A 57,671-nucleotide genomic window follows, 5' to 3' on the forward strand; every position below is an offset into this window, starting at 1 on the left:
GATCGCCAGCCCCAGAATCCCGGCGACGTAAATACAGGTACGGATATTCACGCCGCTGGAAAACTCGTCGCCGTTGATAAAACCAACGCGCGGCAGAAGCGTTATCACCGCCGCCGCCAGCCCCGTCCAGGCTGGCCCCACGCCGTGCCAGCTTTCAGTCACCCAGAGCGTCAACACCACCGCCAGCAGCCATGCCAGGCGCTTCTCATCATGGCTCATCGGCGGCAGCGGCGTCATGTCGCGCGGCGGATGCGGTTTACCGGGAAACAGCCAGCATATCAGCGCAATCAGTACCGCCCCTTTTAGCCAACCGAGCACCGGCGTATGCAGAAGTAAATAAGGTACATAATTCAGATGGATGCCGTATGAACCTTCCGCCGCGCCGCTCATCACCAGATTCGGGACGTTAGCAGGCAAAATGGTGGCCGACAGCTGGAAAGTACCGAATCCCACCGCCAGCGCCAGCCCATACCAACCGCGTGTGCCATCCTCAATCCCCGCGCGTTTCGCCATGGCCGCCACAATCGGCATCAGCAGCGCAATGCGCCCCATATTTGAAGGCATAACAAAGGCCAGGGCATAGCTGAGCAGCACCACGCTGCCAACCATCAGCGGCCATGAGTCGGTGAGCCGCGACGAAAGCACCCGCGCCGCCCTGTCCGCCAGCCCGGTTTTGCGAATCGCGATCCCCAGCACAAAGCCGCTGAACACCAGCCAGAAGGCTGATGAAGCAAAGCCGCCGAAAATCACCTCCGGCGGCGCGATTTTGGCGATCATCGCCACAGCAAAAAATAGCAGTGCGGTCATAAACTCCGGCAGTAGCGAAGTCGCCCACAGAAGGATAGTAACGCCAACGATGATGGACGGGAGGAACAGAGGATAGGGCAACCAGAGCGACATACCTGTCTCCTGACGATTTTTTCAGCAAGAATACGACGGACAGTCAGGCAGGTAAACGCCAGATATAGTGGGGTTATCGCAGGATTAAGCGGACAGATCAGTGATAATGAATTTCACCAAAGTATTCAGACAGCACGTAATAGCGGCAATACTCAAAAGGGCTGTCCTTCCCGGCCTGAAACGTCTGTCTGGCGACGGATAACAGCGGTTTATTGGCGGCGATTTGCAATTTTTCGCACAGGTCAGCGGAAGGTAAAATCGCCTCAACTTTTTCTATCGCCGAGTCGCTTGTGACGTTTAATAACGAATAAAGCGACGTATGCTCCAGCGCCTGCGGTGTAAGTTGCAGATCGGGAAAGAAGCTAAGATCGAGATAAATTTTCTCATGGTTAAACGGACGGTTATTCAGGCAACGAATACGCGAAATATAGAGATAGTGATGCTGTGCGGGCAGGCTCAAGCCGTCTGCCTGAGCGTCGCGCGCGCGGCGCGGCGCGATTTCCAGAATACGGTTCTCAATCTCCACGCTGGCGTCCTGGAGATCGCGGGTAATACCGCGAAACGTGTGCCCGTAGCTCACGCCTTCCGGCACCGAGCACACCACCGAACCACTCCCGCGCTGGGAGGAAATAATGCCCGCATTGATTAATTCGCTCCAGGCCTGTTTAACCACAATCAGCGAGACGTTGTAGGATCTGGCAATCTCTTTTTGCGTCGGCAGCTGGCTGCCTAAAGGCAGGGATCCATTTTGGATCTGCTGACAGATGATAAAAAATAGTTGCTTATAAAGCGGAGTAAAGCTCGTTTTATCAACCTGCAAGCTGCGCACCTCACGTCTTCGCCAGCAGGGGACGTTTTACCGTCCCCGGCAGGGTGAAGTCGCTACCCTGCGATTTGCCTGGCCAGTTCTGCCAAATCGAAATGATTCATACGATCCAAAGTCGTTAAATAATCGGCGGGAAAAGCCTCCACGCCATGGAATGCGCCGGAAATCGCCCCGACCATGGTGGCGACAGTATCAGTATCATTGCCGATATTAACGCCGGAGATAATAGCATCTACGGCAGAATTCGGACAACACGCGAACAGGCCAAAGGCCGCGGGAACCGCTTCACTCACGTGCAGCCCGGAGCCAATAATATCAGCAAGTTCCACCACCGCCGTTTCCCAATGGCGATGACGTTTACCGATATCTACGGCCAGCTCAATGCGTCGGGCAACGGAAGGCCCGGCGACCATCATCGCCCCTTGCTCCTGCGCCAGCAGATAGCCTCTTTGCGCGCCGTAAATACCGGCAGCAATAATGCTGTCTGCATTGGTCTGCGCTCTTAACGCCTCGCTGGTTGCCGCCGCCATCGCCGCCGCACCGGACATTGCCAGCACGTTATTATGGGTAAAGCGGCAAATCTGTAGCGCGCAGTCAATCGCCGCGTCAATATCACCCGGATGCAGCACCGCCGCTGGCCAAATCTTCATGGCGGCGCCGTTCGTTGCCTCCGCGTTACCCTTATTAATAATCTGTACCGACTGTTTTTCGCCTTCCAGCTCACCCTGTAAAGAGGCGCGGTTATCATTGAATATTGCCTTCATTGCCGCACGCGTCGTCGGGCCGGTAAAGTTGGCGTAGTACGGGTAATCCAGCCACTGCTGAAAAGCCTCGCGCATCGCCTCGTCGCTGACCTGGCGTTGATGGCGCAGCAGCGCGTCCATAATGTACTTCGCCTGAATAAAATCATCCGTGCACATCCCCGCTTCGTTGCAGCGGCCAAACGTGTCCGCTGGCGGTTTTTGAAAGGTCGTCACCCAGCCGCCAAAATAGTCTTTTATCTGCTGCTGGGTGCGTACTTCCGTCGCGGCTCCCATCGCGTCCGCGGCGGCGGCGCCAACCAGGCATCCCAGTATTTTGTTTTGATCAACGTGCATGATGACTCCTTATTTCACGGTCATGGCTTGTGCCAGCGAATGGCTGGACAGAAAAGTGTTTAGCTGGTCGGGAAACGGTAAAGCGGTCATTGCGCCTTTTGCCGTCACCGCCATAGCGCCGCAGGCATTGGCATTGCTGATGGCTTCCGCCAGCAGGGCATGATCCCAGCAATTTGCGCGGGAAAGGGTGAACAGCAGGCCGCCGACAAAAGCATCGCCTGCCCCGGTGGTATCGACGACATCGACGCGCGGTGCGGGGAAATGGAACTCCCCCTCGGCGGTAATCAACAGAGCGCCATCGGCCCCCAGCGAAATGATGGTGGTGTCGCAGCCTAGATCGCGCAGGTAATAACGCGCATCCTGCCAGTGACTGGCCCCGCTGAGCTGGCACAGCTCATCTGCCGAGACTTTGCAGATAGAAGCCAACGCGGCGGACCGGGCGATCAGTTCAGGGATTTCATCGGTATTGCGCCACATCTTGCTGCGTAAGTTGACGTCGAATAACACGTAGCCACCGGCTTCTCGCATGCGTCTCGCCCCTTCCAGACATGCTTCGCGAGCGGGACTGTCGGTGAGGCCAATTGAGCTGAAGTAAAACCATTCGTGCTGCCTGAACGGCGGCAAATCCTGTGGCGAAACGTAGGTATCAGCCCCCGGATGCACCAGATAGGTAAAACTACGCTCCCCATCAGCCGTCAGGTTAACGATCAGCACCGCGCTGGTCAGGGCCGCATCCAGCCGCAGCGAAGAGACATCCACGCCGTTATCCTGGAAAACCTGGCGCAGGAAGCGACCGGCGTCATCGTCGCCAAGACAGCCAATAAAACCGCACTCTCCACCCAGCCTGGCAACGCATACCCCCACGTTCGCCGACGCTCCGCCGGGGCATTTCAGATAGCTGTTCTGTTTTTCCGGCACCAGATCAACGGAGGCATCGCCGATAACCCAAACCTTATTCATGGCCTTCATTTGCGCCTCCTTATGCCTGCTTCTGCGCCAGGGCGAGCTGAATATCACGATAATATTCGTTGTTAATCAGATACTTTTTCATAAGCAGCCCAACCGCAAGGTGGAACAGAGCCGGAATGAGCGTCATCATCAGCGCAATACCGGTGAGCGAACGTGCGGTCTGTTCAACATCGGCCTGATAGCCAAAGTGGCTCAGCAGGAATCCGAGTATCCCGCCCGCGATCCCCATCCCAAACTTCTGGAAGAAGAGGATGCCGCCAAACGCCAACCCGGAAACGCGCAGACCGGTTTTCTTTTCGCCGTAATCCACCGCTTCGGCGATAGAGGACCAGAACACCGGCATTTGCATATCGCAGAAGAAATTAATAAGAAAATAGAACGCAAAGGCGAGGACAAGATTTTCACGCCCGACGGAGAAATACATCAGCGCGCTCAGGATAAAAGTAATAATCTGGGTGTAGCGGAACATCTTAATTTTGTCCCAGAATTTAGTTATCCAGGTGGTGGCGATCATCGCTAAAATAGAGGCAACGACGCCGGTAGTCAGGAAGGGTGAAATCAGGCTATCTCCGCCGTTCAGATAATACTTGGCGTAATAAGCGGCAACGGAACCGCGAATAACATAACCGCACATCAGCAGCAGAATAACAACGCCGAGAATAATCCACTGATCGTTACGTAACAGGTATTTAAACTGTTTCCCCACCGATAGCGAGGTAATTTCCGGCTCGCTGCGTTCACGCGTGGTAAGAAAACAGAAGATAAACAGCAAGGCGCCCATCGCCCCCATCAGCCCCATCGAAAACTGATAACCCAGCGCCTTGTTGCCCTGCCCCAGCCAGACGGCAAGCATCGGTACGACGATAGTCACCAGGAAAGCGGCAATCTTGGTCATCACAAAGCGATAGCCGTTGGCGCTTAACCGTTCGACGGGATCGCTGGTAATCACGCCAATCATCGAAATATAGGGAATGGTGATCGCGGTATAGACCAGGGTCATAAGAATATAGGTGCCATAGGCCCACGCCAGCTTGGCCATATAAGCCATGTCAGGCGTAATAAACATCAAATACACGGCGAAACCAAAAGGAATGGCAAACCACAGCAGCCACGGGCGATAACGTCCCCAGCGCGTATTCAGTTTATCGGTCAGAACCCCCATGGCCGGATCGATAATGGCATCAATCATCCGCACAACCACAAACAGTACGCCAACATCAGCGGCGCTCAGGCCGTAGATATCGGTATAGAAATAGGCGAGGAGCAGCTGCATGGCGATAATCACAACGTTTATCGCCATATCTCCCGCGCCGAAGCCGATTTTTTCCACGATAGAAAGTTTCATGTTGATATTCCTTTACGCTTAACAGCGCAAATCTGGTGAACAATTAATGATGTCACTACATGAAATAAAAACGTTTTTATATATAAGCCATCCACCAGACAATCTATGGAGGCTATGAAGAGAGTGTAACTAACCATCAAAAGATATAAAGGTATACCTTTATATCTTTTGATCGGTTTCACATATTTTTATAGACACGATCTTACCCCAGTTTTAAACCGGGATAAGAATCAATAAGATAATGAGCAGGGGGTGTAACGAAAATCAGCGGGAAGACAAAATGGCGCAACTATGATCCTGAATCTCTTCCGCCGATGCGCGATTGAAGGTCAGTAAATTACGCTCGGTCGCCAGCAGGACAAAAGAGCCATCGCTTTGGCGTACCACCGCCAGCGCATAGCGTCCCATATGATCGCGCGCTTCCGGCACCTCTTCCGCCAGCATCATAAACGGACTACGCTGCGCCAGTTCGCTCTCGGTTACCCGGCGCGCCAGGTATTCATGCCCCATCAGGTCGCCCGGTAGCGGAAGCCAGCGAGTGCTGATACGCGTGAGATCGTTATCCAGTTGTTCCCGAACGTCAGGACGGATGCAAGAAATATGGATATGCAAATGGTCCTGTGAACGACCAAGCCGCGAATTAATCGCCAGCGAGACCGCGCTATCCGGAATATCATGCCCGTATTTTTTACTCATATAGCCGCGAGCCTGCCAGGCCAGCCAGAAAAAGTTGGGCGTAGCGGGTTCCAGCAATAGCGGGCTTTCCGTACCGTTGATACGGTAGGTGGGCATCAATAAATATTGCAACGGACCGTGACGATCTTTAAAGACGACATAGCCGGCGCGAGGTTTGACTTCCGCGCAAGGCGCTGGGTTTTGATGCTGTAACTGATCGGGCAGGCATTGTTCAAGCACGATTTCCCGTAATGCATCAGGATTGCCGGAAAATTTCCAGTAACCGACGCCCGCCGCGGCGACAATCACTATCACCGCCAGTAAAAAGTAGCCTGTTTTTTTCATGATATGCGTTCCCTGTGACCCATAGACGGGGAAGAGTAACGCAAAATTGTGGCAAAGAAAAAACCCGGTAACATAATACGTTACCGGGTTTATAAACGGTTTAGCGTTTGCTAATTTGGTCGAACGTACCACCATTAGCGAAGTGATCTTTTTGCGCCTTCGCCCAGCCGCCAAACACCTCGTCAATGGTGAACAACTTCAGCTTCGGAAACGCATCGTCGTATTTTTTCGCCACGTCAGCATCGCGCGGTCGGTAGAAGTTTTTCGCTGCTATCTCCTGCCCTTCCGGCGAGTAGAGATACTTCAGATACGCTTCCGCCACCGCATTCGTCCCTTTCTTCTCAACGACTTTATCCACCACGGACACGGTCGGCTCTGCGAGAATAGATTCACTCGGGGTCACTATCTCGAATTTATCTTTACCCAGTTCATTCGTCGCCAGTAGCGCTTCGTTTTCCCAGGCAATCAGCACATCACCGATACCGCGTTCAACGAAAGTATTGGTTGAGCCGCGCGCGCCGGAGTCCAGCACTTCAACGTTTTTAAACAGGGCTTTGACAAAGTCCTGCGCTTTGGCCTGATCGTTATTGTTGTGGTGCAGGGCGTAGCCCCATGCCGCCAGATAGTTCCAGCGGGCGCCGCCAGAGCTTTTCGGGTTTGGCGTAATCACCGACACACCGGGTTTAATCAGATCGTTCCAGTCATGAATTTGTTTTGGATTGCCTTTGAGGACCAGGAAAACGATGGTGGAGGTGTAAGGTGCTGAGTTATCCGGCAGACGCTTGATCCAGTTTTTATCGATACGACCACGTTCCGCAATAGCGTCCACATCGTAAGCCAGCGCCAGCGTCACGACATCGGCTTCAATGCCGTTAATAACGGAAGTCGCCTGTTTACCCGAACCGCCGTGCGATTGACGGATCACGACGTTGTCGCCGGTTTCCTGCTTCCAGTGCGCGCTAAACGCTTTGTTGTACTGCTCGTACAGCTCACGCGTTGGATCGTATGATACGTTAAGTAACTGAATATCCTTTGCCAGAAGGCTGGTTGACGCCAGCAATAATGTGAATCCCACGCCCCACTTTTTCATCGCCCGACTCGCTTATGTTGTGTTGTGATGAGCAAAGCGTGCCAGAAAGCGATCCAAACATTAAAGAATAAAAAAAGATTGGCTATAACTTCGGGGAATAAATCTGAGGGATTGCCGGATGGCGGCTAGCGCCTAATCCGGCCTACACGTTTCTGCAACCTGTAGGCCTGATAAGCGTAGCGCCATCAGGCGCGCAAAAACAATCAGTACAGTTTTTTCGCGCACTCCATCCAGTCGCTTTTGAACGGACGCTTCATGTTTTCAATCGCATCGATGATGTCATGATGAACAAGCTGCTCGTTCTGGATACCGACACAACGACCGCCATGGCCTTCCAGCAGCAGGTCAATAGCATACGCGCCCATACGGGAAGCCAGAATGCGATCGTAAGGTACCGGGGAACCACCGCGCTGAATGTGGCCGAGCACCGTCGCACGCGTTTCACGGCCCGTTTCTTTTTCAATAAAGTGCGCCAGTTCGTCAACATCGCACATATGTTCGGTGATAGCGACGATAGCGTGTTTTTTCCCTTTCGCGATCCCGGCTTTGATTTCGGCCACCAGATCCTCGCGATTAAATTCAACTTCCGGCACCACGATAAACTCACAGCCGCCAGCAATAGCCGCCGCCAACGTCAGATCGCCGCAATAACGGCCCATCACCTCAACGATAGAGATACGCTGGTGAGAAGAGGAGGTGTCACGCAGACGGTCAATCGCTTCCACTACAGTGCCGAGAGCAGTGAAGTAGCCGATAGTGTAGTCGGTGCCTTTGATGTCGTTATCGATAGTGCCTGGCAGACCGATGCACGGGAATCCCATTTCAGTCAGACGTTTTGCACCCATATAAGAACCGTCGCCGCCAATAACTACCAGCGCATCGATGCCGCGTTTTTTCAGGTTTTCGATCGCGACAGCGCGAATATTTTCGTCACGGAATTCCGGGAAACGGGCGGAACCGAGGAAAGTACCGCCACGGTTGATCATGTCAGATACGCTGTAACGGTCAAGCTGAACCATACGATCTTCATACAGGCCCAGATAGCCGTCATAAATGCCCATGACTTCCAGCCCTTCCGTCAACGCTGCGCGCACAACACCGCGGATTGCCGCGTTCATGCCCGGCGCATCACCGCCGCTTGTCAACACACCGATTTTCTTAATCATGACTACCTCTGAACTTTGGAATGCAAAATGAAATCTATTGCCGGAAGCCGATTTCGCACTTCGAAACGATCCAACGAATATACAGATAGTATAACAATCCCTTCCTGCTGAATTGATTCAGGTCAGGCCAAATGGCGGTAATTTATACACAAAATGCTGGCCTGGCTCACTTTTTAACAATCAATTATACAAGCTCGAACTTCCTGCCTTCCCTGGGGACGACTGAACAGGGATCCTGATGAATAATGACATCTGAACCCGGAAAACGCCGCAAAATCGCCTGCTCTACCTGGTCAGCCACAAAATGCGCCTGAACGAGCGGCAGATTATCTTCCATTTCCAAATGAATCTGAATAAAGCGAGTCGGCCCTGACTGCCGCGTGCGGAGATCGTGCGCGCCGCTGACTCCCGGCCATGACGTCACGATATCAATAATTTCCTGTCGTTCCGCATCGGGCAGCGCGCGATCCAATAATGACTGCACCGCCTCATACCCCATACGTAACGCGCTATACAAAATATAGATGCCGATACCTAACGCAAACAGGGCATCCGCACGATGCCAACCGTACCAGGATAACCCCAGCGCGATAAGAATCGCTCCGTTCATCATAACATCAGACTGATAATGAAGCATATCCGCCCGTACCGCCTGACTTTGGGTCTTGCGTACCACCCAGCGCTGAAACGTGACCAGTATAATAGTGCATATCAGAGCGATGACGGTAACGCCAATCCCCACGCCGGGGTCGTTCATTGGCGTCGGCTTAATCAGATTCTGGATACTGGTCAAAAACAAAAACAACGCCGAACCGGAAATAAACATACTTTGCGCCAGCGCCGCCAGCGACTCCGCTTTACCGTGACCAAACGTATGTTCATCATCTGCGGGTTGCAGCGAATAACGCACGACCAACAAATTCGTCAATGACGCGGCAATATCCACCAGCGAGTCCACCAACGCCGCCAGAATACTCACCGATCCCGTATACCACCACGCAAAAATTTTGATCAAAAGTAACGCTGATGCCATCGCCGTTGCCGCGATAGCCGCCCGGCTAACCAGCCGTCCATAGGTTTGATTCATAAATACTCCCGCTATCTTCTGCCGGTAGTATAACGGATGGTTTAAAACAGTAAGCTAATAACAGAATGACAAACTGGAGATAAAAAAAACCCCCACATCATGTGGGGGAAGACAGGGATGGTGTCTATGGCAAGGAAAACAGGGTTGTTACTGGGAACGTGAGTTGCTACTACTCAATAATTTCAACGATGAACTTTTTTGCCATTGCGCCACGTCGCGCAGTTGCTCCATTCGTTGCTGATGCTTTTCATTCAAAACCGCTTGCTGCTCCGGCGTTAACAGGCGATACATCTGGTTACGCACGCGGGCCATTTCGACCTGGCGGGCAACCTGCTCTTGCGCCATTTTTTCTGCCTGAGCGCGCACAGCGCTTTCATCAAATTTTTCTGCGGTGACAAGCCGATGCATTGTCTCCATTTCGCTAACATTAACAGGAGGCTGTTCGTGCCTTGCCTGTTGCATAAGATCTCGCATCTGCTGACGCTGATGTTCGGTTAAACTTATGCCGTCAAACATATGATTTTGCGCGCTACGCTGCGTGGCCCCGTCACCGGGGTGCCAGTTATCGCTTGTAACAACTTCAGCTGCGTGGCTTAAAAAACTGAATGCCAGCGTTGAGGCCATAACAGCAGCGGTAACTTTGCGCATCGCTTGCTCCCAAAATCTTTTCTGTCGCGATTCAACGAGAGACAGTTTACGATTCGGGCTGCAAACATGCGTCAGGGGGTGTAAAACAACGTAAAGTCATGGATTAGCGACGCCTGATGACGTAATTTCTGCCTCGGAGGTACGTAAACAATGAATAAAATCCTGTTAGTTGATGATGACCGAGAGCTGACTTCCCTGTTAAAAGAGCTCCTCGAAATGGAAGGTTTTAATGTCCTGGTGGCCCACGACGGCGAGCAGGCGCTTGAGCTTTTGGATGACAGCATCGATTTACTTTTGCTTGACGTCATGATGCCGAAGAAAAACGGTATCGATACGTTGAAAGCGCTTCGCCAGACACACCAGACGCCTGTCATTATGCTGACCGCGCGCGGCAGCGAGCTGGATCGCGTTCTCGGCCTTGAGCTGGGCGCGGACGACTATTTGCCCAAACCGTTTAACGACCGCGAGCTGGTAGCGCGCATCAGGGCTATTTTGCGCCGTTCCCACTGGAGCGAACAGCAGCAGAGCAGCGACAACGGCTCGCCGACGCTGGAAGTCGATGCGCTAAGCCTTAATCCGGGTCGCCAGGAAGCCAGTTTCGATGGCCAAACGCTGGAGCTGACCGGTACGGAATTCACCCTGCTCTATTTGCTGGCGCAACACCTCGGCCAGGTGGTTTCCCGTGAACATTTAAGTCAGGAAGTGCTGGGTAAGCGCCTGACGCCGTTCGATCGCGCCATTGATATGCATATTTCTAACCTGCGCCGCAAACTGCCGGAACGCAAAGACGGTCACCCGTGGTTTAAAACATTGCGTGGTCGCGGCTATCTGATGGTTTCCGCTTCATGATAGGAAGTTTAACCGCGCGCATCTTCGCCATCTTCTGGTTGACGCTGGCGCTGGTGCTAATGCTGGTACTGATGTTGCCCAAGCTCGATTCACGCCAGATGACCGAGCTGCTGGACAGCGAACAGCGCCAGGGATTGATGATAGAGCAACATGTAGAAGCTGAACTTGCGAACGATCCGCCCAACGACCTGATGTGGTGGCGTCGCCTGTTCCGCGCGATCGATAAGTGGGCGCCGCCTGGACAGCGGTTATTACTGGTGACCTCTGAAGGACGCGTGATCGGCGCTGAACGCAGCGAAATGCAGATCATTCGTAACTTCATTGGTCAGGCGGATAACGCCGATCATCCGCAGAAGAAAAAATATGGCCGCGTAGAGATGGTGGGGCCGTTCTCCGTTCGCGACGGAGAGGATAATTACCAGCTTTACTTGATTCGACCGGCCAGCAGTTCGCAATCCGATTTTATTAATCTGCTGTTTGACCGCCCGCTCCTGTTGCTCATTGTCACGATGCTGGTCAGTTCGCCGCTCTTGCTATGGCTGGCATGGAGTCTGGCGAAACCGGCGCGTAAGTTGAAAAACGCGGCTGATGAAGTGGCGCAAGGCAACCTGCGTCAGCATCCGGAGCTGGAGGCGGGTCCGCAGGAGTTCCTCGCCGCTGGCGCCAGTTTTAACCAGATGGTGACGGCGCTGGAACGGATGATGACCTCGCAGCAGCGTTTGCTGTCAGACATCTCCCATGAGCTGCGAACGCCCCTTACGCGCCTGCAACTGGGTACCGCGCTGCTGCGTCGTCGTGGCGGCGAAAGCAAAGAGCTGGAGCGTATTGAAACCGAAGCGCAGCGTCTGGACAGCATGATCAATGACCTGCTGGTGATGTCGCGTAACCAACAGAAAAATGCGCTGGTCAGCGAAACGATGAAAGCCAATCAGCTATGGGGCGAAGTGCTGGATAACGCCGCCTTTGAAGCCGAACAGATGGGCAAGTCGTTAACGGTAAATTATCCGCCGGGGCCGTGGCCGCTCTATGGCAACCCAAACGCGCTGGAAAGCGCGCTGGAAAATATTGTTCGTAATGCGCTGCGCTATTCACATACGAAGATTGAAGTCGGCTTCTCGGTGGATAAAGACGGTATTACGATCACGGTCGATGACGACGGGCCGGGCGTCAGCCCTGAAGACCGTGAGCAGATCTTCCGTCCGTTCTATCGCACTGATGAGGCGCGCGACCGCGAGTCTGGCGGCACCGGGCTGGGGCTGGCGATTGTCGAAAGCGCCATGCAGCAGCACCGCGGCTGGGTGAAGGCTGACGATAGCCCGCTGGGTGGGTTGCGGCTCACGCTGTGGCTACCGCTGTACAAGCGAACCTAAAAACCATCGGCCTGCGAATGCAGGCCGATTTTTTATCTCGCCGTCGAGATTTACCGGGAAATGTCTGGCGCCAGAATCCACTCGGCGCTGTCGTTCCACACGTCCATCCGGGTAATTTTGCCATCGCGCACTTCGAAACGATCGATAAAGCGGTTATCGGCAAACGGGCGACCGTCGGGCCATTCGCCATACAACGTACCGTTGGAATAAATCACAACGTAATCATCATGCTGCACCGCATCAAACTCGCCCAGCGCCTTCTTCACCCACTTGTAGCGAGCGCCGTTAAACTGCGCGATATCTGCCGCGCCCGCCATCGCCCGGCCTCCGGTGAAGGTAATTTTCACCTCCGGGTGCATATACGTTGCGGCGCGTTCAGCATCGGGAATCATTGAGGCCACCAAAAATTCTTTTACGATCGCCACCGCATTTTCAGCTTCAGTCATAATCCTTCCTTTCATTTTGGCGGAGTTTTATCCCCCCACAGTCGTCTGGCGCTATCTTCAATTTTGCCGCTCAAACGACGCTTTTGCATGGTGCGGCTCCAGCTCGCCGACAGCCCGGCGGCGCTCAACAGCCGGTGATATTGTTCGTCATCAAACGGCATAGACCAGGCGATAACACCCGCTTCATGAACCGAGACATCGCTCAGACGCGACGCCAGTTCCAGCGGCGCATCGCTGGAGACCTTACCTGGCGCAATGACCCGATACAGCCAGCCGGTTTTTCCGCTGTTCTGCATAAGGAGGGCCATGTCGCTGATGGCAAAGTGGAAATTAAGTTTAAAGCATGGAGAGCGCGGCTGAGTGACCTGGATCAACGCCTCGCCCCAGCGGTAGATGTCGCCAATAAACACGTTGTGTTCGGTCATTCCGTCCGTCGACAGATTCTCGCCAAACGCCGGGGCGCAAAACAGCGTCGCCTGCTCGGGGAACTGGCGAATCCAATCAGCATAGTGTTCGCGGGGGTAATGGCATAGCGCGCGGTCGGGGCCGCCGTGGATTTTCTTTTCGGCCTGCTGATCGCCTGCCAGACCCAGCTCGGTCAGCATAAGTTCGCCGTCGATTTGCACCTTGGCGATAGCGCTCGGGCGGCTGCCGTCATAGTCACGAATTTTGCCAATAAACACGTCAACCGGATAATGCATCTGCTGCTCCTTACGCGGATACAAAAAAAGCGAGTCATCAGACTCGCTTCTACAGACGTGCAATGCAAATTATTTTTTAGCGGCGAAACGCGCTGCTGCTTCGTCCCAGTTCACCACGTTCCAGAACTCTTTGATGTAGTCCGGGCGGCGGTTCTGGAATTTCAGATAGTAAGCGTGTTCCCACACGTCCAGACCCAGGATCGGGAAGCCGGAAGCGCCGGAAATGGCTTCACCCATCAGCGGGGAATCCTGGTTTGCGGTAGAAACCACAGCCAGTTTGTCACCTTTCAGCACCAGCCACGCCCAGCCGGAACCGAAACGGGTTGCTGCTGCTTTTTCGAATTCAGCTTTGAAGTTGTCAACGGAACCGAAGTCACGCTCGATAGCCGCTTTCAGGTCGCCCTGCAGAGTGGTGCCTTTTTTCAGCCCTTTCCAGAACAGGCTGTGGTTAGCGTGGCCGCCCGCGTTGTTACGCAGCACGGTTTTTTTGTCCGCTGGCACCTGGTCCAGTTTAGTAATCAGTTCTTCAACCGGCAGGCTGGCAAACTCAGGCAGGTTTTCCAGCGCCGCGTTAGCGTTGTTGACATAGGTTTGATGGTGTTTGGTGTGGTGAATCTCCATCGTCTGCTTATCGAAGTGCGGTTCCAGTGCATCATAAGCGTACGGCAGGGATGGCAGTGTATAACTCATAATCATCTCCATTATTGTCGAGCGGCACAGTGTTAACGCCGCGTAAGCAGTTGGTTCATTATAGTTAATTAAATGATATTGAAAATGATTATCAATGCCGTACTTTTTCCAGGGTTATAAACGTTACGGCATCCGCTGAAAAAAACCGTTTTTTACGCCTCCAACCGAAACCGCCTGTTGATGAATTCCTGGAAATCATGAAATGTGAAACAGGGTTTCAAAATCTTTCTTTTGGTGCCAAATTTTGTCAGCGGTGGCAAAATCAAGAAGGTTATAATTTCACACTGCAATTACATTCCCGGTAAATTATTACAATTGCGAGGGAATCATGAAGCAACCTGGTTTTATACGTCTGGCTACGTTGGCCTTACTCTCCACACTCTCTTTCTTCTCCCACGGCGAAACCATTTTGCGCCTGGCCTACGCTGAAAATAGCCAGCCGGTAAAAGATGCGTTGCACTTCCTGGGGCAGCAAGTGGAAGAGAAAACGGGCGGCGATATCAAAGTACAGTACTTCCCGGACGGACAGCTTGGCGGCGAGCGCGAACTGGTGGAGTTGACGCAGGTCGGCGTCGTCGACATCACTAAAGTGTCGTCCGGGCTGATGGAGAGTTTTTCGCCTGAGTACGGCGTGTTCTCACTTCCCTACCTGTTTGCCACCGTCGAGGAATACTACCGCGTAATGGATAACCCGCAGGTGATGGAGCCTGTTTATCAGTCCACCGCCGCGCAGGGGTTTGTCGGCGTAGGCTGGTATGATTCCGGCGCGCGTAATTTTTATATGAGCAAAGCGCCGGTTAAACGCATTGAGGATTTACGCGGGAAAAAGATCCGCGTCATGCAGAGTGAGACGGCGATCCAAACCCTCAAACTGCTGGGCGCTTCGCCCATCGCCATGAGCCAGGCGGAGGTCTATACCTCGTTACAACAAGGCATTCTCGACGGCGCGGAAAACAATGAGTTCGCTCTCACCATCGCCCGCCACGGCGAAGTCGCCCGTTATTACACCTACGATATGCACACCCGCATTCCCGATATCCTGCTAATGAGTACCCTCACGCTGGAAAAGCTGACGCCGGAACAGCAGCGCATCGTCGAAGCCGCCATCAAGGCGTCGATCGAATTTGAGAAAGCCGCATGGGACAAGGAAATAGAGAAAACCAGGCTGGCGGCGGTAAAAGATTTCAACGTTGAATTCTACGAGATCGACAAAAAACCCTTCCAGGAGGCGGTACAGCCTATTTACGACGGCCTGAAAAACAAGCCGCGGCTTTACGGCCTGTATCAACGTATCCAGACAGCAAAAAATTAATCTAATCAGGAAATTAAGATGAACACATTCAGAAAAGGACTTGATTTATTGCTGGGCGCTATTTGTTGCCTGGTGCTGGCGATAATGGTGGGCATCGCCTGTTGGCAGGTGGTGAGCCGCTACATTCTGGGCGTTCCCAGTACCCTTACCGAAGAGATGCTGCGATTTCTCCTGGTGTGGGTATCAATGCTGGGCATGGCTTTTGTCGCCGGTCAGAAACAGCATATCAGTCTGACTATCTTACTGGATAAGGTGTCGCCGACGATTCGCGGCTGGTGGGATATCATCCTGCAGGTCATTTTTATCGCGTTTTCCATTTGGGTATTGATTATCGGCGGCTTGAAGATTTCTGCGATTTCTATGCTGCAAATCTCCCCTGCGCTGGGCATTCCGATGGGGAAAATTTATTACGCGCTCCCCTGCGCGGGCGTACTGATCATCCTCTATGGGCTGCTGAATATCGTTGACGCCCTGAAAGCTATCCATTCCGCCACGGATACCACTGAGCACACTCTGGAGAAATCACATGATTGACCCTATTTTTGCGTCCTGTACGCTAATTGCCGTCTTTGTTGTTTTACTGGCCATGGGCGCGCCTATCGGGATCTGCATCGTTATCGCCTCTTTCAGCACCATGATGCTGGTACTGCCTTTCGATATTTCGATGTTCGCCACCGCGCAAAAAATGTTCTCCAGCCTGGACAGTTTTGCCTTGCTGGCCGTGCCGTTCTTCGTTTTGTCCGGGGTGATCATGAATAGCGGGGGAATTGCCGCCCGACTGGTCAATTTTGCCAAACTGTTTACTGGCAAACTGCCCGGCTCGCTCTCTTACACCAACATCGTCGGCAATATGATGTTTGGTGCTATTTCCGGATCGGCGATTGCCGCCTCAACCTCTATCGGCGGCGTGATGGTGCCGATGAGCGCGCGCGAAGGTTACGATCGCGGTTTTGCGGCCGCGGTGAATATCGCCTCCGCGCCGACGGGAATGTTAATTCCACCCACCACGGCTTTTATCCTTTACGCGCTGGCAAGCGGGGGAACATCGATTGCCGCTCTGTTCGCCGGCGGTCTGGTCGCGGGAGTGCTGTGGGGCGTTGGCTGTATGCTGGTCACGCTGGTGGTCGCTAAACGTCGAAATTATCGGGTTTTCTTCACCGTCCAAAAAGGCATGGCGCTAAAAGTTGCCGTTGAGGCCATTCCCAGCCTGTTACTGATCGTGATTATTGTCGGCGGCATTGTGCAGGGGATTTTCACCGCCATTGAAGCCTCCGCGATTGCCGTGGTGTATACGTTATTGCTGACGATGGTGTTTTACCGCACGCTGAAAATTAAGGATTTGCCTTCGATTTTGCTCCAGACAGTGGTAATGACCGGGGTCATCATGTTCCTGCTGGCAACCTCTTCGGCGATGTCCTTCTCGATGTCGATCACCAATATTCCTGCGGCGCTGAGCGATATGATCCTCGGTATTTCCGCCAATAAACTGGTTATCCTGTTAGTCATTACCGTCTTTTTGTTGATTATCGGCGCATTTATGGATATCGGTCCGGCCATTCTGATTTTTACCCCGATTCTGCTGCCGATCATGGCTAAACTGGGCGTCGATCCGGTGCATTTCGGCATTATCATGATCTATAACCTGGCGATTGGCACCATTACGCCGCCAGTTGGCAGTGGTTTATATGTCGGGGCGAGCGTCGGTAAGGTCAAAGTTGAGGAAGTGATTAAACCGTTGCTGCCTTTTTACGGCGCGATTATCGGCGTTCTGTTATTAATTACCTACATTCCGGAAATCACACTGTTCTTACCCCGTCTACTGGGCATCATGTAAGCGCATAGTTTCCTGCACATCTCGTTGCCGGATGGCGATTCGCGTCTTATCCGGCCAACGCGCGATAATAATTATCCGCAGGTCATCACCAGGTAAAAAAAACCGGCTACCTATAAAGTAGCCGGAAAAGGGAATAAATAATAAACAGGGATAATGATTAGAATGTGTAGCCTATACCCACGCGGAAACGGGTTTGTCTTTCATCGCTGTTGCTATTGACGGAAACATTACCTACCTCAACAAATGGCGACCATTGGTCAATAATATAGGCAGTTCTGAAGTTATATTCATAGTTATCTTTGCCGCCATCGTAAAGATCATATTTATCAGCTTTCTTATAAATTCCTTCGATTGTCCAGTCAAAGTTGTTCCATTTATAACCCGCCCAGACATCCATACGATTGATGGTATCATCATCACGGATATCAGAAGAACGGCGTACATATTCAAAACGATAGCGCGCGCCAACCCACCAGCTTTCATTTAATGTCCACGTCGCGCGGAAGTAAGGCTTATAGGTAGAGTAACCGTTGCCTGTTTCCAGCACGAAACCCGGTTGCCAGGCGACATCACCGGTTTTAAATTGGTAGCTTATCGTATATTCGTTGCCCTGTGTTTCCAGGTCATTAAACGCTTTATTGGTGTCATCCCCGCCTGATTTTGAGATAGCTTCTATCGCAAAACCAACACCATTCGCAAACCGATGAGAAATATACGCACGGTCATAGTTAGCTTTACTGTCATCAAGATATTCATGACGAACATCGACATATACTGCATGCGCATTTGTTACAACAAGAGGTAATAGTAAGAAAAGAGATTTTCTCATAACAGAATCCATTTAATTTAAAATTAAAACGTTGTTTCATGTCAGACCGTTACAACCATAATACGCAATGTGAATGGCGACAATATAGACAAAGATCTTTAATTTAAAATTGGGATAATGTTCAAAAAGCAAAATAAAATAAATGAAATTCATATTCGTCATATAAAATAAAAATCAAAACACCATCAACAACGCCAATATAGGAATTTCCTTATACTTATATTTCATTGATTCCTAACGTTAATTTCAATATATTTAAATTGTAAATACAAATAAAACAACCAAATAATTACTGTATAACTACCCTTTTATCAAACGGTAAGTCAGACCATTCCCATTATGTGATCTCACGCAGCGTTTTCTTTGTATTGTTGCCAGCTAAGTCGTTTCGTGTCGTTATGATGAAGGTATTTTAGAAAAACAAATATTACCCACTGATTTAAATAACATCCAGACGGTCACGATGCGCTCCGACTTTTTTAAAACGTGAAGTTAATCACTTCATTAACGTGCTGATTGCCAGAATACACCCAACGGCGGCAATCGTTATAAGGTTACCAGGCTGCGTAATTTTTAAACTCATGCAAACGGAAGGGGTATCCCGTCCATAAAAAATAATGAGGAACATGTCATGAGTAACGCGATTACGATGGGTATTTTCTGGCATTTGATAGGGGCGGCCAGTGCAGCCTGCTTCTATGCCCCGTTCAAGCAAGTGAAACAGTGGTCATGGGAAACCATGTGGTCAGTGGGCGGCATCGTCTCATGGCTTATTCTGCCGTGGACAATTAGCGCTCTGTTACTGCCTGATTTCTGGGCCTATTATGGGCAGTTTAACCTCTCCACCCTTTTACCGGTTTTTCTGTTCGGCGCCATGTGGGGCATCGGCAATATTAATTACGGTCTGACCATGCGTTATCTCGGCATGTCGATGGGTATCGGCATCGCTATCGGCATTACGCTTATCGTCGGCACGCTGATGACGCCTATCATCAACGGTAACTTCGATGTGTTAATCCATACCGAAGGGGGACGCATGACGCTACTTGGCGTTTTTGTCGCGCTGATCGGCGTCGGGATTGTGACGCGCGCCGGACAGTTAAAAGAACGCAAAATGGGCATTAAAGCGGAGGAGTTCAATCTGAAGAAAGGGCTTCTGCTGGCAGTGATGTGCGGTATTTTCTCGGCGGGGATGTCTTTTGCCATGAACGCCGCGAAACCGATGCATGAAGCTGCTGCCGCGCTTGGCGTTGACCCGCTCTATGTCGCGCTGCCGAGTTACGTGGTGATTATGGGCGGCGGCGCGCTGGTGAACCTCGGTTTCTGTTTTATCCGCCTGGCAAAAGTGCAAAATCTGTCGATAAAAGCCGACTTCTCGCTGGCAAGACCGTTGATTATCAGCAATATTCTGCTGTCCGCGCTTGGCGGTCTGATGTGGTATTTACAGTTCTTTTTCTATGCCTGGGGTCACGCGCGCATTCCAGCGCAATATGACTACATGAGCTGGATGCTGCACATGAGCTTCTATGTGCTGTGCGGGGGGCTTGTCGGTCTGGTGCTAAAAGAGTGGAAAAATGCTGGCCGCCGTCCCGTTGCCGTATTAAGCCTCGGCTGCGTGGTAATTATTATCGCGGCGAATATTGTCGGTTTAGGCATGGCCAGTTAATCGCTTTGATTACTGAGATGGCGCCATTGGCTCGGCGTCATCCCGGTTTCCCGCGTGAACACCACTGAAAAATAATTACTATCTTCAAAGCCACACTGCATCGAAATCTCGCTAATCATCAGCGGGCTATGCTGAAGCAGATACTGCGCGTGGCAAATACGGACCTGGCGTAAATATTGATTAATCGTCATCCCGGTTTGGGCGCGAAACTGCTGCCGCAGCACCCGTTCGCTGCATTGTTCCTGCTGACAAAACGCATCCAGCGCAAAGGAGCTCTCAAGGCTATTAGCCAAAGCGGTAATTAATTTATCCAACAGGGTTTCTCTGGAGGTTGCCGGAAGATCGTCGGTCGCGTAGCGATGCCGTTTTAACGTCATTACCAGTTGACCAAACAGCAATTCCGCCATCTCATTCGCCAGCGGATCGCGCCCATTACTCTCATGTTCAAGCTGGTTAATGACCTGCCGCGCCTGATTCATTCCCATACTGCCCAGCCGCCAGTGAGGATGCCACTGCGCTCCCTGAAATCCGGGAATCATCGCCTGCCAGTTTACATTGAGTTTCAAACGCTCCGGGCAATAAATAATATTTTGCAGCACCAGATCGTTAACGGAGGTATAGGAGTGTTTGTCTTCAGCACGAATGTAAAACAGATCGCCGCGGGTAATTCTGTATGGACGGTCATTAAGAACGTGTAGACCATTGCCCCGCCAGACCATCACCAGTTCACAAAACTCATGCGTATGTTCCGCAAAAACATCCTGTGGATAGCGATCGGCAACCGTAACGGCCTGCTGCTCATCAGTAAAAAAATCTTTTTTCAAAAGGATTAACTGATTTGCCACCGCAGAACCTCATGTTGAATGCTTGCCGGATGGCGCTACGCTTATTCTGTCTACCGCTTGCCGCCGTAGGCCAGGTAAGGCGCAACCGCCATCCGGTATTAAAGGGTATAATTATCAGCATATTGGCGACGAAAAACGTTGATAGCGTTCGCGTTACTGGATCATCGCATCGCGTCCCTGACGGATATCCCGCGGCGACCAGTTAAATTCTCGGCGAAACAGAGTCGAAAAGTGGTTACTGTCGCCAAAACCGCAGCGGTACGCGATTTCCGTCACGCTATGATCGCTATGGCGTAATAAATGCCGGGCTTTGATCAAACGCAGGCGATTAAGGTAACGTTGCGGCGTCAGGCCGGTATGCTGTTTAAGCTGACGATGCAGCGTGCGTAGCGACAGCGAAAACTGTTCAGCTACCGCCTCCCAGCAGACCTCCTCCGCAAAATGGTCTTCCAGCCATGCCATCAGTTGGTTAAGTTTGGCGTCGTTATTGGTCGCGCCTTCCATCAGGCTACTGCGGCGTAACAGTACCAGTAGTTGCATGAACAAAATTTCGCGATTCGCCACGGCAGGCGCATCCATGCCGTCTCCGGCGCGCTCCATCAGGCCGACCAACTGGCGCACTTGCTGCAACGCGCTCTGATTCACCCGCCAGTGAGAAGGGTAGTAACCATCCTGCTCCTGCGGCAGTAATTGCTCCAGCCCCGCCAGGAACTGAAAGGCGTCCGGTGAACGCCACAGTACATTCGTCAGGCATAAGTTGTCGGTATGTTCATATAAATGCCGGTCGTGATCGCGAACAAAACATACGGTACCGCCGCTAATGGTATACGGCTGCCCGTTGAATACATGAATGCCCGTACCGTGTTCCACAATCACGATTTCATGGAAGTCATGATGGTGTTCAGGGAAAGCGGCTTGTGGCAGACGAGGTTCAATCGCTACGGGCGCTTTACCTGATGGAAAAAAATCCACGCTATGCAGTACGGTCATGGTTGCTTCCTCCTGAATTCAACATGTCCGAATAGTAATTAAGGGCTATCGGCCTCACCTTAAATTTTTGACGCTAAAGCGCGCAAACATGGTCTTTTTTTCAAGAAAAGGCGGGAAAAAGCGGGAAATGCGGACGACATCACACCGGCCTATTAGTAGAAACTGTGAACGCTATCACGTTCATCTTTGCCTTGTTGCCAGCGGCTCATTTTCCTGTCAGTAACGAGAAGGTAGGTCTTTGAGGGCTTTTTTAGACTGTGCGCAATGACTCTAAGAAGGACCTGATTATGACTTTTCGCCATTGTGTCGCGGTTGATCTCGGCGCATCCAGCGGGCGCGTGATGCTGGCGCGTTACGACAGCAAACACCGTACCCTGACGCTACGTGAAATTCACCGTTTTGTGAACTGCCTACAAAAAACAGACGGGTTTGACACCTGGGACATCGACAGTCTGGAAAAGGATATCCGTCTTGGTCTGAAGAAAGTCTGCAATGAAGGCATTCTTATCGACAGCATCGGCATCGACACCTGGGGCGTCGATTATGTCCTGCTGGATAAACAAGGTCAGCGTGTCGGCTTGCCGGTCTCCTACCGCGATAACCGTACCACGGGCATCATGCCGCAAGCGCTGGTCCAGATCGGCAAAAGCGAAATCTATCGCCGCAGCGGGATTCAGTTTCTGCCGTTTAACACCATCTATCAGCTACGCGCGCTGACGAAACAACAGCCTGAGTTAACGGCGCAGGTCGCTCATGCGCTGCTGATGCCCGATTATTTCAGTTACCGCCTGACCGGTGAAATGAACTGGGAATACACCAACGCCACGACCACCCAGTTGGTCAATATCAATACCGATGACTGGGACGAGACCCTGCTGGCGTGGACCGGCGCGAAAAAGAGCTGGTTCGGTCGCCCCTCACACCCTGGCAATGTTATCGGCGACTGGATTTGCCCGCAGGGCAACCGTATTCCGGTGGTAGCCGTCGCCAGCCACGATACCGCCAGCGCCGTTATTGCCTCTCCGCTGGCAAATAAACATAGCGCTTACCTGTCTTCAGGCACCTGGTCATTGATGGGTTTTGAAAGCAAAAAACCCTACACCACTGATGAGGCGCTGGCCGCCAATATCACCAACGAAGGCGGCGCGGAAGGGCGTTATCGGGTACTGAAAAACATTATGGGTTTGTGGCTGCTCCAGCGCGTGCTGAAAGAACGGCGCATTACCGATCTGCCTGCGCTTATCGCCCAAACAGAAGCGCTGCCGGCCTGCCGTTTCCTGATTAACCCGAATGACGATCGCTTTATCAATCCTGACGATATGCACGCCGAAATCCAGGCCGCCTGTCGCGAGACCGACCAGCCCGTTCCCGTCAGCGATGCCGAACTGGCGCGCTGCATTTTCGACAGTCTGGCGCTGTTGTATGCCGACATTCTGCACGAACTGGCAAATCTGCGCGGCGAAAAATTTACCCAACTGCATATTGTCGGCGGCGGATGCCAAAACGCGCTACTCAACCAGTTGTGCGCCGATGCATGTGGTATTCGCGTGATGGCCGGGCCGGTTGAAGCCTCCACCCTTGGCAATATTGGTATTCAGCTTATGACCCTCGACGAATTAAACAACATCGATGACTTCCGTCAGGTCGTCAGCGCTAACTACGACCTGACAACCTATATCCCTAATCCTGATAGTGAAATTGCCCGCCACGTTGCGCAGTTTCAACCCAAACGACAGACAAAGGAGCTTTGCGCATGACCACTCAACTGGAACAAGCCTGGGAACTGGCAAAACAACGTTTCGCCGCAGTAGGTATTGATGTCGAGGAGGCGCTGCGCCAGCTCGATCGCCTGCCGGTTTCCATGCACTGCTGGCAGGGCGACGATGTTGCCGGATTCGAGAACCCGGAAGGTTCGTTGACGGGCGGAATTCAGTCGACCGGCAACTATCCGGGCAAAGCGCGTAACGCCACCGAACTGCGCGCCGATCTGGAACAGGCGCTGCGTCTGATCCCAGGACCAAAACGGCTGAACCTGCACGCCATTTACCTTGAGTCGGATACGCCGGTTGCTCGCGACCAGATCAAACCGGAGCATTTTAAAAACTGGGTGGAGTGGGCGAAAGCGAACCGGCTGGGGCTGGATTTCAACCCCACCTGTTTTTCTCATCCACTGAGCGCTGACGGTTTTACCCTCTCTCATCCAGACGCGAAAATTCGCCAGTTCTGGATCGATCACTGCAAGGCCAGCCGCCGCGTCTCGGCATACTTTGGTGAGCAGCTCGGTACGCCGTCGGTGATGAACATCTGGATTCCGGACGGCATGAAAGACATTACCGTCGACCGTTTAGCCCCGCGCCAGCGCCTGCTGGAAGCGCTGGATGAGGTCATTAGCGAGAAATTCGACCCGGCGCACCACATCGACGCCGTTGAGAGCAAACTGTTTGGCATCGGCGCGGAAAGCTACACCGTCGGCTCCAATGAGTTCTACATGGGCTACGCCACCAGCCGTCAGACCGCGCTGTGCCTGGATGCGGGCCACTTCCATCCCACCGAAGTGATTTCCGACAAAATTTCCGCCGCCATGCTCTATGTGCCACGGCTGCTACTGCACGTCAGCCGCCCGGTACGCTGGGATAGCGACCACGTGGTGCTCCTGGACGATGAAACCCAGGCAATTGCCAGCGAAATCGTCCGTCATAACCTGTTCGACCGTGTGCATATCGGTCTGGATTTCTTCGACGCCTCTATCAACCGTGTCGCCGCGTGGGTTATCGGTACCCGCAACATGAAAAAAGCGCTGCTGCGCGCTCTGCTGGAACCCACAGATCAACTGCGTCAGCTTGAGGCCAGCGGCGATTACACCGCGCGTCTGGCGCTGCTGGAAGAGCAAAAATCTCTGCCGTGGCAGGCCGTCTGGGAAATGTATTGCCAGCGTCACGACACGCCGGCTGGCAGCCAGTGGCTGGACAGCGTTCGCGTCTATGAAAAAGAGATCCTGAGCAAACGTAGCTGACAGCGACACCTGATCTGTAGGCCGGATAAGACGCCCGCGTCGCCATCCGGCAATAAATGAAACACGATTGCCGGATGGCGCTGCGCTTATCCGGCCTACGTAAGACCCGAATAACCTTCGGGCAATAAATGGGAACACGAACATGCAAAATATTACCGATTCCTGGTTCGTCCAGGGCATGATTAAAGCCACGTCTGATGCGTGGCTGAAAGGGTGGGACGAACGTAATGGCGGTAACCTGACGCTGCGTCTGGATGAAGCCGATATCGCACCGTTTGCAGCTAATTTCCACGAAAAACCGCGCTACATCGCGCTAAGTCAACCCATGCCGCTGCTGGCGAATACGCCGTTTATCGTTACCGGTTCCGGCAAATTCTTCCGCAACGTGCAGCTCGATCCGGCAGCCAATTTAGGCGTGGTCAAAATCGACAGTGACGGCGCAGGCTACCACATTCTGTGGGGCTTAACCCACGACGCGGTACCCACCTCTGAACTCCCGGCGCATTTCCTTTCCCACTGCGAACGCATCAAAGCCACCCACGGCAAAGACCGCGTCATTATGCATTGCCATGCGACTAACCTGATCGCCCTCACCTACGTACTGGAAAACAACACTGCGCTGATCACCCGCAAACTGTGGGAAGGCAGCACCGAATGTCTGGTGGTATTCCCGGACGGTGTCGGCATTCTGCCGTGGATGGTGCCAGGCACCGATGAAATCGGCCAGGCCACCGCGCAAGAAATGCAGAAACATTCGCTGGTACTGTGGCCATTCCACGGCGTGTTCGGAAGCGGACCTACGCTGGATGAAACCTTCGGTTTGATAGATACCGCAGAGAAATCCGCTGAGGTATTAGTCAAAATCTATTCGATGGGCGGTATGAAGCAGACCATCACGCGCGAAGAACTGGTCGCACTCGGCAAACGTTTTGGCGTGACACCGCTGGCCAGCGCCGTAGCGCTGTACTGATACCTGCCAACTCAACGCCGGATGCGGCTTTGCCTTATCCGGCCTACAGGCCGGTGCGCATTTTACCGTAGGCCCGATAAGCGTAGCGCCATCGGGCAACAGGGAATTTTTTTAAGGAGAATAGTGATGAGCTTTATGTTGGCACTGCCAAAAATTAGCCTGCATGGCGCTGGAGCGATTGCCGATATGGTGAACCTCGTGGCGAATAAGCAATGGGGCAAAGCGCTGATCGTTACCGATGGTCAACTGGTAAAGCTGGGCCTGCTGGATAGCCTGTTTAGCGCACTGGATGAACATCAAATGTCTTACCACCTGTTTGATGAGGTGTTCCCAAACCCGACAGAAGAGCTGGTGCAGAAAGGTTTTGCGGCGTATCAGAGCGCAGAATGTGACTACATTATCGCCTTCGGCGGCGGCAGCCCGATCGATACCGCAAAAGCGGTGAAAATTCTGACCGCCAACCCAGGTCCTTCTACCGCCTACTCCGGCGTCGGCAAAGTGAAAAACGCCGGCGTACCGCTGGTAGCGATTAATACTACGGCAGGTACCGCGGCAGAGATGACCAGCAACGCGGTGATTATCGACTCTGCCCGTAAGGTCAAAGAGGTGATCATCGACCCGAATATCATCCCGGATATTGCCGTGGATGACGCCAGCGTCATGCTGGAAATCCCCGCTTCTGTGACCGCCGCAACCGGCATGGATGCCCTGACCCATGCGGTGGAAGCCTATGTCTCCGTTGGCGCGCATCCGCTTACCGACGCTAACGCGCTGGAAGCGATTCGCTTAATCAATGTGTGGCTACCGAAAGCGGTTGACGATGGCCATAACCTCGAAGCCCGTGAGCAAATGGCATTCGGCCAGTACCTGGCGGGTATGGCGTTCAACAGCGCCGGTTTGGGGCTGGTTCACGCGCTGGCGCACCAGCCGGGCGCAACTCACAACCTGCCGCACGGAGTCTGCAACGCTATCCTGCTGCCAATTGTCGAGAACTTTAACCGTCCGAACGCCGTCGCGCGTTTTGCCCGTATCGCACAGGCGATGGGCGTAGAGACGCGCGGTATGTCTGACGAAGCCGCAAGTCAGGAAGCGATTAACGCTATCCGTACGCTGAGCAAACGCGTCGGCATTCCAGAAGGTTTCAGCAAGCTGGGCGTCACAAAAGAAGATATCGAAGGCTGGCTGGATAAAGCCCTCGCCGACCCGTGCGCGCCGTGTAACCCGCGCACCGCCAGCCGCGATGAAGTTCGCGAGCTGTACCTGGAGGCGTTATGATCCGCAAAGCCTTTGTGATGCAGGTAAATGCCGACGCGCACGAGGAGTATCAGCGTCGTCATAACCCAATCTGGCCGGAGCTGGAAGCCGTATTAAAATCTCACGGCGCGCATCACTACGCGATTTATCTCGATCAGGAGCGCAATCTGCTGTTCGCCACCGTTGAGATTGAATCCGAGGAGCGCTGGAACGCCGTTGCCAGCACCGACGTTTGCCAGCGTTGGTGGAAACATATGCGTGACGTTATGCCCGCGAATCCGGATAACAGCCCGGTCAGCGCAGAGCTAAAAGAGGTGTTCTATCTGCAGTAAGTCGTGTGCCCGGTGGCGCAAGCTTACCGGGCCTACGGTTTTATTTTTTGTCGGCCGGATAAGGCGGTTACGCCGCCATCCGGCAATTTCAATTCTGCTCCGCTACCAGGATAGCCTGAGTATCCGGTTCCAGCGCTTTAAAGATATGCGCCTGGTCGCCGGGATAACAAATGTAATCGCCCTCCGCCAGCTCTTCCGGCGCCTCGGTTAAGCCGACGAGGGCTTTTCCCTGCGTCACAATAATATGTTCCACCGACCCCGGCGGATGCGGGTGAGAGATCCGGTCGGCCCCCGGCTGCGTCAACAGCAAATAGATATCACGCCGCGCGCCGGGCGGACACGCCGCCAGTAATATCGCCTGATAATGCGCCTGCTCCGCCACGACTTTGGTGCCTTCTCCGCGGCGAATCACCTGCGTTTTTTGTACCTGCGGCTCCAGCAGCCTGGCAAAGGGAATGTCGAGCGCGACGCATAGCGACCATAGCGTCTCCAGGCTGGGGTTGCCGTTCCCTGCTTCCAGTTGTGAAAGCGTAGATTTAGCGATGCCTGCGCGCCGCGCAATCTCTGCCAGTGACAAACCGGTGCGCTGACGTTCACGCACCAGACTTCTGGCAATGACGCTAATAGGTTGTGTCATAAAGCATCCAACGTTCACTATAACGAACGAAATGTTCGTCTTGTAAAGCAAATCTGTTCCGTTCATTATAATGAAAATTCGTTCGATATGACTAAAGAAGATGAAACACTATTTTTCCTGTCTCAAAGGAGACACGATAAAAGCGATATTTTTAGTGTGCCTGGCCGTGGGCGTCGTCGGCATGTCCTATGGCTCACTGGCGATGGCCTACGGTTTCCCACTGTGGGTGCCGTTTGTCCTCTCTATTTTTGTGCTGGCGGGCGCGTCCGAATTTATGTTTATCGGCATCGTCGCCAGCGGCGGTAACCCACTGGCGGCTGCGGCTGCCGGACTGCTGGTGAATGCGCGCCACGTGCCGTTTGGCGTAACGGTGCGCGATTTGGTTGGCACCCGCGCCGCCAGCTTTTTCGGCTGCCATATCATGAATGATGAGAGCGTGGTGTTCGGCCTGTCGCAAAAAACACCCGAACAACGTAAAGCCGCCTACTGGCTATGCGGTCTGGGCGTCGCCCTATTCTGGCCGATTGGCACACTGATTGGCGCAGGTGTCGGCAAACTGCTCCCGGCCCCAGAAACCATCGGTCTGGATGCCGTATTCCCGGCAATCTTACTGGCGCTGGTGATCCCGGCGTTTAAAAACCGCACCACATTGATTCGTGGTTGCAGCGGCGCCGCGCTGTCGCTTGCCGCCGTTCCCTTTGTAGCTGCCGGATTGCCGGTGTTGCTTTCGCTGCTTGGCCTACTGGCGAGGAAAAAATAATGGGCAATATGACGCTATTTATTATCGGTATTGCTCTTTTGTCTGCGGGAACCTATTTGATGCGCCTCGGCGGCGCTAAACTTGGCAGCCGTCTGGCGCTGTCTGAGCGTTCACAGGCGCTGCTCTCGGATGCGGCAACGGTGCTACTATTCTCCGTCGCGCTGGCGACCACCTTTTACGAAGGCGAACATTTTGCCGGAATGGCGCGCGTTCTTGGGGTTGGCTTCGCCGTATTTTTAGCCTGGCGTAAAATGCCGCTTATTGTGGTGATTATCGCCGCTGCGGTGGTGACCGCGTTATTACGAATGGCGGGTATTAATTAACGTCTTACAGAACAGTTGGACGTGACACCCTATAAGTGATGAAGGCTGGGCCGCCCTATGCTGAAGTGGCTCAGAATTTTCGCATCAGGCGGGATAAATGCTTTCCATATGAATGCCGATCCTCAATTACACTGTCAGAGTAACTTCAACATCTTGTGATAGCTTCAGATTACTGGTTTTCCTAATAACTCTCCTTAGTTAAGGTTTACGTCAGCTATTTTTACGGATATTGCCTGACGAAATACATGAACGAAAAAAGCGCCTGATCGGCGCTTTTTATTGGCGTTATAGCGTAATTTTATAGGCACTTGCGCCAGCCTGCGCGCAGTTAATGTGCCGTCACTCAACGCAGGCGGTTATAATCATCCACCATCTCGTTATAACTTCTCAACGACGCCGGATAAGAATCCGCAACCATCCATCCTGTTGCAGGGTCCTGCACCCGTTTCTTTTCAAAATCAGAATACTCAACATTGTCTCTGATGCGACGAATATATTTTTTAGCTTGTAGCTGATAATCAGCCGCAGAGCTGATGAAAGAAGAATTACGGCCATCAGTATTCACTTCTTTCAATTGCGCAATCATTGTTTCCAGTTCCGCGACTTTTTTCATCATCGCTTCGGCATCAAAGGTATCGGCAGAAATAACCTTGTTGATCTGCTTTGCCGAAATCATGACAGCCAGAGAATAATAGTTAAATGTTTTACCTTCCGCTTCTTCTATTCTCTTCAACTGTGTCAATTGCCGCCTGTCATTTATCTCCTGAATAGCCTCATGATATTTTTCCGAGACGGGTTTAAAATCCTCGATATTCTTCAGTAATGTCTGATGCAGCGCCTTACCTTTAGCAAAGGCATCATCTTTATAGTTTTCCTGGGTATAATATTTTTCCATTTCGTTAATGGTATTACCCAGCGCGGCGGCGCTATCAATATAGCTAACGGCAACGCCATCAATAGGCTCAAGTAATGGCGTTAAGGCGGCTACCTGTTTCATCTCTTTCTGGCAATTCGTTATGTAAGACTCCGTAATACCATAAATGCCATAAACCAGGCTCTCTTTCCCTGTCGGACCTTTTTTAAAGTCTTTCACCCAATCCGCGTAACGCGCCAGACTGCGCTGAACGGGCAATTGAAGTTTATTAAAACAATCGATATAGACATCCATTTTTTCACTATAAACTTCTTCAGCGTCAACCTCCGGCTGAGCTGGCGTTTCTGGCTTCGCCGCCGGGGGCTGAGTTGCCGTTTCTGGCTTCGCTGCTGGGGGCTGCGCTGGACTTTCGCCAGATTGCGTTTCCGGCGTCTGAGAAGGCGCTGGCGTCGCAGGCTGACTGCTGGCGGCCGGCGTCGCCTCGGTTTTAACATTATTGTCATCACATCCTGTTGCGCCCAGGGTCATTAGCGCAATGATTATCGCTGAGGATAATAAATTCCTTTTCATTTAATTGCCTTTTGTATATTTACGTTGGGGTTCTCTTATTTTAACGAACACATTGATATTGATAATGTTAATTATAATGAAATATGGATTAAGTATTTTTTGTGTTGAATAAATCACATACCTGTTTTTTTTCATTAAAATGAATCTGTAAATTTCAATGATATTATTTATAGGTTATTCTAATGAAAAAGGATTTGTTATCATCAATTATTATCGCTATGCTGATGACTGCCGGGCTAAGCGCTTGTGATGAAAAAAAAGCGGACGAACAACCTGTAGCTCAGAGTGCGGATTCATCAGCGAGCAATACACAATCCACATCAGCGGAAAGCGCAGATGCGAACGATGTTCTTAACCAAAAGCTGAATGTTTACATTGATTGTTATAATAATCTCCAGGCAGGTATTTACCGCGCTGTAAATCGTTATGCTAACACATTCGACGATTTCCGCACCGGTCCTACCGGTAAGGAAGACGATCCCTCTCCGCTGGTTCCTGTGTATCCTGCACTTATCCAGGACTGCCGGAAAGACATCAAGGCGGCGGCTGAATTAAAGCCGGCGTTTGCCTCTCTGGATAGTGCTGCTCTGGCATTTATTAATGCGGCTGGGCCACTAGCTGAAACAATCAATAGTATGAATAAATACTATGATCAAGATAACTTCAAGGATGATGCCTTTGCTGGCGCTAAAGCGTTCCATAAAACGTTTATAAAACAGTTCGATGAGTTTGATCCCATTGCGAAGAAATATATCGCCGAGATTACCATTATGAGTGGGCAGCATGCGGCTAATGAAATTAAGGCGACCGAGAAGAAAGAAGGTAAATCCATTAAGTACTATACGCTTTTGACGATGCAGGAAGCCGAGACGCTTAATGACGCTGTAGCTGATGCTTCTTTTGATGTGGCGGCAGTAAGCAAACAGCTCGCTGATTTTGAAGAGCATACTCAGAAGCTAAACGAGAAGATCAACGTTGATATAGATAAACATCGTAGCTTCCCTGGTTTTATTTCTGAGCTGGAAAAATTCCAGGGCAAGGTGAAAAAACGCATTCGGCGCGTGCGCGATAACGTGGCGTATACCTCGCATGAGCAGGACTACCTCAATAGAGGCAGCGGCGATATGGTAGATGGTTCTTATGAGGCTGTGGTTAAAGCTTATAACGAGCTCATCGACACCTATAATGGCTATCATCTTGAGCGTGAGTTCTAAGCTTTTCACGCTGCAAATCGCGTGCATATGACCGCTGAACTGAGCAAATAAGTCGTTAGCGACTGTCGAAAGAGCGCCCCAGGGGCGCTTTTTTCGTTCGAAGTATTACCGGGTAGCAAGCGCCTCGTTAATGACTGGAATAAGCTGCGGTCCAGCATAAAAACGATTAAAACCTGTATGGCCTCGCCACTATACGTGATTCCATTATCAAGAGAGGCTGTAAAATTGAGAAAATATATATTTTACGCAAATGTAGAGGGTACTATTTTAGTCTGCGATTAACCGCTGCGGATGGGTATAAATCGTCGCCCGACCCGGCTTACAGAACCCCACCAGCGTAAGATTACACCGTTCAGCGACGTCAACCGCGAGCGTGGTAGCAGCAGAAACCGCAAACAAAATTTCCACACCGCACATCGCCGACTTCTGCACCATTTCGTAACTCGCGCGACTGGAAACCAACGCCGCGCCTTGCCGCCATTCCTCACCTTCTGTAGCGCGGCGGCCGAGCAGTTTATCCAGCGCAACGTGGCGTCCGACATCTTCATGGCCCCCCGCCAGTTCACCCGACGGCATGACCCACGCCGCAGCGTGCGTACAACCCGTCAGCTTACCCGTCGGTTGAAAATCATTCAGATGTTTTAACGCGCGATCAAGGTTACCGAGATTAAACGTTTGGCTAAACGGCAGCGGTTGCACCGGCTTACCAATGTCATTGAGCTGTTCCACGCCACACACGCCGCAACCGGTGCGTCCGGCCAGCGCGCGACGACGCGCTTTCAGCCCCATAAATCGACGGCTGGAAAGATCAATCTGCACTTCAAGTCCGTTACAGGACGGCACAACGTCCATGCCATAGATTTCACGCGGGCTGTCAATGATCCCTTCCGACAGAGAAAACCCCATTGCGAAATGCGTCAGATCTTTCGGAGAGGCCATCATAACGACATGCGAAATGCCGTTATACACCAGTGCCACTGGCACTTCCTCGGCAACATCATCAAGTTGGGGGGACTGCAAATCCTCGCGTTTCCAGAGAGTCAACTGGCGTGAGGTTGTGAAATCAGTCACATTTAGGACTTCTTCAGACAGTATATTGTTCACTTTCTTTTAACCATATAAGAACACACACACCAACATTATGGTATTCTGTTACAACTCCTCCCGGATGGAGGAAAATTTATCCAATTCTGAACCTTTGCGGGCCCGTCCGCAAAGAAAAATAACAACCACTCCCTGAGCGTTTCGGATAGAGAAATGTGAAAGAGAAGTGACAATGTCGAAACAAGGAGCAAACCATGCAGGTCAGCAGAAGGCAGTTCTTTAAGATCTGCGCTGGCGGTATGGCAGGCACCACGGCGGCGGCACTGGGCTTCGCGCCCGGCGTAGCGCTAGCGGAAACACGGCAATATAAACTGCTGCGCACCCGCGAAACCCGTAACACCTGCACCTACTGTTCCGTTGGCTGCGGGCTGTTGATGTACAGCCTCGGCGACGGTGCGAAAAACGCCAAAGCATCTATTTTCCATATCGAAGGGGACCCGGATCATCCGGTAAGCCGTGGCGCGCTGTGCCCGAAAGGGGCCGGTCTGGTGGACTTTATCCACTCTGAAAGCCGCCTGAAATTCCCGCAATACCGCGCGCCGGGTTCAGATAAGTGGCAACAGATCAGTTGGGAAGAAGCGTTTGACCGCATCGCTAAACTGATGAAGGAAGATCGCGACGCCAACTATCAGGCGCAGAACGCCGAAGGCGTTACCGTTAACCGCTGGCTCACCACCGGGATGCTGTGCGCTTCCGCATCCAGTAACGAGACGGGTTATTTAACGCAAAAATTCTCCCGCGCGCTGGGTATGCTCGCGGTCGACAACCAGGCGCGTGTCTGACACGGACCAACGGTAGCAAGTCTTGCTCCAACATTTGGTCGCGGTGCGATGACCAATCACTGGGTCGACATCAAGAACGCCAACCTCGTCGTGGTGATGGGCGGTAACGCCGCAGAAGCTCACCCGGTCGGGTTCCGCTGGGCGATGGAAGCCAAAATTCACAACGGCGCGAAGCTGATTGTGATCGATCCGCGCTTTACGCGTACCGCGTCGGTGGCCGATTTCTATGCGCCAATACGCTCTGGTACTGACATTGCCTTCTTGTCAGGCGTGATGCTGTATCTGCTGACCAACGAAAAATACAACCGTGAATACACCGAGGCCTATACCAATGCCAGCCTGATCGTGCGTGAAGATTTTGGCTTCGATGATGGTCTGTTCACTGGCTATGACGCAGACAAGCGTCAGTACGATAAAACCAGTTGGCACTATGAGCTGGACGAAAACGGTTTTGCCAAACGCGATACGACACTGCAACACCCGCGCTGTGTCTGGAATCTGTTGAAACAGCATGTCTCACGCTACACGCCGGACATGGTAGAAAATATCTGCGGTACGCCGAAAGCGGACTTCCTGAAAGTGTGCGAGTACATTGCAGAAACCAGCGCAAAAGATAAAACAGCGTCGTTCCTGTACGCGCTGGGCTGGACGCAGCATTCCATCGGTGCGCAGAACATCCGTACTATGGCGATGATCCAGCTTCTGCTCGGTAACATGGGAATGGCGGGCGGCGGCGTTAACGCCCTGCGCGGTCACTCCAATATTCAGGGACTGACCGACTTAGGACTGCTGTCGCAAAGTCTGCCGGGCTATCTGACGCTGCCGAGCGAAAAACAGACCGATTTGCAAACCTATCTGGCTGCCAATACGCCGAAGCCATTGTTGAAGGATCAGGTCAACTACTGGGGCAACTATCCGAAATTCTTCGTCTCGATGATGAAGGCCTTCTTTGGTGATAAAGCGACAGCGGAAAATAGCTGGGGCTTTGACTGGCTACCGAAGTGGGACAAAGGGTACGACGTGTTGCAGTACTTCGAGATGATGAAACAGGGTAAGGTCAACGGCTATATCTGCCAGGGCTTTAACCCGGTGGCCTCATTCCCGAACAAAAACAAAGTGGTCGCGTCGCTTTCCAAACTGAAGTACCTGGTGACTATCGATCCGCTCAACACCGAAACGTCCACCTTCTGGCAAAACCACGGTGAGTCGAACGACGTTGATCCCGCAAAAATCCAGACCGAAGTGTTCCGTCTGCCTTCCACCTGTTTTGCCGAGGAAAATGGTTCCATCGTTAACTCCGGTCGCTGGCTGCAGTGGCACTGGAAGGGCGCGGACGCCCCGGGAATTGCCATGACCGACGGCGAAATCCTCGCCGGTATCTTCTTACGCCTGCGTAAGATGTACTCTGAACAGGGCGGCGCCAACCCGGAACAGGTGCTGAATATGACCTGGAACTACACCAAACCATACGAACCCGCCTCTGAAGAAGTGGCGATGGAAAGTAATGGTAAAGCGCTGGCCGATCTTATCGACCCGGCAACCGGCGCGGTGGTAGTGAAGAAAGGTCAACAGCTCAGTTCGTTCGCGCAACTGCGTGATGACGGTACGACGTCCAGCGGCTGCTGGATTTTCGCCGGTAGCTGGACGCCGGAAGGCAACATGATGGCGCGTCGTGATAACGCCGACCCGTCTGGTCTCGGCAACACGCTGGGCTGGGCATGGGCATGGCCGCTTAACCGCCGTATTCTGTATAACCGCGCTTCCGCCGATCCGCAGGGTAACCCCTGGGACCCGAAACGTCAGCTACTGAAATGGGAAGGCGGAAAATGGGCCGGATGGGATATTCCGGACTACAGCGCCGCCGCGCCAGGCAGCGACGTCGGACCGTTTATCATGCAGCCGGAAGGGATGGGTCGCCTGTTTGCCATCGATAAGATGGCGGAAGGGCCGTTCCCGGAACACTATGAGCCGTTTGAAACGCCGCTGGGCACTAACCCGCTACACCCGAACGTTATCTCTAACCCTGCCGCCCGTATCTTTAAAGACGATGCCGACGCGCTGGGTAAAGCGGATAAGTTCCCGTATGTCGGAACTACTTACCGTCTGACCGAGCACTTCCACTACTGGACCAAGCACGCGTTGCTTAACGCTATCGCCCAGCCGGAACAGTTTGTGGAAATTGGCGAGAAGCTGGCGAATAAGCTCGGCATCGCGCATGGCGATACCGTGAAGGTCTCCTCGAACCGCGGCTATATCAAAGCCAAAGCAGTGGTGACCAAGCGTATTCGCACGCTGAAAGCGGACGGCAAGGATATCGATACCATCGGTATTCCTATTCACTGGGGCTACGAAGGCGTGGCGAAAAAAGGCTTTATCGCCAATACGTTAACGCCTTTCGTCGGTGATGCGAACACGCAAACGCCGGAGTTTAAATCCTTCCTCGTGAACGTGGAAAAGGTGTAACGGAGACGACCTATGGCTTATCAATCGCAAGACATCATTCGTCGTTCCGCCACTAACGGTTTCACCCCCGCGCCTCAGGCGCGGGATCACCAGGAAGAGGTGGCGAAACTCATCGACGTCACTACCTGCATCGGCTGTAAAGCGTGTCAGGTGGCGTGCTCCGAGTGGAACGACATCCGTGATGAAGTGGGCAATAACGTCGGGGTGTATGACAACCCGGCGGACTTAACCGCGAAATCCTGGACGGTGATGCGCTTCTCGGAAGTGGAACAGAACGACAAACTGGAGTGGCTGATCCGTAAGGATGGCTGTATGCACTGCGCCGATCCCGGCTGCCTGAAGGCATGTCCGGCGGAAGGGGCAATCATTCAGTACGCTAACGGTATTGTCGACTTCCAGTCCGAGCAGTGTATCGGCTGCGGCTACTGTATCGCTGGCTGCCCGTTCAACGTGCCGCGCCTCAACCCGGAAGACAACCGCGTCTATAAATGTACGCTGTGCGTTGACCGTGTGGTGGTCGGCCAGGAACCGGCCTGCGTGAAGACCTGTCCAACCGGCGCCATTCATTTTGGCTCGAAAGAGGATATGAAAACGCTGGCGGGCGAGCGGGTGGCGGAACTAAAAACCCGTGGTTATGACAACGCGGGTCTGTACGATCCGGCGGGCGTAGGCGGTACGCATGTCATGTACGTGCTGCATCATGCCGACAAGCCGAATCTGTATCACGGTCTGCCGGAGAACCCGGAAATCAGCGAAACCGTTAAGTTCTGGAAAGGCGTCTGGAAACCGCTCGCCGCGTTCGGTTTTGCCGCGACCTTTGCCGCCAGCGTCTTCCACTATGTCGGCGTCGGCCCGAACCGCGCGGAAGAGGAAAATGACAACCTGCATGAAGAGAAAGACGAGGTGCGCAAATGAAACGACGTGACACCATCGTGCGCTATACGGCGCCGGAACGCATCAACCACTGGATCGTCGCCTTCTGCTTCGTGCTGGCGGCGGTGAGTGGGCTGGGCTTTTTATTCCCATCCTTCAACTGGTTGATGCATATCATGGGCACCCCGCAACTGGCGCGAATTCTGCACCCGTTTGTGGGCGTGGTTATGTTTGCCTCGTTCATCATCATGTTTTTCCGTTATTGGCACCACAATCTAATCAATCGGGATGATATCTTTTGGGCGAAGAATATTCGTAAGATCGTCGTCAACGAGGAAGTGGGTGACACCGGGCGTTATAACTTCGGTCAGAAATGCGTATTCTGGGCGGCGATTATCTTCCTGGTGCTGCTGCTGGTGAGCGGGGTAATTATCTGGCGTCCGTACTTTGCGCCTGCTTTCTCAATCCCGGTGATCCGATTCGCGTTAATGTTGCATTCTTTTGCCGCAGTAGCGTTAATTGTGGTTATCATGGTGCATATCTACGCCGCCCTTTGGGTGAAAGGCACCATTACCGCGATGGTGGAAGGCTGGGTAACCCGGTCGTGGGCGAAGAAACATCACCCGCGCTGGTACCGAGAAGTCCGCAAGACAACGGAAAAAGAAACTGAATGAGTATTCGCATAATCCCGCAAGATGAGCTGGGGTCGAGCGAGAAACGTACGGCGGATATGATTCCGCCGTTATTGTTCCCCCGACTCAAAAACGTCTACAACCGCCGCGCCGAACGTTTACGCGAGCTGGCTGAAAATAACCCGCTGGGCGATTACCTGCGCTTTGCCGCGCTTATCGCGCACGCGCAGGAAGTGGTGCTGTACGACCATCCGCTGGAGATGGATCTGACCGCACGTATTAAAGAAGCGAACGACCAGGGCAAGCCGCCGCTGGATATCCACGTGTTGCCGCGTGATAAGCACTGGCAAAAACTGCTGCATTCGTTGATTGCCGAGCTAAAACCCGAGATGAGCGGCCCCGCGCTGGCGGTGATTGAGAACCTGGAGAAAGCCTCAGAACAGGAGCTGGAGCAGATGGCCAGCGCGCTGTTTGCCTCGGATTTTGCCTCCGTCAGCAGCGATAAAGCCCCGTTTATCTGGGCCGCGCTCTCCCTTTACTGGGCGCAAATGGCCAGCTTGATTCCAGGCAAAGCCCGCGCGGAATACGGTGAAGCGCGCCAGTATTGCCCGGTGTGCGGTTCGATGCCGGTCTCCAGCATGGTGCAGATCGGCACCACGCAGGGGCTGCGCTACCTGCACTGCAACCTGTGTGAAACCGAATGGCACGTCGTGCGCGTAAAATGCAGTAACTGCGAACAGAGCCGCGACTTACACTACTGGTCACTGGAAAATGAGCAGGCTGCGGTGAAAGCCGAAAGCTGCGGCGATTGCGGGACTTACCTGAAGATTCTCTATCAGGAAAAAGACCCGAAAGTGGAAGCCGTGGCCGACGACCTCGCCTCGCTGGTGCTGGACGCGCGCATGGAGCAGGAAGGGTTCGCCCGCAGTTCCATCAACCCGTTCCTGTTCCCGGGGGAAGGGGAATAAGTTTTTTACTCAGACCGGGCGAAGTTTGCCGTCCGGTCTACAAGTGATACGGCGTGATCACTCCCGGAATATCGGCAAAGTCTTTTGTATTACGCGTCACAAGCTCACAACGATGGACTTGTGCAGTGGCCAGAATGATCGCATCCGGGAGTTTCATGCCATACTCCTGCCTGACAATGACGCTTCGCTCCGCGATTTCCTGTGTTACGCCAATAATATTGAACGCACTTAATGCAATGCGCGTGCGGTTTTCCTGATGATATTTCTTAGCACCCACCATCACTTCCATCCATGTGATAAGGCTAATCGCATTCTGTGGCGGATACGCTTCCAGCGCATGTTTCGCTTCAATTCGACCGCTAAACAGGTCGATGAGGATATTGGTATCAAAAAGCGCAGACCCTTTGACCATTACCATTCCTCACGAAGTTTACGTTGGTATTCAACGCCATCTTCCTCACAGCCTTGCCAGAGCCCCAATGCTTTCGAAATTGTGGTCTCAGCCCGATCCTGTCTTTCCAGATACTGCTCAACGGCCTCCCGCAAGAGTTCTGCACGAGGTAGGTTGCGTTGCACCTTGAGATCGTCAAGCCGTTTAATCACATCATCTGATAAATCGAGTAAAATTCTGCCCATATCCATCCCAGCCATCATACTCACATATACCTCCAGTATATCATTTGCGCTTATTTTTCAAACAACATACACCTGAGACTGACGAGAAAATAGTTATTACGCGAGCGATTTTTATTTTTGCGAGCCGCTTTCCAGAATCGTACGCAGCCCAATTTTCCCATTTTCATTCGTACCAAATCGAGTTATAAAACTGTATATCCATACAGATAAAGGCAATGAAAAATGGCACTGGAAAGCGGGATTGCGCAGTTAGTGGAGGAATTTATCGCGGCGGGACGCCCCTCTTCTCGCGAACAGAATATTGATGACCGGAGGGCGGGCTACATCGCCAGCACGACACTGGCAGGAGAAACTGAAACCCGCGTCCAGGTTGAAGATATTGAACTCAATGCCATGACGTTTCGCGTGGTTTCGCCGCTCAATGCCACAGGGAAATTACCCTGCATCATTTATTATCATGGTGGCTGCTTTGTCAGCGGCGGTTTTGCCACTCACGATAACCAGTTAAGACAGTTAGCTTTTTACAGCCGTTGTCGCGTGATTGCGGCGCAGTACCGACTTGCACCAGAGCACACCTTCCCGGCCGCACATAACGATGCCGAAACCGGAGCTAATACTATCTGGAAATATGCCCAGAAACTGGGGATAGATCGCGAGAACATTACGCTTGCCGGTGACAGCGCGGGTGGGCATCTGGCGCTGGTCACCGCGCTACGCCTGAAAGCCGCCCGTCAATGGCAACCTGCACAGCTGATTCTGATCTACCCCATGCTGGACGCAACCGCCAGGTTTGCGAGCTACACCTGTAATGGGCTGGATTACATTATCACGCGTGACACGCTGCTTTCAGGCTACGAGATGTATATGCCGCGAACCGATCCACTGCATCCTGAAGCCAGTCCGCTCTGGCGTGAGGACTTCGCCGGTCTGCCATCCACGCACATCATTACTGCCGAATTCGACCCACTGCGCGATGAGGGCGAGGCCCTGTATCAACGGTTCCAGGAACAGGGTGTGGAATGCACTTGCCTGCGCTATCTCGGCGTTATCCACGGGTTTTTCCAGCTCGGAGGCGTGAGCCAGGCGGCACGAAGCGCCATGCGAGATGTGGCCTGGCGTGTTGTAAGTCCATCAACAGGCAAAATGACCTAAAATTCAATTTTGTTTTCAACTTGAAAACTGGATAACGTTGCGCTAAATTGTTTTCAGGTTGAAAACTTTGTAATGGAACTACATTGTGCATGTTATCAGCCGAAAACCGTTCAATGAAGCGATGCTCATGTATCCAAACCATGAGCTTGCCCTCACTGAGTTGCTGAATGTTCTGGAGAAAAAAACATTCACTCAGCCTGAAGAGATGAAGCGGTATATTCCTTCACTGGATAATTTTAAGTACAGAGATAAATGGTGGGTGATTGATGTTTCTGGTAACAGCCTGAGACTCATTTCCTACATAGATTTCAGGTTACATAAGATATTTGTGAAACATATCGTTTCCCATGCCGAATATGACAAACTGACCGCATATTATCGGGGTAATGAAGAATGAGAACTCATCGTCAGATGGATGCAACCAGCGCAAAAAAGATCGTTGATACCTTCAGCGATGCGGTAAAAAGCGTCCCACTGATGGGGGAAGACCGAAATGACAATGAGTATCGCAGGGCACTAGCGCTAGTGGAGTTTCTGGTCGACCACGACGATCTTGAAAACCCACTATTTGAATTGCTCTGTGCCCGAATCAGTGAATACGAAAAACATGCGCCGGAATTCAAAGCACTCAACCAACACCTGGAGAAAACGCCCCCTGGCGTTTCAGTATTGCGAACGCTCATGGATCAATACGGTCTCAAAGCAGCAGATCTTGCCAACGAACTTGGTTCTAAATCGAACGTCAGCAACATCTTAAATGGCCGCAGAGCACTAACGGTTAATCATATTAAAGCGCTTACACAACGCTTTAAACTACCAGCGGATGCCTTCATCGAGTAGTTGGAGATGTCCAGCTACTCCTCCTCATTCCCGCCCTCTTCATACGGGCCGAACGGTTTCGCAGGTAGTACGATATAAATGCCTTCGAAAATTGCCCCTGCGGTCTCACCGCCCAACAGTTCAACCTGCAACTGGACACGCGCTTTTTTACCCCGCGCCAGCCTGTCCAAATCACCGCTTAGCGACCCCAAATCAGCCACGGCGTTTGGCTTTCCGCTAATGGGTTTACTGTAGCGAATATGGGCGTCAGCAAGAATAATCGTCCCGCCCAAGTGACGTTCACGGAGCATCAGCCAGATAAGTCCCCATCCGGTCAGCGTCGCCAGGGAGAACAGGCTGCCGGCAAACACCGTGTGATGCGGATTTTGATTACCGGTTTCCGGCATCGTGGTGATAAATTTTTGCCCGGTGTACTGCTGAATGCGCACCCCCATCTTTTCACTCAATGGAATGTGCTCATACCAGGCCTGCTGAAGCTGCCCGCACCAGTCGCCGCGATGCAGGATATCATCCAGCGATGCTACCGGTTTAATCATCAGAAAATGGCGGATTGGCGTGGTTGTGGGCGTAGTAATCTCCCCCTGATTGACAAATCCGAGTTTGGCAAAGAACTCAACCGCATCTTCGCGCGCGCTGCAGGTGACGCGCTTAACGCCTTCCTGGCGGGCGACAGACTCCAGGGTCATCGCCATTAATGTCCCCAGCCCTTTATCCTGTACCGAGGGATGTACAGCCATAAAACGAATAGACGCCTCGTTATCTGCATTGATATACAGGCGGCCCACTGCAACTAAGTTTCCTTCTTCGTCCACCACCATTTGATGGTGCGCCAACGCATCCCAGCCATCCCGTTCCGACCCTTTCGGCTGGTGCAGCGGTTTACGCAGCATCTCCCAGCGAAACTGGTAGTAACGTTCTAATTCTTCTTCTGTTTGCGGAACTCGAAGGTGATACATAGCCGTACTCTCTCTTGTTATCCGCGGCCACGCCGGAAGCTGACTCATACCTGGAGCCAGAATGTCACGGGACCGTCATTAACCAGCTCAACCTGCATATCGGCAGCGAAGCGTCCGGTTTGCGTGTTTATCGCCTGCTGGCGGCAGCGTTCGACAAAATATTCATAAAGCGCCTGCGCGCGATCCGGCGCAGCCCCGCCAGAAAAGCTTGGTCGCATACCGCGCTCGGTATCTGCCGCCAGCGTAAACTGCGACACCACCAGCACGCTGCCGCCAGCCTGTTGTACATTCAGATTCATCTTGCCGTCAGCATCGCTGAAGATACGGTACCCCAGCACGCGCTCGCACAGACGATTCGCTTTTTGTTCGTCATCTTCTTTTTCGACACCCAATAACACCAAAAGTCCTGGGCCGATTTCACCCGTCACCTCATCCTCCACGGTGACGCTGGCACGGGTTACGCGTTGAATTAATGCAATCATGGTTGGTCAGCTTCTTCTTGTTCTGCGGCTTGTTTGAGTTTTCGGTATTCCCCGAGAGTGACAGTTATTTCTGCGCCAAGCAAGACTATACACCAGGTCCAGTATACCCAGACAAACAGGATAGGGATCACTGCCAAGACGCCATAAATGAGCTGATATGACGGGAACATGGTGATATAAAGCGCGAAACCTTTCTTTCCGGCCTCGAACAGCAACGCTGCGACAAACGCGCCGACAAGGGCGTCACGGTTCGGTACGCGAGTTGTTGGGACAATACTGTAAAGTAACCAGAATGAGATCCACGAGAGCAGCAGCGGAAGGATGCGCAATACATTGTCGATGACCGTATTCAGATCGCTGGCCCAGCGTAAAGAAAGCAGATAGGAGCTGATCGCCAGACTGGCACCGGCGAGAAGCGGGCCGAGCGTGAGGATCATCCAGTACACCGCAAAAGAGTACACTTTTGGGCGTGTGCGTTTGCTGCGCCAGATAGTGTTTAAGGCGCTATCAATGGCGTACATCAACAGCAATGCCGTCACAATCAGTCCACAGGCGCCCACCGCCGTCATTTTGTTGGAGTTAGCGACAAACTGCTCAATATAGCGCTGAATCACGTCTCCAGTGGCTGGCATAAAGTTAGCAAAAATAAAATGGCGTAACTGAATGCTGACATCAGAAAACATCGGAAAAGCAGCGAAAAGGGCAAAAACGACGGCAATAAGCGGTACTAAGGAGAGTAATGAGACATAGGCGAGGTTTCCCGCCAGAGTCGTCATATTATCCTCATCGATACGCTGCCATAATAGCTTGAGCCAGGCCCGAACAGGGCGCGTATGGCGTCCAGCTTTTTGGTGAACGGTTTTTAGCATAACAGCTTCGCGAAATAGTCAGGGATGGTGGCTTTATCCTTCACCAGAATGCTGGTGATCCCCAACTGGTTGGCCCCTTCTATATTATCGGCATTGTCGTCGAAAAAGACCGCATCGGCAGCGGAAAAACCTTCTTTCTGCAGGACGTGCTGATAAATACGCGCTTCCGGCTTACGCATTCCCAAATCCTGCGATAAATAGATATGGTCGGCGGCAGCGCGCACCTCCGGGTATTCCTCCGGCCAGAAGTGGGTATGCAGTCGGTTAGTATTGGATAACACCACCACGCGATGCCTCTGCTCGCGCAGTTTATGCATGATAGCAATCACTTCGGGCCGTAATCCGACAAATACCGCCTGCCAGCCGTGCGCGAATTGTTCATAACTGAGCGATAACGCCATTTCATGACAGAAAGCTTCAGCAAACGCTTCGTCCGTTATCTCACCGCGTTCATGTTGGTGAAAAGTCTCGCCCATCGTAAATTTTTGCTTCAGCGAAGCCAGCGGTACTCGACTCAGATCGCTCCACACACCTAATACGCGGTTAAAGTCGATGTCGACAATCACATTACCTAAATCAAAGATGTAGAGCATGTCATTCTCCTTGCTAACCGGGGATGAATAACTGTAGCGGGAAAGGAGAAGTTTGACTATGTATCCCTTTATAAATCAATTAACAAAAAGACAATAGAAACGCAGACGATGCCCAATATCGCCTGCATCACAGCGCCGTTTTACTGGCCGGATAAAGCGCTGACGCGACCCTCCGGCGCAAGGGCGCTTGTCACGCTGAAACGGCGTCGTCCAGCGAAGGACTCACCTGAACCACTTCGATTTGCTGGGATTGAAGTAAATTCTGTAATGCCGGACCGGGATACTCGTCCGTAAACAGAGCGGTAATCTGTGACACATTGCCGATCTCAACCGCCGCAGAAGCATGGTATTTCGTATGATCGGCGGCCAGCAGAATATGTCGCGAGTGAGCCATCATGGTTTTCACTACGCTGGCTTCGTTGACATCAAACTCCAGTAACGCGCCATCGCTCTCTATCGCGCCTACGCTGGTGACGAGATAGTCCGCCCGGAACCCCGCGACAAACGCCGCCGCGGATGGCCCGATAATGCCGCTATTATGCGGGCGCAGCGTGCCGCCAGGCACCATCACTTCAAAGCGAGGGTTATTATAAAGAATGTGCGCGACGCGCAGGCTATTGGTGATAATGCGCAGATGATTATGGTTGAGCAGCGCGCGCGCCACCTGCTCAACCGTCGTTCCAATCGTGATAAATATCGTGGAGCCATCCGGAATATAGTCAGCCACGGCTTCCGCAATGGCTTTTTTCTCTTGCGTCCAAGAGATCTCTCGCTGCTCAAAGGCGGTATTGACCACACTGGACGCTCTGCCAGCGCCGCCGTGATGACGCGTAATCAGCCCCTGCTCGCTTAATTTACGAATATCGCGGCGAACCGTCTGGGTAGAGACCTCCAACAAACTGGCTAACTCATCGATATTCATATAGCCGCGCTCATCAATAAGCATTAACAGCCGATCGTGTCGCGGATTACCGGTCAGTTCGGTAAGACTCATGAGCATTCCTCTAAAAGCTTCCTACTGCTCATATTATACAAAAAGTGACAAGAAAGATCGGGTTTGCTCACAATCAGGGATACCCGCCCGGCCACCCGGGCGCGTACACTTCAGCGCGGCAACGCCGCTGGCGAATCTGACAGCCTCTTCGATGGCGTATCCGCTTGCCAGGCCAAATGCCAGTGCGCCATGAAAAACATCGCCCGCGCCGGTAGTATCCACTACCTCCACGGTAAAACCCGGTTGGTGGCGTACCGCCGCTTTTTCCAACCAGTTGCAGCCTTCACTGCCTCGCGTGACATAGACATGTCCATTTGTGAGCATTTGTGCTTTTTTTAGCGCATCAATGGCTTCGCTCATCCCCGTCAGGCGTGCCAGCCCTGGCTCGGAGAAGGCGGCGTGGTCGCTTAACGCCACCAGCTCGCTAATATCCTGCGGCGTAATATCGCCATCAAGAACAGTCATGACGCCAGCCTGACGCGCCAGCGTAAACGCCTGTTTTGCGCCGTCATGCCAGCGCACATCCGCCAACACCACATCCCACTGCGAAAAATCGATGTCGTTAAGCCAGTCGGCGTCAGGTAATAAATCCGGGCTGGGATAATTAACGATAATCCGCTCTCCTTTGGCATCCACCATAATCGCTGACTGCGACGACATGGCCTGCGTGTAGCGGCGGGTATAACGGGTATTTACCCCCAGGGATTCCATTTCCGTCAGCAGGCTGTTTCCGGTGTCGTCATCGCCCACACGGCCAATAAAGTCCACCTGCGCGCCCAATTTCGCCGCAGCCACGGCAGCGGTCGCCGCAGGCCCGCCGCCCACTTCCGTATAGCGCTTCGCCACATATTTACCCCCTTCTGTCGGTAATCCTTCCACGTAATAGATGCGATCCATCACGGTAATACCTACACAAGCAATACGAACCATGGTCATTCCTCAAGCATTTTCGATGTGCTCATTTTAATTTCACGAAATGTTTAAAAAGTGACGGCTGTCAATTTTTTGACTATAAATTACAAATACGATCACAAACAGACAGAAAAAGGCTCATTAATGACAAAAAATGACACCACCGTGTTCAGGAGAACGATATGGCAGTTATAGCATTTATCGGGTTGGGACAGATGGGCTCCCCTATGGCGAGCAATCTGCTAAAGCAGGGCCATCAACTCAGCGTCTTCGATGTTAATCCCGACGCCGTACAGCGTCTGGTAGACAAAGGCGCGCAACCTGCAAGCAGCCCGGCTCAGGCAACCATCGGCGCTGAATTTGTTATCACCATGCTCCCGAACGGCGATCTGGTTCGTTCCGTTTTGTTTGGCGAGCAAGGCGTTTGTGAAACCCTTTCCCGTGAAGCGCTGGTCATTGATATGTCCACTATTCATCCGTTGCAAACCGATAAGCTGATTGCCGACATGCAGAGCAAAGGGTTCAGCATGATGGATGTGCCGGTAGGCCGGACATCCGACAACGCGATTACCGGCACATTGTTGCTGCTGGCAGGCGGTACGGCGGAGCAAGTAGAGCGCGCTACCCCTGTTCTGATGGCGATGGGTAATGAGCTGGTCAACACCGGCGGCCCGGGAATGGGTATTCGCGTAAAACTGATCAACAACTACATGAGTATTGCGCTAAATGCGCTCTCCGCCGAAGCCGCCGTGCTGTGTGAAGCGCTGGGGCTTTCCTTCGACGTGGCTTTAAAAGTGATGAGCGGCACTGCCGCAGGCAAAGGGCATTTCACCACCACCTGGCCGAATAAAGTGATGAAAGGGGATCTGTCTCCCGCCTTCATGATCGATCTGGCGCACAAAGATCTTGGCATCGCGTTGGATGTCGCCAATCAACTGCACGTCCCGATGCCGCTCGGCGCCGCCTCCCGTGAAGTTTATAACCTGGCGCGGGCCGCAGGCCGCGGTCGGGAAGACTGGAGCGCCATCCTGGAACAGGTGCGCATCAGCGCCGGGCTGACCGCCAACGTAAAAAAGTAACGACTGCATAAAGGAAAATTGAATGAACAACTACACCATCAAAGACATTACGCGAGCGTCCGGCGGGTTTGCCATGCTGGCTGTCGATCAGCGCGAGGCGATGCGTTTAATGTTTGCTGCTGCTGGTGCGAAAACACCCGTTGCCGATAGCGTGCTGACGGATTTCAAAGTGAATGCGGCGAAAATTCTTTCCCCGTATGCCTCTGCCGTTCTGCTGGATCAGCAGTTCTGTTATCGCCAGGCCGTAGAACAAAACGCGGTCGCTAAAAGCTGCGCCATGATCGTCGCGGCGGATGATTTCATCCCGGGCAACGGTATTCCCGTTGATAACGTGATCATTGATAAAAAAATTAATGCGCAGGCGGTAAAACGGGATGGCGCGAAAGCCTTAAAACTGTTGGTGCTGTGGCGCAGCGACGAAGACGCGCAGCAGCGTCTGGATATGGTCAAAGAATTCAATGAATTATGTCACTCCAATGGTTTGCTGAGCATTATCGAACCGGTTGTACGTCCGCCGCGCTGCGGCGACAAGTTCGATCGCGAGCAGGCGATTATCGATGCGGCCAAAGAGCTGGGCGACAGCGGCGCCGATCTTTACAAAGTTGAAATGCCGCTCTACGGCAAAGGCACACGTTCCGATCTTCTTACCGCCTCACAACGCCTGAATGGGCATATCAATATGCCGTGGGTCATCCTCTCCTCCGGTGTGGACGAAAAACTGTTCCCTCGCGCAGTCAGGGTCGCCATGGAAGCTGGCGCATCCGGGTTCCTGGCGGGACGCGCGGTCTGGTCATCAGTAATTGGTTTACCGGATACCGAGCTGATGCTACGTGATGTTTCTGCGCCTAAGTTGCAACGCCTGGGCGAGATCGTCGATGAAATGATGGCGAAACGTCGTTAATACGAGGATGAAAGAATGAAATGGTTTAACACGTTGAGCCACAACCGCTGGCTGGAGCAGGAAACCGACCGCATCTTTAATTTCGGTAAAAACGCCGTGGTGCCGACAGGTTTCGGCTGGCTGGGAAATAAAGGGCAAATTAAAGAAGAGATGGGCACCCATCTTTGGATCACGGCGCGTATGCTGCACGTTTATTCCGTGGCGGCGTCGATGGGCCGACCGGGCGCTTATGATCTGGTCGATCACGGCATCAAAGCCCTGAACGGCGCGCTGCGCGATAAAAAATACGGCGGCTGGTATGCCTGCGTTAACGATCAGGGCGTGGTGGATGCCTCTAAACAGGGTTATCAACACTTCTTCGCCCTGCTGGGCGCGGCCAGCGCCGTCACGACCGGGCATCCTGAAGCCAGGAAATTGCTGGATTACACCATAGAAGTGATTGAGAAATACTTCTGGAGTGAAGAAGAGCAGATGTGCCTGGAGTCCTGGGATGAAGCCTTCAGCAAAACCGAAGACTACCGTGGCGGCAACGCCAATATGCACGCCGTCGAAGCGTTCCTGATTGTTTATGACGTTACCCATGACAAAAAATGGCTGGATCGCGCGCTGCGTATCGCGTCGGTAATTATTCATGATGTGGCGCGCAACGGTGATTACCGCGTCAATGAACACTTCGATTCACAGTGGAACCCTATCCGCGACTACAACAAAGATAATCCTGCCCACCGTTTCCGCGCCTACGGCGGTACGCCAGGTCACTGGATTGAGTGGGGCCGTCTGATGCTCCATCTCCATGCTGCGCTGGAGGCCCGCTTCGAAACGCCGCCCGCCTGGCTGTTGGAGGATGCGAAAGGTCTGTTCCATGCCACTATCCGCGACGCCTGGGCGCCAGATGGCGCAGACGGCTTTGTCTACTCAGTCGACTGGGACGGTAAACCTATCGTACGTGAACGCGTGCGCTGGCCGATTGTGGAAGCGATGGGTACGGCCTACGCCCTCTACACCCTGACGAGCGATAGCCAGTATGAAGAGTGGTATCAGAAATGGTGGGACTACTGCATTAAGTACCTGATGGACTATGAAAATGGTTCCTGGTGGCAAGAGCTGGACGCCGATAACAAAGTGACCACCAAAGTGTGGGACGGCAAGCAAGATATTTACCATCTGCTGCACTGCCTGGTCATTCCTCGTCTGCCATTGGCGCCGGGCCTGGCTCCAGCGGTCGCGGCGGGTCTCCTGGATATCAACGCGAAATAGGTCATGAGGATGGCAGCCATGCACAGCGGTGGAAAAACTATTCAGCTTAATGCGGGCCATTACCAGGCGAAAATCGTCACGGTTGGCGCAGGTCTGGCGGAACTGACCCATCATGGACGCCATGTGGTCATCCCGCATAAACCGGAAGAAATACCCATGGCGCATCTGGGGAAAGTATTGATTCCCTGGCCCAATCGCGTGACAAATGGCTGCTACTCCTATAACGGCAAGGTTTTCCAGCTTGCCGTTAACGACCCGGTTTCGCAGACCGCCATTCACGGTCTGTTAGCCTGGCGAGACTGGCAGATTAATTATCAGTCGGCGACGGAAGCGTCGCTAACGATTTTTCTGCCGCCCTCTTACGGCTATCCCTTTGCGTTGATATCGGAAGTGATTTATCGGTTAGATGCCGCCAGTGGGCTGCGCGTATTGATTCGTACGCAAAACATTGGCGATGAATCAGCCCCTTATGGCGCGGGCGCGCATCCTTATTTGACTTGTAATCTGCAAAGCATCGATAGCTGTGTATTAACACTGCCTGCAAGCGAAGAATTGCCCGCAGGCAGGGATTTTTCCGCATCATGCCTGCTCGGCGAAACGCGCCTTGATCATGCGGTTAAGACCGCGACTACCCCGGCTGAGTGGGAGGTCAGACTTACCAGCCCAACGCAGAACATGTCCACATTTTTACGCAGCACCCAGCCCTGGTTACAGATCTATACCGGCGAAAAACTCAGCCGAAAAGGTCTCGCGGTAGAGCCTATGAGCTGCCCGCCCGATGCATTTAATTCCGGGATCGCACTGATTCATCTTGCCCCAAAAGCGATCCATCAACTGCATTTTTCCATCGGCTGCGACTAGCCCAAATGGATTACCGAATTACCCTACATTCACGGAGATTACAATGAATTCTCTACCACAACGGTCAACCGATTTTGAACTGACAACATCACAGGATGGTTTTGCGCTTAGCTGGCAACAGCGCCTGATTTTACGCCACAGCACCGAAAATCCCTGTCTGTGGATTGGCGCGGGCGTTGCCGACATTGACATGTTTCGCGGCAACTTTAGCATCAAAGACAAACTTAACGAAAAGATTGCATTAACGGAGGCCACCGTCAGCGAGCTACCTGACGGCTGGCTGGTACAATTCAGCCGTGGCGCAACAATTAGCGCCACCCTTCGCATCTCCACCGATGAGGCGGGACGCCTGCAGCTGGATCTGCAAAACGACGACCTGCACCATAACCGTATCTGGTTACGCCTCGCAGCTAATCCAGACGACCATATCTACGGCTGCGGCGAACAGTTCTCTTATTTCGATTTGCGCGGCAAGCCGTTCCCGCTGTGGACCAGCGAACAGGGCGTTGGCCGTAATAAAACCAGCTATGTCACCTGGCAGGCAGACTGTAAAGAGAACGCCGGCGGCGACTATTACTGGACCTTCTTCCCGCAACCGACCTTTGTCAGCACGCAGAAGTATTACTGCCACGTCGATAATAGCTGCTATATGAATTTCGACTTCAGCGCGCCGGAGTATCACGAACTGGCGCTGTGGGAAGATAAAACTACGCTACGTTTTGAGTGTGCCGACACCTACATCGCCCTGCTGGAAAAACTGACTGCGCTGTTAGGTCGCCAGCCGGAGCTGCCGGACTGGGTTTACGACGGCGTCACGCTAGGCATTCAGGGCGGTACGGAAGTTTGCCAGCAAAAACTGGATACCATGCGCAACGCAGGCGTAAAAGTGAACGGTATTTGGGCGCAGGACTGGTCCGGCATTCGCATGACCTCCTTTGGCAAACGCGTGATGTGGAACTGGAAGTGGAATAGCGACAACTATCCACAGCTGGATAGCCGTATCAAACAGTGGAAAGAAGAAGGCGTCCAGTTCCTCTCTTATATCAACCCATACGTCGCCAGTGATAAAGACCTCTGCGCCGAGGCGGCGAAACACGGCTACCTGGCGAAAGACGCCACGGGCGGCGACTATCTGGTCGAGTTTGGCGAATTCTATGGCGGCGTGGTCGATCTGACCAATCCTGAAGCTTACGACTGGTTCAAAGACGTCATCAAAAAGAACATGATCGCGCTCGGCTGCAGCGGCTGGATGGCGGATTTCGGCGAATATCTGCCGACCGACACGTATCTGCACAACGGCGTCAGCGCCGAGATCATGCATAACGCCTGGCCTGCGCTGTGGGCGAAATGTAACTACGAAGCGCTACAGGAGACCGGCAAGCTCGGCGAGATCCTGTTCTTTATGCGTGCGGGTTACACCGGCAGTCAGAAATATTCCACCATGATGTGGGCAGGCGACCAGAACGTTGACTGGAGCCTTGATGATGGTCTGGCCTCTGTAGTGCCTGCGGCATTGTCGCTGGCGATGACCGGCCATGGTCTGCATCACAGCGATATCGGCGGCTACACCACCCTGTTTGACATGAAACGCAGCAAAGAGTTGCTGCTGCGCTGGTGCGATTTCAGCGCCTTTACGCCGATGATGCGCACCCATGAAGGCAACCGCCCCGGCGATAACTGGCAGTTCGACGGCGACGCGGAAACTATTGCCCACTTTGCCCGCATGACCACCGTCTTTACCACGCTGAAACCGTATCTCAAGCAGGCGGTGGCGCAAAACGCGGCTACCGGTCTGCCGGTCATGCGTCCGCTATTCCTGCATTACGAGAACGATGCCGCAACCTACACCCTGAAATATCAATATCTGCTCGGTCAGGATCTGCTGGTCGCGCCGGTTCACGAGCAGGGGCGTTGCGACTGGACGCTGTACCTGCCGGAAGATCACTGGGTGAATATCTGGACCGGCGAAGTTCACCACGGCGGTGAAATTACCGTGGATGCGCCCATTGGCAAGCCGCCGGTCTTCTATCGCGCGAAGAGCGAGTGGGCTTCACTTTTTGCTTCTTTACGGAATATCTAATACGGCTCGCCCGCAGGGAAACCTGCGGGCAGATGGAGAAGAATAATGAGTCAAACATCATCGAATCCGGCAACCCTACGCTTGCCGTTTAAAGAAAAACTTGCCTATGGACTGGGGGATTTAGGTTCCAATATCCTGTTAGATATCGGGACCCTCTATTTACTCAAATTTTATACCGATGTGCTGGGTTTACCAGGGACTTACGGCGGGATCATTTTCCTGATCGCCAAATTTTTTACCGCATTTACCGATATGGGTACCGGCATTATGCTCGACTCGCGGCGTAAAATTGGTCCGAAGGGCAAATTCCGCCCGTTCGTGCTTTACGCGGCATTTCCGGTAACGCTACTGGCGATTGCTAACTTTGTCGGCACACCGTTTGAGGTGACGGGAAAAACCGTCGTCGCAACGATGCTGTTTATGCTGTACGGGCTGGTCTTCAGCATGATGAACTGCTCGTATGGCGCGATGGTGCCCGCGATTACCAAGAACCCGGATGAACGCGCCTCGCTTGCCGCGTGGCGTCAGGGCGGCGCCACTCTCGGCCTGCTGCTGTGTACCGTTGGCTTTGTGCCGGTCATGAACCTGATCGAAGGCAATGCCCAACTCAGCTATATTTTCGCCGCCACGCTATTTTCATTGTTTGGCCTGCTATTTATGTGGCTGTGCTACGCCGGCGTTAAAGAGCGCTACGTCGAAGTGAAACCTGTCGATAACGCGCAAAAGCCTGGATTATTGCAGTCGTTCCGCGCCATCGCCGGTAACCGTCCGCTGTTTATTCTGTGTATCGCCAACCTTTGTACTCTCGGCGCCTTCAACGTCAAACTGGCGATTCAGGTTTATTACACCCAGTACGTTCTTAACGACCCGATCCTCCTCTCCTGGATGGGCTTCTTTAGCATGGGCTGTATTTTTATCGGCGTCTTTTTGATGCCCGGCGCAGTCAGGCGTTTTGGCAAGAAGAAAGTCTATATCGGCGGGCTGTTAATATGGGTGGCGGGCGATCTGCTCAACTACTTCTTTGGCGGCGGCTCGGTCAGTTTTGTCGCCTTCTCCTGCCTGGCGTTCTTCGGTTCCGCCTTCGTCAACAGCCTGAACTGGGCGCTGGTTTCCGACACGGTGGAGTACGGTGAATGGCGCACCGGCGTCCGCTCGGAAGGGACGGTTTACACCGGCTTCACTTTCTTCCGTAAGGTCTCCCAGGCGCTGGCAGGGTTCTTCCCCGGCTGGATGCTGACGCAAATCGGTTATATCCCGAATGTGGTGCAATCGGCAGGCACCGTCGAAGGCCTACGCCAGTTGATCTTTATTTATCCTTGCGTGCTGGCGGTCATCACCATTATTGCGATGGGCTGTTTCTACAACCTCAACGAGAAGATGTACGTGCGAATTGTGGAAGAGATTGAGGCCCGGAAACATACGGTTTAACAACAATAAAATATAACGCCCTGCGGGGCGTTTTGAGAGGCGATTATGTCTAATCATGATCCGCTAACGCTAAAGTTGAGCCTGCGGGAAAAATGCGCCTATGGCGTGGGCGATTTCGGCTCAAATCTGATGCTGTGTATCGGTACGCTGTATCTACTGAAGTTTTATACCGATGAACTCGGGATGCCTGCATATTACGGTGGAATTATCTTTCTGGTGGCGAAATTCTTCACCGCTTTTACCGATATGCTCACCGGCGTATTGCTGGACTCACGCCGTAATATTGGCACAAAAGGAAAGTTTCGGCCTTTTATTCTGTATGCGTCATTTCCAGTCGCTCTGGTTGCTACTGCGCAATTCTTTGCCACTCACTTTACTTTACCCGTTAAAACAGCCTTCGCGACGGTGCTGTTTATGTTGTTCGGTCTGTTCTACAGCCTGATGAACTGCTCATACGGCGCGATGGTACCCGCTATTACCAAAAATCCGCATGAGCGCGCCCAGCTCGCCGCATGGCGACAAGGCGGCGCTACCATTGGCCTTCTTCTTTGTACCGTAGGTTTTATGCCCATTCAGGCGCTGTTTACCCGTTCCCCTTCGCTGGGTTATCTGATTGCAGCAGTCATCTTTTCGGTCTGCGGGCTGTTCAGCATGTGGTGGTGCTTTAGCGGGGTGAAAGAACGGTATATCGAAACCGTACCTGACACGCATAAACCCAGCATATTGAAATCCTTCTGCGCGATTTTTCGTAATCCGCCGCTGCTGGTGCTCTGCGTCGCCAATTTGTGCACGCTGGCCGCCTTTAATATTAAGCTGGCCATTCAGGTTTATTACACTCAGTACGTGCTGAACGATATTCATTTGTTGTCATGGATGGGTTTTTTCAGCATGGGCTGTATCCTGATTGGTGTTTTATTAGTACCTGCTGCGGTAAAACGCTTCGGGAAAAAACAGGTTTATCTTGGTGGTCTGATATTGTGGGCCGTTGGAGATATCCTGAATTTTATCTGGGGTGGAACGTCATTCCTGTTTGTTATTTTCTCTTGTATCGCCTTCTTCGGTACCGCTTTCGTCAACAGCCTGAACTGGGCACTGGTTCCGGATACGGTTGACTACGGTGAATGGAAAACGGGTATTCGCGCTGAAGGCTCGGTGTATACGGGTTATACCTTTTCCCGCAAAATTTCCGCTGCGCTTGCTGGCTTTTTGCCAGGTATTATGCTGACGCAAATCGGTTATATCCCCAACATAGCTCAAAGTGACACCACGTTGCTTGGTTTGCGTCAGCTCATTTTTTTATGGCCTTGCGGTCTTGCCATTATCGCAGCACTAACGATGGGCTTTTTTTATAAGCTCAATGAACAACGTTTCGCTTTTATTATCGAGGAAATTGCCCAACGAAAGAAAACAGGTAATCAAATTGTCGCGACTAATAATAAACAAAGTATTTCTACTGTAAATAATTAAACGACGCTTGCCGCTTTATCCATCCCGATGGATGGCGGCTTCCCTATATTTGAAAAATGGATTTATTATGAAATCTCTGAATACTCTAGTGATATTAACTTCAGTAATATCCACCTCTGTTTTTGCTGGCGCTTATGTAGAAAACCGTGAGGCCTATAACCTGGCGTCTGACCAAATGGAGTTTATGCTGCGCGTCGGCTATAACTCCGATATGGGGGCCGGAATTATGTTGACCAATACCTATACGCTACAGCGTGATGATGAATTAAAGCACGGTTATAATGAGATTGAGGGCTGGTATCCATTATTTAAACCTACAGATAAATTAACCATCCAGCCTGGCGGGTTAATAAACGACAAAAGCATTGGTTCCGGCGGCGCCGTCTATCTGGATGTTAACTATAAATTTACCCCGTGGTTTAATCTTACGGTACGTAACCGATATAATCACAATAATTATAGTTCAACCGATTTGAATGGCGAACTGGATAATAATGACAGCTATGAAATCGGTAACTATTGGAATTTTATCATTACCGATAAGTTTTCTTATACCTTTGAACCACACTATTTTTATAACGTTAATGATTTTAATAGTAGTAATGGTACGAAGCATCATTGGGAAATCACTAATACCTTCCGTTATCGTATCAATGAACACTGGTTGCCCTACTTTGAATTACGCTGGTTAGATCGTAACGTGGGCCCCTACCATAGAGAGCAAAACCAGATTCGTATCGGGGCGAAGTATTTCTTCTGATATTATCGCCTCTATTTTCCGAATCTGCATCACAGCGGGTAGTTGTTCTGCCCGCTCATTCATCCTGAATCAGACTCCCGATATCCCGCCCCTAAGCGCCATGATAATATTCGCAAAGCGTTTTACCATATTCATGCTTATAGAGAAGGGAAACAAATGAATAAGCGATTTAATATTGATTGGGACAATGAATTAACCCAGGAACAGCTCATTAATTTGATTTTAACCGATGAAGATCTGCCAAAGCTTCGCTCACTGACCATTGGTAACTGGGGTGATTGTTGGGAAGACGAAACCTGCCAGCCTATTATTGATATGATTGTGGAGAACGCCCCCCCGCTTTGCTCACCTGGAATCACTGTTTATCGGTGATATGGAGAGCGAAGACTGCGAGATCTCCTGGATTAAACAAGGTGACTATTCCAGGCTCTATGCGGCGTTACCCGATCTGAAGGAACTGATTATTAAAGGCGCGTCGGATCTGCGACTGGGCGCTATACATCATGAGAAACTGGAGCACCTGGAAATCATTTCCGGCGGCATCCCTTCTAACGTACTTGCCGAACTACAAAATGCGCAGCTCCCTGCATTAAAAATGCTGAAGCTCTTCCTGGGCGTAGAGGAATACGGTTTTGACGGTTCGCTGGATGACGTGATGGCGCTGGCATCGAAAGATCTTTTCCCTCAGCTCACCCATCTGGGGTTGATGAACAGCGAAGAGCAGGATGATATCGTCCGCCGGGTGCTGGAAAGTAATATCCTGCCGCAGCTTAACGTGCTGGAACTCTCATGCGGTACCTTAACGGACAACGGCGCAGAGGCGCTGCTGGAGCATAAAGACCGAATTGCGCATCTGGAAACACTCGATCTCCACCACCACTATTTGACGCAGGAGATGCAGGAAAAGCTAAAAGCCACACTGCCGATAAACCTGAATCTTTCAGAAGCTCTGGAGCCTGATGATTACGATGGCGATATTTATATGAATGCGATGTACACCGAGTGATTGTGTAGGGGAATGTGCACATTCCCCTACTCAACGATAAAGGGATTTATTGTGATTACGCTCATTGGCCCCCATCAGAGCAAGCGCACGCATTATTTTATGCAGGCTGCCGCCGTACTTGGGGAACCCGTCACGGCGCTGACTCATCCGCACGCGCTGGACGCTTCGCTGACCTCTGGCATCGTTAAAATCGACCCGCCAGTACACAGTGAAACAGACATCCGCAAAATAAACGCGATCGGTCTGGACTATATCCATTTTTTGCAGAACATGGCGGCGCGTCCTGGCGTCACCTGGCTTAACCATCCGGCGGGCCTCATTCACCTGTTGGATAAAAAACGCTGCAAGCGGCGCTTACTGGAACACGGCATCCCCACGCCGCCGTTGGTAGCGGAAGACGTAAAAAGTTTTGTACAGCTCACCGCCATCATGGAGGAAAAAAGGGTCGCCAGCGTGTTCATTAAGCCCTCGCTGGGTTCTGGCGCGGCGGGCGTTATCGCTTTGCGCCGCCACCCTGATGGCATAAAGCAGGTGCTTTACAGCGCGATTGCCATATCAGGACAACAGCTATTTAACAGCAAAAAAATCCAACAGTATCGTCAGAAAGAAGATATCCAGCTCATTATTGATGGCGTTCTTCAGCAGGAAAACCTCGTCGAACAGTGGCTGCCCAAAGCCAGCGTAAAGCATAAAACCTATGATTTACGCATCGTCTGCCTGGATGGCGAAATTATCTGGCGAGTGGTCAGAACCTCCTCGCAGCCCATTACTAACTTACATCTGCAAAACCAGGCTTACTGCTTCGAAAGTCTGGAGTTATCTGCCGCAAAAGTGACTGAGATCGATACGCTCTGTCAAAATGCCATGCGACTTTTCCCTGGCATTCGCTTAGCGGGTATTGATGTTTTACTTACCACCAGCCTGACGCCGTATATTATTGAAATTAATG

Annotated in this window: 57 protein-coding genes and 1 pseudogene (2 of these 58 cut by a window edge); 31 read left to right on the plus strand and 27 right to left on the minus strand. The window is 52.4% G+C overall.

Annotated elements, in window-relative coordinates:
• The 10 genes from HU143_RS21515 to cpxP all read right to left on the minus strand — a co-directional run.
• Positions 1–900, minus strand: partial view of an SLC13 family permease gene (locus HU143_RS21515; protein ID WP_023227084.1) — the 5' portion only. It extends 405 nt beyond the left edge of the window; 900 of the gene's 1,305 nt are visible here — the first part of the coding sequence; it begins with the start codon at positions 898–900; its stop codon lies off the left edge, out of view.
• Between the two features lie 97 nt (positions 901–997).
• Positions 998–1,720: a GntR family transcriptional regulator gene (locus HU143_RS21520; protein ID WP_023227083.1), complete on the minus strand. Its 723-nt coding sequence runs from the start codon at positions 1,718–1,720 to the stop codon at positions 998–1,000.
• A 62-nt stretch (positions 1,721–1,782) separates the two neighbouring features.
• Complete coding sequence (locus HU143_RS21525) at positions 1,783–2,823, minus strand: ADP-ribosylglycohydrolase family protein (protein ID WP_000557882.1); 1,041 nt, start codon at positions 2,821–2,823, stop codon at positions 1,783–1,785.
• Positions 2,824–2,832: 9 nt separating this feature from the next.
• Entirely contained in the window at positions 2,833–3,792 is a 960-nt protein-coding gene (locus HU143_RS21530) for an aminoimidazole riboside kinase (protein WP_000646490.1), read from the minus strand.
• Between the two features lie 10 nt (positions 3,793–3,802).
• Complete coding sequence (locus HU143_RS21535; protein ID WP_023227082.1) at positions 3,803–5,137, minus strand: MFS transporter; 1,335 nt, start codon at positions 5,135–5,137, stop codon at positions 3,803–3,805.
• 264 nt (positions 5,138–5,401) lie between these two features.
• The gene (locus tag HU143_RS21540) at positions 5,402–6,157 is read right to left on the minus strand and encodes a CDP-diacylglycerol diphosphatase (RefSeq protein ID WP_000750756.1); all 756 of its coding nucleotides are present in this window, start codon (positions 6,155–6,157) and stop codon (positions 5,402–5,404) included.
• A gap of 100 nt (positions 6,158–6,257) precedes the next feature.
• On the minus strand, positions 6,258–7,247 hold the full coding sequence (locus HU143_RS21545; protein WP_064441829.1) for a sulfate ABC transporter substrate-binding protein: 990 nt from the start codon (positions 7,245–7,247) through the stop codon (positions 6,258–6,260).
• Positions 7,248–7,450: 203 nt separating this feature from the next.
• Positions 7,451–8,413, minus strand: a complete 963-nt coding sequence (gene pfkA / locus HU143_RS21550; RefSeq protein ID WP_000591793.1) for a 6-phosphofructokinase — start codon at positions 8,411–8,413, stop codon at positions 7,451–7,453.
• A gap of 184 nt (positions 8,414–8,597) precedes the next feature.
• A complete protein-coding gene (gene fieF / locus HU143_RS21555; protein WP_001077321.1) occupies positions 8,598–9,500 on the minus strand; it encodes a CDF family cation-efflux transporter FieF in 903 nt (300 codons plus the stop codon).
• Positions 9,501–9,647: 147 nt separating this feature from the next.
• Entirely contained in the window at positions 9,648–10,148 is a 501-nt protein-coding gene (gene cpxP / locus HU143_RS21560) for a cell-envelope stress modulator CpxP (RefSeq protein WP_001233463.1), read from the minus strand.
• A 150-nt stretch (positions 10,149–10,298) separates the two neighbouring features.
• Here cpxP and cpxR point away from each other — a divergent pair, with 150 nt between their 5' ends.
• Positions 10,299–10,997 carry an envelope stress response regulator transcription factor CpxR gene (cpxR, locus tag HU143_RS21565; RefSeq protein ID WP_001033731.1) on the plus strand — a complete coding sequence of 233 codons (699 nt, stop codon included), beginning with the start codon at positions 10,299–10,301 and terminating at the stop codon, positions 10,995–10,997.
• Entirely contained in the window at positions 10,994–12,367 is a 1,374-nt protein-coding gene (gene cpxA / locus HU143_RS21570) for an envelope stress sensor histidine kinase CpxA (RefSeq protein ID WP_000580402.1), read from the plus strand. Before cpxR ends, cpxA begins: the two co-directional genes overlap by 4 nt.
• Before the next feature lie 50 nt (positions 12,368–12,417).
• Here the strand turns inward: cpxA and HU143_RS21575 are convergent, their stop codons facing one another.
• The 3 genes from HU143_RS21575 to sodA all read right to left on the minus strand — a co-directional run bounded on the left by HU143_RS21575 (position 12,418) and on the right by sodA (position 14,204).
• On the minus strand, positions 12,418–12,813 hold the full coding sequence (locus HU143_RS21575; protein ID WP_000133441.1) for a nuclear transport factor 2 family protein: 396 nt from the start codon (positions 12,811–12,813) through the stop codon (positions 12,418–12,420).
• Between the two features lie 11 nt (positions 12,814–12,824).
• Positions 12,825–13,514 carry a 6-hydroxyaminopurine reductase gene (yiiM, locus tag HU143_RS21580; protein ID WP_000559225.1) on the minus strand — a complete coding sequence of 230 codons (690 nt, stop codon included), beginning with the start codon at positions 13,512–13,514 and terminating at the stop codon, positions 12,825–12,827.
• Positions 13,515–13,583: 69 nt separating this feature from the next.
• Positions 13,584–14,204 carry a superoxide dismutase [Mn] gene (gene sodA / locus HU143_RS21585; protein ID WP_000122635.1) on the minus strand — a complete coding sequence of 207 codons (621 nt, stop codon included), beginning with the start codon at positions 14,202–14,204 and terminating at the stop codon, positions 13,584–13,586.
• Positions 14,205–14,532: 328 nt separating this feature from the next.
• Here sodA and HU143_RS21590 point away from each other — a divergent pair, with 328 nt between their 5' ends.
• The 3 genes from HU143_RS21590 to HU143_RS21600 are packed head-to-tail and all read left to right on the plus strand — an operon-like array spanning position 14,533 to position 17,350.
• Positions 14,533–15,516 carry a TRAP transporter substrate-binding protein gene (locus tag HU143_RS21590; RefSeq protein WP_023227081.1) on the plus strand — a complete coding sequence of 328 codons (984 nt, stop codon included), beginning with the start codon at positions 14,533–14,535 and terminating at the stop codon, positions 15,514–15,516.
• 18 nt (positions 15,517–15,534) lie between these two features.
• The gene (locus HU143_RS21595; protein ID WP_001091410.1) at positions 15,535–16,050 is read left to right on the plus strand and encodes a TRAP transporter small permease; all 516 of its coding nucleotides are present in this window, start codon (positions 15,535–15,537) and stop codon (positions 16,048–16,050) included.
• The gene (locus tag HU143_RS21600) at positions 16,043–17,350 is read left to right on the plus strand and encodes a TRAP transporter large permease (protein ID WP_000566800.1); all 1,308 of its coding nucleotides are present in this window, start codon (positions 16,043–16,045) and stop codon (positions 17,348–17,350) included. Before HU143_RS21595 ends, HU143_RS21600 begins: the two co-directional genes overlap by 8 nt.
• A 157-nt stretch (positions 17,351–17,507) precedes the next feature.
• On the opposite strand, the gene HU143_RS21605 is transcribed toward HU143_RS21600, so the two are convergent.
• The gene (locus HU143_RS21605; RefSeq protein WP_000378721.1) at positions 17,508–18,191 is read right to left on the minus strand and encodes an oligogalacturonate-specific porin KdgM family protein; all 684 of its coding nucleotides are present in this window, start codon (positions 18,189–18,191) and stop codon (positions 17,508–17,510) included.
• A 619-nt stretch (positions 18,192–18,810) separates the two neighbouring features.
• Between HU143_RS21605 and rhaT the strand changes: the two genes are divergently transcribed.
• The gene (gene rhaT / locus HU143_RS21610) at positions 18,811–19,845 is read left to right on the plus strand and encodes an L-rhamnose/proton symporter RhaT (protein WP_000063541.1); all 1,035 of its coding nucleotides are present in this window, start codon (positions 18,811–18,813) and stop codon (positions 19,843–19,845) included.
• Here the strand turns inward: rhaT and rhaR are convergent.
• Together rhaR and rhaS are read right to left on the minus strand one after the other, a co-directional pair.
• Positions 19,842–20,690 (minus strand): HTH-type transcriptional activator RhaR, encoded by an 849-nt coding sequence (gene rhaR / locus HU143_RS21615; RefSeq protein WP_023227080.1) that lies wholly within the window; start codon positions 20,688–20,690, stop codon positions 19,842–19,844. The genes rhaT and rhaR overlap by 4 nt on opposite strands.
• Positions 20,691–20,843: 153 nt before the next feature.
• Complete coding sequence (rhaS, locus tag HU143_RS21620) at positions 20,844–21,680, minus strand: HTH-type transcriptional activator RhaS (protein WP_000217119.1); 837 nt, start codon at positions 21,678–21,680, stop codon at positions 20,844–20,846.
• Positions 21,681–21,967: 287 nt separating this feature from the next.
• On the opposite strand from rhaS, the gene rhaB reads away from it, so the two are divergent.
• The 5 genes from rhaB (at position 21,968) to rhaM (ending at position 27,249) form a co-directional block, all read left to right on the plus strand.
• Positions 21,968–23,437: a rhamnulokinase gene (gene rhaB / locus HU143_RS21625; RefSeq protein WP_023227079.1), complete on the plus strand. Its 1,470-nt coding sequence runs from the start codon at positions 21,968–21,970 to the stop codon at positions 23,435–23,437.
• On the plus strand, positions 23,434–24,693 hold the full coding sequence (gene rhaA, locus HU143_RS21630; protein WP_000211470.1) for an L-rhamnose isomerase: 1,260 nt from the start codon (positions 23,434–23,436) through the stop codon (positions 24,691–24,693). Before rhaB ends, rhaA begins: the two co-directional genes overlap by 4 nt.
• 142 nt (positions 24,694–24,835) lie before the next feature.
• Complete coding sequence (rhaD, locus tag HU143_RS21635) at positions 24,836–25,663, plus strand: rhamnulose-1-phosphate aldolase (protein WP_001179685.1); 828 nt, start codon at positions 24,836–24,838, stop codon at positions 25,661–25,663.
• Positions 25,664–25,789: 126 nt separating this feature from the next.
• Positions 25,790–26,938, plus strand: coding sequence for a lactaldehyde reductase (fucO, locus tag HU143_RS21640; protein ID WP_000009253.1), 1,149 nt, complete (start codon positions 25,790–25,792; stop codon positions 26,936–26,938).
• On the plus strand, positions 26,935–27,249 hold the full coding sequence (rhaM, locus tag HU143_RS21645; protein WP_000619478.1) for an L-rhamnose mutarotase: 315 nt from the start codon (positions 26,935–26,937) through the stop codon (positions 27,247–27,249). The genes fucO and rhaM overlap by 4 nt, the downstream gene beginning before the upstream one ends.
• A gap of 88 nt (positions 27,250–27,337) precedes the next feature.
• Here rhaM and HU143_RS21650 read toward each other — a convergent pair whose 3' ends face one another.
• Positions 27,338–27,886 carry a helix-turn-helix domain-containing protein gene (locus HU143_RS21650; protein WP_001517951.1) on the minus strand — a complete coding sequence of 183 codons (549 nt, stop codon included), beginning with the start codon at positions 27,884–27,886 and terminating at the stop codon, positions 27,338–27,340.
• A gap of 100 nt (positions 27,887–27,986) precedes the next feature.
• Here HU143_RS21650 and HU143_RS21655 point away from each other — a divergent pair, with 100 nt between their 5' ends.
• Both HU143_RS21655 and HU143_RS21660 read left to right on the plus strand, forming a co-directional pair.
• Entirely contained in the window at positions 27,987–28,646 is a 660-nt protein-coding gene (locus tag HU143_RS21655) for an AzlC family ABC transporter permease (protein WP_000683586.1), read from the plus strand.
• Positions 28,646–28,969: an AzlD domain-containing protein gene (locus tag HU143_RS21660; RefSeq protein WP_000527677.1), complete on the plus strand. Its 324-nt coding sequence runs from the start codon at positions 28,646–28,648 to the stop codon at positions 28,967–28,969. The genes HU143_RS21655 and HU143_RS21660 overlap by 1 nt, the downstream gene beginning before the upstream one ends.
• A gap of 343 nt (positions 28,970–29,312) precedes the next feature.
• Here HU143_RS21660 and HU143_RS21665 read toward each other — a convergent pair whose 3' ends face one another.
• Entirely contained in the window at positions 29,313–30,413 is a 1,101-nt protein-coding gene (locus tag HU143_RS21665) for a YiiG family protein (RefSeq protein ID WP_000828048.1), read from the minus strand.
• A 182-nt stretch (positions 30,414–30,595) separates the two neighbouring features.
• On the opposite strand from HU143_RS21665, the gene HU143_RS21670 reads away from it, so the two are divergent.
• Positions 30,596–31,627 carry a YiiG family protein gene (locus HU143_RS21670; RefSeq protein ID WP_023227078.1) on the plus strand — a complete coding sequence of 344 codons (1,032 nt, stop codon included), beginning with the start codon at positions 30,596–30,598 and terminating at the stop codon, positions 31,625–31,627.
• A gap of 267 nt (positions 31,628–31,894) precedes the next feature.
• On the opposite strand, the gene fdhD is transcribed toward HU143_RS21670, so the two are convergent.
• Positions 31,895–32,731, minus strand: coding sequence for a formate dehydrogenase accessory sulfurtransferase FdhD (fdhD, locus tag HU143_RS21675; RefSeq protein WP_001059743.1), 837 nt, complete (start codon positions 32,729–32,731; stop codon positions 31,895–31,897).
• A gap of 194 nt (positions 32,732–32,925) precedes the next feature.
• Between fdhD and fdnG the strand changes: the two genes are divergently transcribed.
• Genes fdnG through fdhE form a run of 4 tightly spaced genes read left to right on the plus strand, consistent with a single transcriptional unit; the run spans position 32,926 to position 38,449 of the window.
• Complete coding sequence (gene fdnG, locus HU143_RS21680) at positions 32,926–35,976, plus strand: formate dehydrogenase-N subunit alpha (protein ID WP_077909982.1); 3,051 nt, start codon at positions 32,926–32,928, stop codon at positions 35,974–35,976.
• Between the two features lie 12 nt (positions 35,977–35,988).
• Positions 35,989–36,891, plus strand: coding sequence for a formate dehydrogenase subunit beta (gene fdxH / locus HU143_RS21685; protein ID WP_051129234.1), 903 nt, complete (start codon positions 35,989–35,991; stop codon positions 36,889–36,891).
• The gene (gene fdoI / locus HU143_RS21690; RefSeq protein ID WP_000829028.1) at positions 36,888–37,523 is read left to right on the plus strand and encodes a formate dehydrogenase cytochrome b556 subunit; all 636 of its coding nucleotides are present in this window, start codon (positions 36,888–36,890) and stop codon (positions 37,521–37,523) included. The genes fdxH and fdoI overlap by 4 nt, the downstream gene beginning before the upstream one ends.
• Positions 37,520–38,449 (plus strand): formate dehydrogenase accessory protein FdhE, encoded by a 930-nt coding sequence (gene fdhE, locus HU143_RS21695; protein WP_000027730.1) that lies wholly within the window; start codon positions 37,520–37,522, stop codon positions 38,447–38,449. The genes fdoI and fdhE overlap by 4 nt, the downstream gene beginning before the upstream one ends.
• A 37-nt stretch (positions 38,450–38,486) precedes the next feature.
• Here the strand turns inward: fdhE and HU143_RS21700 are convergent, their stop codons facing one another.
• Together HU143_RS21700 and HU143_RS21705 are read right to left on the minus strand one after the other, a co-directional pair.
• Entirely contained in the window at positions 38,487–38,861 is a 375-nt protein-coding gene (locus tag HU143_RS21700; protein WP_000238494.1) for a type II toxin-antitoxin system VapC family toxin, read from the minus strand.
• On the minus strand, positions 38,861–39,103 hold the full coding sequence (locus HU143_RS21705) for a CopG family transcriptional regulator (RefSeq protein WP_001523745.1): 243 nt from the start codon (positions 39,101–39,103) through the stop codon (positions 38,861–38,863). Before HU143_RS21705 ends, HU143_RS21700 begins: the two co-directional genes overlap by 1 nt.
• A gap of 204 nt (positions 39,104–39,307) precedes the next feature.
• Here HU143_RS21705 and HU143_RS21710 point away from each other — a divergent pair, with 204 nt between their 5' ends.
• The 3 genes from HU143_RS21710 to HU143_RS21720 all read left to right on the plus strand — a co-directional run bounded on the left by HU143_RS21710 (position 39,308) and on the right by HU143_RS21720 (position 41,077).
• Positions 39,308–40,237 carry an alpha/beta hydrolase gene (locus tag HU143_RS21710; RefSeq protein WP_001162861.1) on the plus strand — a complete coding sequence of 310 codons (930 nt, stop codon included), beginning with the start codon at positions 39,308–39,310 and terminating at the stop codon, positions 40,235–40,237.
• Positions 40,238–40,322: 85 nt separating this feature from the next.
• A complete protein-coding gene (locus tag HU143_RS21715) occupies positions 40,323–40,634 on the plus strand; it encodes a type II toxin-antitoxin system HigB family toxin (RefSeq protein WP_000558165.1) in 312 nt (103 codons plus the stop codon).
• Positions 40,631–41,077, plus strand: a complete 447-nt coding sequence (locus HU143_RS21720; protein WP_001259009.1) for a helix-turn-helix domain-containing protein — start codon at positions 40,631–40,633, stop codon at positions 41,075–41,077. Before HU143_RS21715 ends, HU143_RS21720 begins: the two co-directional genes overlap by 4 nt.
• Before the next feature lie 14 nt (positions 41,078–41,091).
• Here HU143_RS21720 and fabY read toward each other — a convergent pair whose 3' ends face one another.
• From fabY to HU143_RS21750, 6 genes are all read right to left on the minus strand, one after another.
• On the minus strand, positions 41,092–42,033 hold the full coding sequence (fabY, locus tag HU143_RS21725) for a fatty acid biosynthesis protein FabY (protein ID WP_001518251.1): 942 nt from the start codon (positions 42,031–42,033) through the stop codon (positions 41,092–41,094).
• Between the two features lie 44 nt (positions 42,034–42,077).
• Positions 42,078–42,515 carry a D-aminoacyl-tRNA deacylase gene (dtd, locus tag HU143_RS21730; protein WP_000560969.1) on the minus strand — a complete coding sequence of 146 codons (438 nt, stop codon included), beginning with the start codon at positions 42,513–42,515 and terminating at the stop codon, positions 42,078–42,080.
• Positions 42,512–43,384: a virulence factor BrkB family protein gene (locus HU143_RS21735; RefSeq protein ID WP_000921423.1), complete on the minus strand. Its 873-nt coding sequence runs from the start codon at positions 43,382–43,384 to the stop codon at positions 42,512–42,514. The genes dtd and HU143_RS21735 overlap by 4 nt, the downstream gene beginning before the upstream one ends.
• On the minus strand, positions 43,378–43,977 hold the full coding sequence (yihX, locus tag HU143_RS21740; RefSeq protein ID WP_023227076.1) for a glucose-1-phosphatase: 600 nt from the start codon (positions 43,975–43,977) through the stop codon (positions 43,378–43,380). Before yihX ends, HU143_RS21735 begins: the two co-directional genes overlap by 7 nt.
• Positions 43,978–44,167: 190 nt before the next feature.
• A complete protein-coding gene (locus tag HU143_RS21745) occupies positions 44,168–44,971 on the minus strand; it encodes a DeoR/GlpR family DNA-binding transcription regulator (RefSeq protein WP_000059689.1) in 804 nt (267 codons plus the stop codon).
• A 33-nt stretch (positions 44,972–45,004) separates the two neighbouring features.
• Positions 45,005–45,901, minus strand: a complete 897-nt coding sequence (locus HU143_RS21750; RefSeq protein ID WP_023227075.1) for a sugar kinase — start codon at positions 45,899–45,901, stop codon at positions 45,005–45,007.
• Positions 45,902–46,065: 164 nt separating this feature from the next.
• On the opposite strand from HU143_RS21750, the gene yihU reads away from it, so the two are divergent.
• The 10 genes and pseudogenes from yihU to HU143_RS21800 all read left to right on the plus strand — a co-directional run.
• A complete protein-coding gene (gene yihU, locus HU143_RS21755) occupies positions 46,066–46,962 on the plus strand; it encodes a sulfolactaldehyde 3-reductase (protein WP_000268248.1) in 897 nt (298 codons plus the stop codon).
• Between the two features lie 22 nt (positions 46,963–46,984).
• The gene (gene yihT / locus HU143_RS21760; protein ID WP_023227074.1) at positions 46,985–47,863 is read left to right on the plus strand and encodes a sulfofructosephosphate aldolase; all 879 of its coding nucleotides are present in this window, start codon (positions 46,985–46,987) and stop codon (positions 47,861–47,863) included.
• Positions 47,864–47,878: 15 nt separating this feature from the next.
• Positions 47,879–49,120 carry a sulfoquinovose isomerase gene (gene yihS, locus HU143_RS21765; RefSeq protein WP_023227073.1) on the plus strand — a complete coding sequence of 414 codons (1,242 nt, stop codon included), beginning with the start codon at positions 47,879–47,881 and terminating at the stop codon, positions 49,118–49,120.
• A 3-nt stretch (positions 49,121–49,123) separates the two neighbouring features.
• Positions 49,124–49,981 (plus strand): aldose-1-epimerase, encoded by an 858-nt coding sequence (locus tag HU143_RS21770; protein ID WP_023227072.1) that lies wholly within the window; start codon positions 49,124–49,126, stop codon positions 49,979–49,981.
• Between the two features lie 43 nt (positions 49,982–50,024).
• The gene (locus HU143_RS21775) at positions 50,025–52,061 is read left to right on the plus strand and encodes an alpha-glucosidase (protein WP_001087045.1); all 2,037 of its coding nucleotides are present in this window, start codon (positions 50,025–50,027) and stop codon (positions 52,059–52,061) included.
• Positions 52,062–52,106: 45 nt separating this feature from the next.
• Positions 52,107–53,489 (plus strand): MFS transporter, encoded by a 1,383-nt coding sequence (locus HU143_RS21780; RefSeq protein WP_000084250.1) that lies wholly within the window; start codon positions 52,107–52,109, stop codon positions 53,487–53,489.
• 45 nt (positions 53,490–53,534) lie between these two features.
• Positions 53,535–54,956 (plus strand): MFS transporter, encoded by a 1,422-nt coding sequence (locus tag HU143_RS21785; protein WP_000064897.1) that lies wholly within the window; start codon positions 53,535–53,537, stop codon positions 54,954–54,956.
• Between the two features lie 67 nt (positions 54,957–55,023).
• The gene (gene ompL, locus HU143_RS21790; protein ID WP_000838828.1) at positions 55,024–55,716 is read left to right on the plus strand and encodes a porin OmpL; all 693 of its coding nucleotides are present in this window, start codon (positions 55,024–55,026) and stop codon (positions 55,714–55,716) included.
• 156 nt (positions 55,717–55,872) lie between these two features.
• Positions 55,873–56,722: pseudogene (locus tag HU143_RS21795) on the plus strand (STM4015 family protein).
• Between the two features lie 12 nt (positions 56,723–56,734).
• Positions 56,735–57,671: the 5' portion of an STM4014 family protein gene (locus tag HU143_RS21800; RefSeq protein WP_077909981.1), read on the plus strand. 89 nt of this gene lie beyond the right edge of the window; 937 of the gene's 1,026 nt are visible here — the first part of the coding sequence; the start codon lies at positions 56,735–56,737; its stop codon lies off the right edge, out of view.

The sequence above is a fragment of the Salmonella sp. SJTUF14076 genome (genome assembly GCF_015534835.1).
In the GTDB taxonomy this organism is placed as follows: Bacteria; Pseudomonadota; Gammaproteobacteria; order Enterobacterales; family Enterobacteriaceae; genus Salmonella; species Salmonella enterica.

Bases quoted from the DNA above. Each gene is read 5' to 3' on its own strand.
- rhaB (WP_023227079.1), top strand. From the start codon at position 21,968: ATGACTTTTCGCCATTGTGTCGCGGTTGATCTCGGCGCATCCAGCGGG.
- yihU (WP_000268248.1), top strand. From the start codon at position 46,066: ATGGCAGTTATAGCATTTATCGGGTTGGGACAGATGGGCTCCCCTATG.
- HU143_RS21575 (WP_000133441.1), bottom strand. From the start codon at position 12,813: ATGACTGAAGCTGAAAATGCGGTGGCGATCGTAAAAGAATTTTTGGTG.
- HU143_RS21775 (WP_001087045.1), top strand. From the start codon at position 50,025: ATGAATTCTCTACCACAACGGTCAACCGATTTTGAACTGACAACATCA.
- fabY (WP_001518251.1), bottom strand. From the start codon at position 42,033: ATGTATCACCTTCGAGTTCCGCAAACAGAAGAAGAATTAGAACGTTAC.
- yihX (WP_023227076.1), bottom strand. From the start codon at position 43,977: ATGCTCTACATCTTTGATTTAGGTAATGTGATTGTCGACATCGACTTT.
- HU143_RS21650 (WP_001517951.1), bottom strand. From the start codon at position 27,886: ATGACACAACCTATTAGCGTCATTGCCAGAAGTCTGGTGCGTGAACGT.
- HU143_RS21600 (WP_000566800.1), top strand. From the start codon at position 16,043: ATGATTGACCCTATTTTTGCGTCCTGTACGCTAATTGCCGTCTTTGTT.
- sodA (WP_000122635.1), bottom strand. From the start codon at position 14,204: ATGAGTTATACACTGCCATCCCTGCCGTACGCTTATGATGCACTGGAA.
- yihS (WP_023227073.1), top strand. From the start codon at position 47,879: ATGAAATGGTTTAACACGTTGAGCCACAACCGCTGGCTGGAGCAGGAA.
- HU143_RS21655 (WP_000683586.1), top strand. From the start codon at position 27,987: ATGAAACACTATTTTTCCTGTCTCAAAGGAGACACGATAAAAGCGATA.
- HU143_RS21545 (WP_064441829.1), bottom strand. From the start codon at position 7,247: ATGAAAAAGTGGGGCGTGGGATTCACATTATTGCTGGCGTCAACCAGC.
- ompL (WP_000838828.1), top strand. From the start codon at position 55,024: ATGAAATCTCTGAATACTCTAGTGATATTAACTTCAGTAATATCCACC.
- cpxP (WP_001233463.1), bottom strand. From the start codon at position 10,148: ATGCGCAAAGTTACCGCTGCTGTTATGGCCTCAACGCTGGCATTCAGT.
- yiiM (WP_000559225.1), bottom strand. From the start codon at position 13,514: ATGCATTATCCGGTTGACGTGTTTATTGGCAAAATTCGTGACTATGAC.
- HU143_RS21745 (WP_000059689.1), bottom strand. From the start codon at position 44,971: ATGAGTCTTACCGAACTGACCGGTAATCCGCGACACGATCGGCTGTTA.
- rhaM (WP_000619478.1), top strand. From the start codon at position 26,935: ATGATCCGCAAAGCCTTTGTGATGCAGGTAAATGCCGACGCGCACGAG.
- HU143_RS21720 (WP_001259009.1), top strand. From the start codon at position 40,631: ATGAGAACTCATCGTCAGATGGATGCAACCAGCGCAAAAAAGATCGTT.
- dtd (WP_000560969.1), bottom strand. From the start codon at position 42,515: ATGATTGCATTAATTCAACGCGTAACCCGTGCCAGCGTCACCGTGGAG.
- HU143_RS21750 (WP_023227075.1), bottom strand. From the start codon at position 45,901: ATGGTTCGTATTGCTTGTGTAGGTATTACCGTGATGGATCGCATCTAT.
- fdxH (WP_051129234.1), top strand. From the start codon at position 35,989: ATGGCTTATCAATCGCAAGACATCATTCGTCGTTCCGCCACTAACGGT.
- fieF (WP_001077321.1), bottom strand. From the start codon at position 9,500: ATGAATCAAACCTATGGACGGCTGGTTAGCCGGGCGGCTATCGCGGCA.
- HU143_RS21660 (WP_000527677.1), top strand. From the start codon at position 28,646: ATGGGCAATATGACGCTATTTATTATCGGTATTGCTCTTTTGTCTGCG.
- HU143_RS21590 (WP_023227081.1), top strand. From the start codon at position 14,533: ATGAAGCAACCTGGTTTTATACGTCTGGCTACGTTGGCCTTACTCTCC.
- HU143_RS21780 (WP_000084250.1), top strand. From the start codon at position 52,107: ATGAGTCAAACATCATCGAATCCGGCAACCCTACGCTTGCCGTTTAAA.
- HU143_RS21700 (WP_000238494.1), bottom strand. From the start codon at position 38,861: ATGGTCAAAGGGTCTGCGCTTTTTGATACCAATATCCTCATCGACCTG.
- HU143_RS21705 (WP_001523745.1), bottom strand. From the start codon at position 39,103: ATGATGGCTGGGATGGATATGGGCAGAATTTTACTCGATTTATCAGAT.
- HU143_RS21665 (WP_000828048.1), bottom strand. From the start codon at position 30,413: ATGAAAAGGAATTTATTATCCTCAGCGATAATCATTGCGCTAATGACC.
- pfkA (WP_000591793.1), bottom strand. From the start codon at position 8,413: ATGATTAAGAAAATCGGTGTGTTGACAAGCGGCGGTGATGCGCCGGGC.
- rhaS (WP_000217119.1), bottom strand. From the start codon at position 21,680: ATGACCGTACTGCATAGCGTGGATTTTTTTCCATCAGGTAAAGCGCCC.
- cpxR (WP_001033731.1), top strand. From the start codon at position 10,299: ATGAATAAAATCCTGTTAGTTGATGATGACCGAGAGCTGACTTCCCTG.
- fucO (WP_000009253.1), top strand. From the start codon at position 25,790: ATGAGCTTTATGTTGGCACTGCCAAAAATTAGCCTGCATGGCGCTGGA.
- HU143_RS21595 (WP_001091410.1), top strand. From the start codon at position 15,535: ATGAACACATTCAGAAAAGGACTTGATTTATTGCTGGGCGCTATTTGT.
- rhaD (WP_001179685.1), top strand. From the start codon at position 24,836: ATGCAAAATATTACCGATTCCTGGTTCGTCCAGGGCATGATTAAAGCC.
- rhaT (WP_000063541.1), top strand. From the start codon at position 18,811: ATGAGTAACGCGATTACGATGGGTATTTTCTGGCATTTGATAGGGGCG.
- HU143_RS21535 (WP_023227082.1), bottom strand. From the start codon at position 5,137: ATGAAACTTTCTATCGTGGAAAAAATCGGCTTCGGCGCGGGAGATATG.
- HU143_RS21525 (WP_000557882.1), bottom strand. From the start codon at position 2,823: ATGCACGTTGATCAAAACAAAATACTGGGATGCCTGGTTGGCGCCGCC.
- yihT (WP_023227074.1), top strand. From the start codon at position 46,985: ATGAACAACTACACCATCAAAGACATTACGCGAGCGTCCGGCGGGTTT.
- fdhE (WP_000027730.1), top strand. From the start codon at position 37,520: ATGAGTATTCGCATAATCCCGCAAGATGAGCTGGGGTCGAGCGAGAAA.
- HU143_RS21785 (WP_000064897.1), top strand. From the start codon at position 53,535: ATGTCTAATCATGATCCGCTAACGCTAAAGTTGAGCCTGCGGGAAAAA.
- cpxA (WP_000580402.1), top strand. From the start codon at position 10,994: ATGATAGGAAGTTTAACCGCGCGCATCTTCGCCATCTTCTGGTTGACG.
- fdoI (WP_000829028.1), top strand. From the start codon at position 36,888: ATGAAACGACGTGACACCATCGTGCGCTATACGGCGCCGGAACGCATC.
- HU143_RS21710 (WP_001162861.1), top strand. From the start codon at position 39,308: ATGGCACTGGAAAGCGGGATTGCGCAGTTAGTGGAGGAATTTATCGCG.
- HU143_RS21605 (WP_000378721.1), bottom strand. From the start codon at position 18,191: ATGGATTCTGTTATGAGAAAATCTCTTTTCTTACTATTACCTCTTGTT.
- HU143_RS21530 (WP_000646490.1), bottom strand. From the start codon at position 3,792: ATGAAGGCCATGAATAAGGTTTGGGTTATCGGCGATGCCTCCGTTGAT.
- rhaA (WP_000211470.1), top strand. From the start codon at position 23,434: ATGACCACTCAACTGGAACAAGCCTGGGAACTGGCAAAACAACGTTTC.
- HU143_RS21735 (WP_000921423.1), bottom strand. From the start codon at position 43,384: ATGCTAAAAACCGTTCACCAAAAAGCTGGACGCCATACGCGCCCTGTT.
- HU143_RS21540 (WP_000750756.1), bottom strand. From the start codon at position 6,157: ATGAAAAAAACAGGCTACTTTTTACTGGCGGTGATAGTGATTGTCGCC.
- HU143_RS21670 (WP_023227078.1), top strand. From the start codon at position 30,596: ATGAAAAAGGATTTGTTATCATCAATTATTATCGCTATGCTGATGACT.
- HU143_RS21770 (WP_023227072.1), top strand. From the start codon at position 49,124: ATGAGGATGGCAGCCATGCACAGCGGTGGAAAAACTATTCAGCTTAAT.